The 57,671-nt window shown below is 54.1% G+C and carries 44 protein-coding genes (2 of these 44 only partly in view); 40 read left to right on the forward strand and 4 right to left on the reverse strand.

Annotation, left to right across the window (positions count from 1 at the left end; translation table 11 throughout):
- From NST69_RS14515 to NST69_RS14535, 5 genes are all read left to right on the forward strand, one after another.
- On the forward strand, positions 1-3,030 hold the final stretch of the coding sequence (locus NST69_RS14515) for a GDSL-type esterase/lipase family protein (RefSeq protein ID WP_342549789.1). It extends 3,366 nt beyond the left edge of the window; only the last 3,030 of its 6,396 coding nucleotides appear in the window; its start codon lies beyond the left edge, outside the window; its stop codon occupies positions 3,028-3,030.
- A gap of 554 nt (positions 3,031-3,584) precedes the next feature.
- On the forward strand, positions 3,585-4,856 hold the full coding sequence (locus NST69_RS14520) for a BNR-4 repeat-containing protein (protein WP_342549790.1): 1,272 nt from the start codon (positions 3,585-3,587) through the stop codon (positions 4,854-4,856).
- 253 nt (positions 4,857-5,109) lie between these two features.
- Positions 5,110-7,731 (forward strand): phosphoenolpyruvate synthase, encoded by a 2,622-nt coding sequence (gene ppsA / locus NST69_RS14525; RefSeq protein WP_342549791.1) that lies wholly within the window; start codon positions 5,110-5,112, stop codon positions 7,729-7,731.
- 44 nt (positions 7,732-7,775) lie between these two features.
- Positions 7,776-8,549 carry an ABC transporter ATP-binding protein gene (locus NST69_RS14530; protein ID WP_342549792.1) on the forward strand — a complete coding sequence of 258 codons (774 nt, stop codon included), beginning with the start codon at positions 7,776-7,778 and terminating at the stop codon, positions 8,547-8,549.
- Between the two features lie 133 nt (positions 8,550-8,682).
- Positions 8,683-9,939 carry a peptidase G2 autoproteolytic cleavage domain-containing protein gene (locus tag NST69_RS14535; protein WP_036727049.1) on the forward strand — a complete coding sequence of 419 codons (1,257 nt, stop codon included), beginning with the start codon at positions 8,683-8,685 and terminating at the stop codon, positions 9,937-9,939.
- Between the two features lie 88 nt (positions 9,940-10,027).
- Here the strand turns inward: NST69_RS14535 and NST69_RS14540 are convergent, their stop codons facing one another.
- Complete coding sequence (locus NST69_RS14540; protein ID WP_342549794.1) at positions 10,028-11,326, reverse strand: alpha-glucosidase/alpha-galactosidase; 1,299 nt, start codon at positions 11,324-11,326, stop codon at positions 10,028-10,030.
- Between the two features lie 181 nt (positions 11,327-11,507).
- Between NST69_RS14540 and NST69_RS14545 the strand changes: the two genes are divergently transcribed.
- The 14 genes from NST69_RS14545 (at position 11,508) to NST69_RS14610 (ending at position 31,360) form a co-directional block, all read left to right on the forward strand.
- Complete coding sequence (locus NST69_RS14545) at positions 11,508-12,398, forward strand: AraC family transcriptional regulator (protein WP_342549796.1); 891 nt, start codon at positions 11,508-11,510, stop codon at positions 12,396-12,398.
- On the forward strand, positions 12,395-13,144 hold the full coding sequence (locus NST69_RS14550) for an AIR synthase related protein (RefSeq protein ID WP_342549799.1): 750 nt from the start codon (positions 12,395-12,397) through the stop codon (positions 13,142-13,144). Before NST69_RS14545 ends, NST69_RS14550 begins: the two co-directional genes overlap by 4 nt.
- Before the next feature lie 760 nt (positions 13,145-13,904).
- Positions 13,905-14,867 carry an NAD(P)/FAD-dependent oxidoreductase gene (locus tag NST69_RS14555; protein WP_342549800.1) on the forward strand — a complete coding sequence of 321 codons (963 nt, stop codon included), beginning with the start codon at positions 13,905-13,907 and terminating at the stop codon, positions 14,865-14,867.
- 74 nt (positions 14,868-14,941) lie between these two features.
- Positions 14,942-16,366 (forward strand): spore germination protein, encoded by a 1,425-nt coding sequence (locus NST69_RS14560; RefSeq protein WP_342549801.1) that lies wholly within the window; start codon positions 14,942-14,944, stop codon positions 16,364-16,366.
- A gap of 34 nt (positions 16,367-16,400) precedes the next feature.
- Positions 16,401-17,504 (forward strand): endospore germination permease, encoded by a 1,104-nt coding sequence (locus NST69_RS14565; RefSeq protein ID WP_342549802.1) that lies wholly within the window; start codon positions 16,401-16,403, stop codon positions 17,502-17,504.
- A gap of 18 nt (positions 17,505-17,522) precedes the next feature.
- Entirely contained in the window at positions 17,523-18,704 is a 1,182-nt protein-coding gene (locus NST69_RS14570) for a Ger(x)C family spore germination protein (RefSeq protein ID WP_342549803.1), read from the forward strand.
- Positions 18,705-18,751: 47 nt separating this feature from the next.
- On the forward strand, positions 18,752-18,970 hold the full coding sequence (locus NST69_RS14575) for a hypothetical protein (protein WP_339256790.1): 219 nt from the start codon (positions 18,752-18,754) through the stop codon (positions 18,968-18,970).
- Positions 18,971-19,107: 137 nt separating this feature from the next.
- The gene (locus NST69_RS14580) at positions 19,108-20,058 is read left to right on the forward strand and encodes an ABC transporter permease subunit (RefSeq protein WP_081751225.1); all 951 of its coding nucleotides are present in this window, start codon (positions 19,108-19,110) and stop codon (positions 20,056-20,058) included.
- Positions 20,052-20,957 carry a carbohydrate ABC transporter permease gene (locus tag NST69_RS14585; RefSeq protein ID WP_051478146.1) on the forward strand — a complete coding sequence of 302 codons (906 nt, stop codon included), beginning with the start codon at positions 20,052-20,054 and terminating at the stop codon, positions 20,955-20,957. Before NST69_RS14580 ends, NST69_RS14585 begins: the two co-directional genes overlap by 7 nt.
- A 115-nt stretch (positions 20,958-21,072) precedes the next feature.
- Positions 21,073-22,677, forward strand: a complete 1,605-nt coding sequence (locus tag NST69_RS14590) for an extracellular solute-binding protein (protein WP_155991530.1) — start codon at positions 21,073-21,075, stop codon at positions 22,675-22,677.
- Positions 22,678-22,780: 103 nt separating this feature from the next.
- Positions 22,781-24,250 (forward strand): response regulator, encoded by a 1,470-nt coding sequence (locus NST69_RS14595; protein WP_342549807.1) that lies wholly within the window; start codon positions 22,781-22,783, stop codon positions 24,248-24,250.
- Positions 24,247-26,070: a sensor histidine kinase gene (locus NST69_RS14600; protein WP_342549808.1), complete on the forward strand. Its 1,824-nt coding sequence runs from the start codon at positions 24,247-24,249 to the stop codon at positions 26,068-26,070. The genes NST69_RS14595 and NST69_RS14600 overlap by 4 nt, the downstream gene beginning before the upstream one ends.
- A 434-nt stretch (positions 26,071-26,504) precedes the next feature.
- The gene (locus NST69_RS14605) at positions 26,505-29,627 is read left to right on the forward strand and encodes a family 43 glycosylhydrolase (protein WP_342549809.1); all 3,123 of its coding nucleotides are present in this window, start codon (positions 26,505-26,507) and stop codon (positions 29,625-29,627) included.
- 20 nt (positions 29,628-29,647) lie between these two features.
- Complete coding sequence (locus NST69_RS14610; RefSeq protein WP_342549811.1) at positions 29,648-31,360, forward strand: hypothetical protein; 1,713 nt, start codon at positions 29,648-29,650, stop codon at positions 31,358-31,360.
- Positions 31,361-31,543: 183 nt separating this feature from the next.
- Here the strand turns inward: NST69_RS14610 and NST69_RS14615 are convergent, their stop codons facing one another.
- From NST69_RS14615 to NST69_RS14625, 3 genes are all read right to left on the reverse strand, one after another.
- Entirely contained in the window at positions 31,544-32,686 is a 1,143-nt protein-coding gene (locus NST69_RS14615) for a choline esterase (RefSeq protein WP_342550176.1), read from the reverse strand.
- An 18-nt stretch (positions 32,687-32,704) separates the two neighbouring features.
- The gene (locus NST69_RS14620; protein WP_036727030.1) at positions 32,705-33,364 is read right to left on the reverse strand and encodes a TetR/AcrR family transcriptional regulator; all 660 of its coding nucleotides are present in this window, start codon (positions 33,362-33,364) and stop codon (positions 32,705-32,707) included.
- A 140-nt stretch (positions 33,365-33,504) separates the two neighbouring features.
- A complete protein-coding gene (locus NST69_RS14625; protein ID WP_342549813.1) occupies positions 33,505-34,482 on the reverse strand; it encodes a biotin--[acetyl-CoA-carboxylase] ligase in 978 nt (325 codons plus the stop codon).
- A 226-nt stretch (positions 34,483-34,708) separates the two neighbouring features.
- On the opposite strand from NST69_RS14625, the gene NST69_RS14630 reads away from it, so the two are divergent.
- From NST69_RS14630 to NST69_RS14730, 21 genes are all read left to right on the forward strand, one after another.
- Positions 34,709-35,260 (forward strand): biotin transporter BioY, encoded by a 552-nt coding sequence (locus NST69_RS14630; RefSeq protein WP_209870832.1) that lies wholly within the window; start codon positions 34,709-34,711, stop codon positions 35,258-35,260.
- 7 nt (positions 35,261-35,267) lie between these two features.
- On the forward strand, positions 35,268-36,758 hold the full coding sequence (locus NST69_RS14635; protein WP_342549815.1) for an AMP-binding protein: 1,491 nt from the start codon (positions 35,268-35,270) through the stop codon (positions 36,756-36,758).
- The gene (locus NST69_RS14640; protein WP_342549817.1) at positions 36,755-37,597 is read left to right on the forward strand and encodes an energy-coupling factor transporter ATPase; all 843 of its coding nucleotides are present in this window, start codon (positions 36,755-36,757) and stop codon (positions 37,595-37,597) included. Before NST69_RS14635 ends, NST69_RS14640 begins: the two co-directional genes overlap by 4 nt.
- Entirely contained in the window at positions 37,573-38,421 is an 849-nt protein-coding gene (locus NST69_RS14645) for an ATP-binding cassette domain-containing protein (protein ID WP_342549819.1), read from the forward strand. The genes NST69_RS14640 and NST69_RS14645 overlap by 25 nt, the downstream gene beginning before the upstream one ends.
- Before the next feature lie 3 nt (positions 38,422-38,424).
- Positions 38,425-39,177, forward strand: a complete 753-nt coding sequence (locus NST69_RS14650) for an energy-coupling factor transporter transmembrane protein EcfT (RefSeq protein WP_342549821.1) — start codon at positions 38,425-38,427, stop codon at positions 39,175-39,177.
- Between the two features lie 11 nt (positions 39,178-39,188).
- Entirely contained in the window at positions 39,189-40,388 is a 1,200-nt protein-coding gene (locus tag NST69_RS14655; RefSeq protein ID WP_342549822.1) for a phosphoenolpyruvate hydrolase family protein, read from the forward strand.
- 74 nt (positions 40,389-40,462) lie between these two features.
- Positions 40,463-41,680 carry a Tm-1-like ATP-binding domain-containing protein gene (locus tag NST69_RS14660; RefSeq protein WP_342549825.1) on the forward strand — a complete coding sequence of 406 codons (1,218 nt, stop codon included), beginning with the start codon at positions 40,463-40,465 and terminating at the stop codon, positions 41,678-41,680.
- Between the two features lie 25 nt (positions 41,681-41,705).
- Positions 41,706-42,536, forward strand: a complete 831-nt coding sequence (locus NST69_RS14665) for a phosphoenolpyruvate hydrolase family protein (RefSeq protein WP_342549827.1) — start codon at positions 41,706-41,708, stop codon at positions 42,534-42,536.
- A gap of 396 nt (positions 42,537-42,932) precedes the next feature.
- Positions 42,933-44,351: a DKNYY domain-containing protein gene (locus NST69_RS14670; protein ID WP_342549829.1), complete on the forward strand. Its 1,419-nt coding sequence runs from the start codon at positions 42,933-42,935 to the stop codon at positions 44,349-44,351.
- A 158-nt stretch (positions 44,352-44,509) separates the two neighbouring features.
- On the forward strand, positions 44,510-45,892 hold the full coding sequence (locus tag NST69_RS14675) for a NosD domain-containing protein (RefSeq protein ID WP_342549831.1): 1,383 nt from the start codon (positions 44,510-44,512) through the stop codon (positions 45,890-45,892).
- On the forward strand, positions 45,889-46,437 hold the full coding sequence (locus NST69_RS14680) for a nitrous oxide reductase accessory protein NosL (RefSeq protein WP_339314275.1): 549 nt from the start codon (positions 45,889-45,891) through the stop codon (positions 46,435-46,437). The genes NST69_RS14675 and NST69_RS14680 overlap by 4 nt, the downstream gene beginning before the upstream one ends.
- A 2-nt stretch (positions 46,438-46,439) precedes the next feature.
- Positions 46,440-47,261 (forward strand): ABC transporter permease, encoded by an 822-nt coding sequence (locus NST69_RS14685; protein ID WP_342550177.1) that lies wholly within the window; start codon positions 46,440-46,442, stop codon positions 47,259-47,261.
- Positions 47,254-47,973 carry an ABC transporter ATP-binding protein gene (locus NST69_RS14690; protein WP_342549832.1) on the forward strand — a complete coding sequence of 240 codons (720 nt, stop codon included), beginning with the start codon at positions 47,254-47,256 and terminating at the stop codon, positions 47,971-47,973. The genes NST69_RS14685 and NST69_RS14690 overlap by 8 nt, the downstream gene beginning before the upstream one ends.
- A 312-nt stretch (positions 47,974-48,285) precedes the next feature.
- Complete coding sequence (locus NST69_RS14695; protein ID WP_342549834.1) at positions 48,286-49,608, forward strand: sugar ABC transporter substrate-binding protein; 1,323 nt, start codon at positions 48,286-48,288, stop codon at positions 49,606-49,608.
- An 85-nt stretch (positions 49,609-49,693) separates the two neighbouring features.
- Entirely contained in the window at positions 49,694-50,575 is an 882-nt protein-coding gene (locus NST69_RS14700) for a sugar ABC transporter permease (protein ID WP_342549836.1), read from the forward strand.
- Positions 50,575-51,393, forward strand: a complete 819-nt coding sequence (locus tag NST69_RS14705) for a carbohydrate ABC transporter permease (protein WP_341021901.1) — start codon at positions 50,575-50,577, stop codon at positions 51,391-51,393. The genes NST69_RS14700 and NST69_RS14705 overlap by 1 nt, the downstream gene beginning before the upstream one ends.
- A gap of 18 nt (positions 51,394-51,411) precedes the next feature.
- Complete coding sequence (locus NST69_RS14710) at positions 51,412-53,124, forward strand: beta-N-acetylglucosaminidase domain-containing protein (RefSeq protein WP_342549840.1); 1,713 nt, start codon at positions 51,412-51,414, stop codon at positions 53,122-53,124.
- Positions 53,117-54,646 (forward strand): DUF4127 family protein, encoded by a 1,530-nt coding sequence (locus tag NST69_RS14715; RefSeq protein WP_342549842.1) that lies wholly within the window; start codon positions 53,117-53,119, stop codon positions 54,644-54,646. The genes NST69_RS14710 and NST69_RS14715 overlap by 8 nt, the downstream gene beginning before the upstream one ends.
- Positions 54,647-55,025: 379 nt before the next feature.
- Positions 55,026-55,733 carry an N-acetylmannosamine-6-phosphate 2-epimerase gene (locus NST69_RS14720; RefSeq protein ID WP_342550178.1) on the forward strand — a complete coding sequence of 236 codons (708 nt, stop codon included), beginning with the start codon at positions 55,026-55,028 and terminating at the stop codon, positions 55,731-55,733.
- Positions 55,720-56,553 (forward strand): MurR/RpiR family transcriptional regulator, encoded by an 834-nt coding sequence (locus tag NST69_RS14725; RefSeq protein ID WP_342549844.1) that lies wholly within the window; start codon positions 55,720-55,722, stop codon positions 56,551-56,553. Before NST69_RS14720 ends, NST69_RS14725 begins: the two co-directional genes overlap by 14 nt.
- A gap of 406 nt (positions 56,554-56,959) precedes the next feature.
- Positions 56,960-57,671: the 5' portion of an ROK family protein gene (locus NST69_RS14730; protein WP_342549845.1), read on the forward strand. The gene runs 206 nt beyond the window's last position; 712 of the gene's 918 nt are visible here — the first part of the coding sequence; it begins with the start codon at positions 56,960-56,962; its stop codon lies off the right edge, out of view.

Genomic DNA, 57,671 nt, shown 5'->3' on the forward strand with positions numbered 1-57,671 from the left:
ACCTTGTTCACCAAGACTGGAGCGGCAAGCCCGAATACGAACATTCATTATTTCACCGGCCCGTACACACCAGACTATGGTACCGGCACCACTGCCATTCCAGGGGGCGGAACCGCTACGACGATTCCCAAGAATCAGTGGGTGAATATCAAGCTGAAGATTGATTTTGCTGAGAAAAGTCTGGATCTCACCTTGACCAGTCTCGCTAACCCAAGTGTCACCCAGACGATCCGCGATATTCCGTTGAGTCCGGGAGTCTATGACAATAACGTCAGGGGCTTGCGGTTCCTGGGTACGCGAAAAGGAGGAGGAGGCACGCTGAATTGGACCACCCAGATTGACAACGTGAAGATTGAGGGTATGAAGCTTCCGGTGGCGGCAGGCGATATGACGGCATTGATTGCGCTGCATCAGGAAGTGAAGGCTATCGATCTCACATCCTACACGGAAGCTTCTGTAGCTGTGGTGCATAGAGCCTTGAACGCTGCCGAGGCGCTGATCGGGACAACAGCCTCGCAGGCGCAAATCGATCATGCTGTGAATATGCTTAAGGTTGCACGCGACTCACTGACCCGTGAGCCTGCGGGTGATGTAAGCACGTACTCATTTGATTTTGGCTCCGGCAGCGCAGCAGACGGCTATACGAAGGTGGATGCCAAACGGGCCTACGTGGAAGGGAACGCATACGGGTTCGCCGACACCGCGCTGGTCCAAGACGAGAACCGGGGAACCGGCAACCCGCTGACAGAGGACTTCACCCGTGTAAACGGGACCTCTCTCGTAGTGGAGATGAAGCCGGCGAATTACCGTGTAACGATGACCATCGGGGATGCGCAAGAAGTGACCCAGACGGGTGTTACGGTGGAGCAAATGAACAAACTCCCGGTCACCACCATCCCCTCAGGCCAATTCAAGGAAGTGACATATGATATCGCCCTGATCGATGGCGTATTCAACTTCAGCTTCTCCGGCAGTACGCCAAAGATCAACGCGCTGAAGATTGAACGCCTGCCGGAGCAGGGGGGAGCCGATAAGCCAACTCTGTATCTGGCAAGTGACTCCACGGTCGCCAATTATGCGGAGAGCTACCGTCCGCAGGCGGGCTGGGGCGAGACGTTAGGCCGTTATTTTGACCCCGAGAAGATTGTCATTGATAACAGGGCAGTCGGCGGACTAAGCAGCAAAACCTTCCTGAACGGCGGATATCTAAACGATATTCTGCTAGGCATTCATGAAGGGGATTATCTGTTCATGCAGTGGTCACATAATGACTCCACACCCTCCCGGCCGGAGCGTTATCTTACCCCGGAACAGTTCAAGGTGTATCTGAAGGATTACATTAACGGTGCTGTGCAGAGAGGTGCGATTCCAGTGCTGGTTACACCTGTCAACCGGAGGGATTTCAGTGGTGAAGTGCTGAACAAAAGCTTCCCGGCATACGTACTGGCGATGAAGGAAACGGCGCAGGAGACGGGCACGCTGCTGATTGATTTGAATCAAGCGAGCTGGGAGTATTTTCAGGAGCTGGGCACAGAGGGCACCAAATCCATCTTCATGTGGACGGGAACCACGGAGGACAACACCCATCTGCAGATGAACGGTGCGATTAAGGTATCGGAGCTGGTAGCGGGGCTGGTGAAGGAGCTGAATATTCCGTTGTCCGCCTTAGTTACTCTGGAAGGAGAGCAAGCGGATCAGACCCCGCCGCATACGTCTGCGGCAGTGAAGGGGGCTGAGCAGAACGGCTGGTACACATCGGCAGCGGAAGTGACATTCACCGCGAGCGATGAGCAGTCCGGGGTTGACCAGACCTTTTTCAAGGTGAATGGCGGGGAGCTTCAGACCGGCAGCAAGCTGACGATAAGTGAGGAGGGCAAGCATACTCTGACCTATTGGAGCGTGGATAAAGCGGGTAATAAGGAGACCGAGCAGACACTGGCAGTAGCGGTTGACCTCTCGCCTCCGGCGGTAATTATTCAGGGAGAGGCACAGTATACGATTGACCAGCAGGTCGAGATTAGCTATACGGCTTCCGATTCGGTGTCCGGTGTTGCAGAACCAAGCGGCGAGTTGCTGAATACACCTGCGTATACACTTGAACCCGGTCTGCATAAAATAACGGCCACCGTCAGCGACCTTGCTGGCCGTGAGACAAGTGTGGATTTCAGCTATAGTATTTACGCTACGTTTGCGAGTCTGGCTGAATTGACCCGTGCCTTCGCGGGTGAATCGGCAGACCCGGGTGCAGCGGCGCTTGCAGAGCAGCTCGCCAGTAAGTTAATGCTGGCGGAGCAAGCGGCGGGGGCGCGTGAAGGGGCGAAGGCCAGAACGCTGCTTGCAGCATACAGCCAGGAGGTCAGCTCTGGGGCCGCTGCGGCTTTTACGGTGGAACAAGGGAATGTGCTAACGAGATGGGCTGCCTGGATCAGCCAGGGAATACCGCTCGCGGACGGCGCTCCAGGTATGCCGGTGCTGTCCGATAATAACGGGCATGATACGGGCCTGCGGGACGGCGATTATGCGATTACGATGAATCTCTGGTGGGGCAATAACGGTACCCGCTTCAAGCTCTATGAGAATGGCGAAAAGATTGAAGAAGGCGCTCTGACAGACCAGTCACCGTCCGCCCAGTCCGTGCAGATCGAAATTGCGGGCAGGCATAACGGGACATATGTCTATACGCTGGAGCTCAGTAATCTGCATGGATCGGTGACGAGCGCACCCTTGACGGTGACGGTCACCGATGCCTCTCCTGGGCAAGCGATATTATCGGGTGATAACTGGGACGGGGACGGCAGCTATGCGGTGATGATGAATCTGTGGTGGGGGACGAATGCAACGGAATACCGGCTGTACGAGAATGGAGTATTGGTTGATACACAGACTCTACAGGCGCATACCCCGGATGCCCAATCCGCAGTCACTGCAATCTCCGGCAAAACCCCCGGAACCTATGAATACGAAGCCGTCTTGCGCAACGCAGCAGGCGAGACCAGATCTGCGAAGATGACAGTGACTGTAGGGAACTGAGCGGCTGGCTGAAGACGGATGGTGCGCTTGATCGTGCAAAATTTAGTGGAAAAGCCCGGGGAACCGGGCTTTTTTGTGCTTCGAGAGATACATCTCAAGGCTTGGTCTGGATGCCGCTAAAAGTAGGCGAAGAGTAAAAGAGAGTGGGCATTCATGCAATTTGGTGGAGCTATTACAATAAAAGCCGCCAGTTACAGCAATCTTGAAATAGTACAGTAACAATCCTTATAGCAGCATGCTATTCTTGGTCCAGCAACAGTAACAGTAACAGTAACAGTAACAGTAACAACTTGTGTACAGTAGCACATGTCACACACTAGGACCAGGCATACGAACACCAGGATAGTTGCTGGAACAGGGAGGCGGGACCGGAGAAATATGTATGCGTTTACACTTAGGTGATTTTGTGTTCGTCGGTAATTTTGTATTCGTCTTTTTCTTTTGTGTTCGTTTCTCTTCGATAACATTCCATTCAGTAGGCAGGTAATGCGTTCACATGGCTACCCGGTATCTATTTATGTAAGTAAGACCAAGAATTAAGGGAGGCGTAATCGTTGAAGCAGATCAAACAATGGATGCTTACTCTTGTGATGACGTTGCTGCTGACTGTAGTGCCAGCGGGGGCGGGGAGCGCGGCGGCTGTGCTGGAGGAGGTGCCGTTTCCGATGGATTCCAGCAATCAGGCGGGATGGTGGTCTCCTCTTGCCACTTACGGGCTTGGTTATGAGTATGCTTATATGGCTTATAACGCCCCGGGATCGATCACCGGCAAGCATACGGTAGCTATTGCAAGAAGAGACAACGACGGGATATGGAGCAAGCTTCCGCTCATGGATGGGACAACCCCGGCGGAATATCTGGATGATCTCGGGCACAACCAGCCTTCTATAGCCAGAGACGGGAGCGGCCGGTTCCACGTTTTCGCTTCCATGCACAGCAATCCCTGGCGCTACTACCGCTCAGATACCGTGGGCGGGATTCCGCAGAACCACTCGGACGAGCTGCCCGCAGGCATGACGGTAACCTATCCCGTAGTCACGACCGCTCCGAATGGAGATCTGTATTTGCTGGTGCGCATTGACAAAGACCCGGCCGGCAAAAGAGAGGCTGTTCTGCTCCGCTGGAACAATGCCGACTCTGTATGGACTCAGGTCAAGACCATTGCGGCACATTTGAACCGGTCTGTCTATCCGGATGACCTGGTCTTTGATGCGAACGGCGATCTGCATATCTTGTTCGAGTGGGCGTACTTTGCGGCCAGCCCGCTGCGCCATCAGTTGTCCTATCTGAAGTACAGCCCGTCCACGGGGGTATTCAGCAAAGCGGATGGAACTCCGGTCACAGCGCCTGTCTCCCTGACTACGGCGGATATTGTGCAGCCGATGGCTCCAAGCGAAGCCTATGTGCAGAGCGGCAGTGACCCCGGCGGTCCGGGCGTACAGAGCGCCAAGATGACGCTTGATGCTGCGGGACGTCCGGTGATCGCTTACCGTTACCGTGAGGAGGGCAGCACTAGCTTTGCTGTGAAGCAGGCCACTTACGGTGCAGGGGGCTGGAACCTGCAGACCGTCTATAACGCTGCTCCCACCAATGCGGCCATTGATGTGACCTGGACGGGTACAACATCCAGAATCTATTATGTCAAAAGCAGCGGTACTGACCGTGCGTTCATGGCAGTGAATACCGGCGGAGGCTGGACAGAGAGCTCGCTTGCACCGGGTATCCCGGTTGAAAGGCTGGCGGTAGACCGCAGCCCGAAGGGCATTGACATCTTGTACCTGGTAGATGTAACGAACCTGAAGCTTTACTATGGGCGAAATAACTAGGCAGTGCAGGTGAATCTCCTTAAATATGCGATCTATCCAAAAGAAAGAACCCGGACATTCGCCCGGGTTCTTTCGTATTGCATCTATACATACACGATGATATAATCAACTGCGACTATTTTTTTGTAGGAAGACATAAATAAGACATCTTATATGAATAGCATAGCATGCCGCCATAATGATGTCAATTTATTTTTTCGCCGAATTTGTTTACGGTTTACGGGTTCTAATTCACAAGTTAGGGGAGATTGGGATGGAAGCATTGGTTCTGGATCTTAAGGAGTTGGACAATGCACCGCTGCTGCTGGTTGGCGGGAAGGGATTGAACCTGGGCAGACTGTCGGGGATAGAAGGCATCATCGTGCCTGAAGGCTTCTGTGTGACTACAGCGGGTTATCAGGAGGCTACCCGGCATAATGATGCGTATCATGGTTTGCTGGAACGGTTAACGGAGATGCAAGCCGAAGACCAAGACCCGGGGCAATTGGCCGACATCAGCAGAGCGATCCGCCAAACGATTGAAGAATCAGAGATTCCGCCCGGAGTTGTGGCCGCAGTAACGGAGCAGCTCTCCCGGCTTGGAGACGGTCAGGCGTATGCGGTGCGGTCCAGTGCAACGGCTGAGGATCTGCCGCAGGCTTCTTTTGCCGGTCAACAGGATACGTTCTTGAATATTGTAGGCCTGGACGCCATTCTGGAGCACATCCGCAAATGCTGGGCGTCGCTGTTCACGGACCGTGCGGTGACCTACCGGATGCAGCAGGGCTACGATCACAGACAGGTCTATTTATCTGTCATTGTGCAGAAGATGGTCTTTCCGCAGGCCTCAGGTATTATGTTCACTGCCGATCCCGTCACGAATAACCGCAAGCTGCTGTCCATCGATGCCGGATATGGTCTGGGTGAAGCACTGGTCTCGGGCATAGTGTCTGCGGATGTCTATAAGGTGCGGGGTGAGAAAATCGTGGAGCAGCGGATCGCCTCCAAAAAGCTCGCGGTCCATCCGTTACCGGAAGGCGGAATAGAAGTCCGCCATATTGATCCCGTTCAGCAGGAGGCACGGTCGCTTACGGAACGGCAGATTGTGCAGCTATCCAGGCTCGGTAGGCACATTGAAGCCAGCTTCGGGGTTCCGCAGGATATCGAATGGTGCCTGGCAGACGACATCTTTTATATCGTTCAGAGCCGGCCGATTACAACTTTGTACCCCATCCCTGATTCCGGCGATTCCGAGAACCGCGCGTATATCTCGGTCGGCCATGGGCAGATGATGACAGACGCGATGAAGCCGCTGGGCTTATCTTTTCACCTGATGGTTACTCCTGCCCCTATGCGTGTGGCCGGTGCAAGACTGTTCGTTGACATCACCGCGCATTTGGCTTCACCCGCCAGACAGACGATTATTGATACGCTTGGCAAGTCCGATCCGTTAGTCAAAGACGCGCTGCTGACGATCATTGAGCGGGAGGATTTCATCCCCATGCTGCCAGCGCCTGAGCCAGCATCCGGTTCTGCTGCAAGCAAGCCAGGCACACACGCTCTCCAGGAGCAGGCATCGCTCAAGTCCGATCCGGCCATCGTTACAGAGCTGATTAAGAATAACGAAGCCTCGGTAGCAGAGCTGAAGCAAGCCATCCAGGGCAAATATGGTGCAGCATTGTTTGATTTCATACGGGAGGATATGAAGGAACTCAAGCGGCTGCTGTTCAATCCGCGCAGTACAGCTGTGTTCATGGCTGCTATGGATGCTTCGGCCTGGCTGAATGAGCACTTGAAGGAATGGCTAGGCGAAATCAACGCAGCAGATACCTTATCACAATCCGTCGACAACAATATTACCTCAGCCATGGGTCTTGCGCTGCTCGATGTGGCTGATGTGATCCGTCCTTTTCCGCAGGTGATAGATTATTTGCAGCAGCATGTACAAGATGGTGATTTCCTGGCCGGTCTATGTACGTTAGAGGGCGGGCAAGCTGCACATGCTGCGCTGACAGGGTATCTCGATAAATACGGAATGCGCTGTACAGGGGAGATCGACATTACCCGAACCCGCTGGAGTGAGAACCCTGCGATTCTGATTCCTATGATTCTCAGCAATATGAGGCAGTTTGAACCGGGGGCCGGCAGCCGGAAATTCCAGCAAGGGCTTAAGGAAGCACGGGAGAAGGAGCAGGAGATTATGGAGCGCTTGCAGTTATTGCCCGATGGCGGAGACAAGGTGCGGGAAACCAAACAAAGAATAGAGCTGGTCCGTAATTATATCGGGTACCGTGAGTATCCGAAATACGGGATGATCAGCCGCTATCTGGTCTACAAACAGGCGATGATGCAGGAAGCTGAGCGGCTCGTACAAGCGGGCAGCATCCGTAACAAGGAAGATATCTTCTACTTGAAGTTCGAGGAACTGTACGAGGCCGTTCGCACTGGTGTGTTCGCTGACGAGCTGATTAAGAGACGCAAAGACGAATTCAGATTAGCCGAAAAGCTTACGCCACCACGTGTCATCACCTCAGAGGGTGAAATCCTGTCCGGCCGTTACAGACGGGAGGATCTCCCGCCCGGCGCTCTGGCAGGTCTGGCTGTCTCTACAGGAGTGGTTGAAGGGAGGGCACGTGTAATCCTTAACATGGAGGAGGCGAATCTGGCGGAAGGAGATATTCTGGTCACCTCGTATACAGACCCCAGCTGGACACCGTTGTTCGTCTCCATTAAAGGGCTGGTCACCGAGGTCGGCGGGCTGATGACCCACGGGGCCGTAATCGCCCGGGAGTACGGCTTGCCTGCCGTGGTCGGCGTGGAGAATGCGACCTTGAGGATTCATGACGGGCAACGCATTCGCGTTAATGGAAGCGCAGGATATGTTGATCTGCTATAATATTTCATTAAAGAATATTGCGAGGCAAGGGGGAGCACCGGAACATGATTATATCGCTTGAAAATGTATCCTGGCGGCGTGAGCAGACGATGATTCTACACGAGATGAATTGGCAGGTGGAGAAGGGACAGCACTGGTGCATAGTCGGTCTGAACGGATCAGGCAAGACGACGATGCTGAATGTCGTGAACGGCTATATCTGGCCGACCCAGGGACAGGTGGAGGTGCTTGGCCATCGCTTCGGTGATGTGGATCTGCGGGAGCTGCGCAAGCGGATCGGCTGGGTCAGCACCTCTTTGCAGCAGAAGCTGTACGGCCATCAGACGGCGCTGAACATCATTTTGAGCGGCAAGTTCGCCACAATCGGACTGTACGACAAGACGGAAGAAGAGGACCTGAAGCAGGCAGAGGAGCTGCTGGAATTCCTGGATTGCTCGGCCCTGGCCGCACGCACTTATGATACCTTGTCACAGGGACAACGCCAGAAGATTCTCATCGCACGGGCACTCATTGCAAATCCCGAGCTGCTCATCCTGGACGAGCCGTGTACGGGACTGGATATTTTTGCGCGGGAGCAGCTGCTGCAGATGATCGAAAAGATCACGAAACAGGAAGGCGGCCCCACCTTGCTGTATGTGACCCATCATATCGAAGAGATTACACCCTGCTTCACGCATACCCTGCTGGTTAAAAAAGGGGAAATCTATAAAGCTGACGAGACCGCAGAATGCCTGAAGTCCGAGGTGCTCAGCGAATTCTTCGATACTCCGGTTGAGGTGCAGGAGCACCATAACCGGAGATGGCTGACTTTGGGCTAATATAAGAGGCGTTCCGGGGAAGCTATGACAAATAATATTTTGTACCCGGGAGACATGCCGTGTCCATTCCATCAAGTCCGCAATATTGTGTAGGGCAGGACCATAAAAACCACAATATTAGGAGGAATGGCTTATGGCAGATGAAGGATGCAATCAAACCGCTTCCGGATCTTGCTCACATGCAGAGGGGAACTCCACGACCGCAAGCGGGTTTGCTTCTCACGCTGAGGGGTACCAGACCACAGCCAACGCTTCTGCGGCTCATGCTGAAGGGTACCAGACCCTTGCAGTTTTGGACACGGCCCATGCCGAAGGGAATGGTTCGCTTGCATCAGGACCGGCCTCACATGCGGAAGGCTACAGGACCTTTGCAATCAATGACGCTGCCCACGCTGAGGGAGGTTTAACTACTGCTTCCGGAACTCAATCTCACGCTGAGGGTGCTCAAACGGTTGCTTCGGGTGTAGCTTCACATGCGGAAGGCAATCAGAGCACTGCAAGTGGAGAATATTCCCACTCAGAAGGCTACCTGACTGTAGCTGCTGGTTCTGCTGCTCATGCAGAAGGCTTCTCAACACTGGCAAATGGGTTTATTTCTCATGCTGAAGGTTCCTTCACTGAGGCCAATGGAAACTTCTCTCATGCTGAAGGTTCAGGTACAATTGCAGGTGCTCAGAACTCTCATGCTGAAGGGAACAGTACAGTTGTTCTGCCAGAACACACTGATGCTCATATTATGGGTACTTATGGTGAAACACTGTTTCCTGCTTCTTGGCATTTAGCCAATGGTAATCCGGCCGCCCCTGACCTGGCTGCTGTGCTTCAGGGTTCTACAGGAAATTTATATCTTCAAGGCACTGTAATATCTCCTGGGGCAGACTATGCCGAAATGTTTGAGACGGTGGATGGATTGCCGATAGAGCCTGGATATTTTGTAACCACGGATGGAGAGCGGGTCAGAAAAGCAACCCCGTCAGATCAATATATCTTGGGCGTGGTCAGTGCAAGTCCTTCTGTGCTTGGTGATGCAAGTCCTTTGAACTGGAAAGGCAAATACGAAAGGGATGAATGGGGCAGGGTTAGATATGAAGACCGGGAAGTGAGGGCTGTGACAGACAGCAAAGGTAATGTTATGGCACCTGCATATACTATGAGCACGGCTGTTGTTAATCCCCAATTCGACCCTTCCCAAAAGTATGTATCGCGGATCGATCGTGCAGAATGGGTGGCTGTAGGAACCATGGGCAAGCTTCTGGTCCGGGATGACGGAACCTGCCAGGTGAACGGATACTGTCTGCCTGGTGAGAATGGAGTAGCGACCGCTTCAGTAACAGGGTATCGCGTTCTTGCAAGAACAGCACCGGATCAAATTAAAATTTATGTGAAATAAATGGTTCTGCAAGCGCGCAACTCAAAAATAGAAGGCAGCAATTCTCCAGTTATAGAGGATTGCTGCCTTTGTTATTGAGAATTAATTTTTATTGATACTTCGGCAGCCAGTCACCATGAGCCGCGAGCAGGTCGTCGCACATGCTGACAATGTCGTCCATCGACAGTTCGGCGGCGGTATGCGGGTCCAGCATGGCGGCATGGTAGATATGGTCTTTTTTGCGAGTCATAGCGGCTTCTATGGTCAGGAGCTGGGTGTTAATGTTGGTCCGGTTCAGCGCTGCGCACTGCGGCGGCAGATCGCCTACGAAGGTTGGCGTTACGCCGCTTCTGTCCACCAGACAAGGCACCTCGACACAGGCTTCACGCGGCAGATTGGTGATCAGGCCCGTGTTCATCACATTGCCGCCGATCTTGAACGGTACATCCGTCTCCATGGCTTCCAGGATGTAAGAGGCATACTCATGGGAACGCTCATGCGTCAGATCCTGGTTGTTCACCAGATCTCCGCGCATCTGCTCCCAGCCCTTAATCTGTTCCACGCAGCGGCGCGGATATTCGTCCAGCGGAATCTGGAAGCGTTCGATCAGCTCCGGGTAGTTCCGCTTGATGAAGTACGGATGATACTCGGCGTTATGTTCAGAGGATTCCGTAATATAGTAGCCGAACTTCAGCATCATCTCGTAGCGGACCATATCGTAGTGAGACTCAAGCTGCTTCTCGGCCGCACGCCGTTTGATCTCCGGGTACAGATCCTCGCCGTCTCTCGTGACTTCAAGCAGCCAGGCCATGTGGTTGATACCGGCGATTTTGGCTTGTACCCCTGTCTTGTCAATGCCGAGGTGGTCGAATAATCCAGGGATACACTGCTGCACGCTGTGACAGAGTCCAATAGTATTCACCCCGCCGTAAGTGTTCATGACATTCGTCAGAACAGCCATCGGGTTCGTATAGTTCAGGAACAGCGCATCCGGGCAGACCTCACGGATATCGGCCGCGAAGTCCAGCATCACCGGAATGGTCCGCAGGTTGCGGAAGATGCCGCCGATCCCTACAGTGTCAGCGATCGTCTGGCGCAGGCCGTATTTCTTGGGAATCTCAAAATCGGTAATCGTACAAGGATCATACCCGCCAACCTGAATGGCGTTCACCACATATTTGGCACCGCGCAGCGCTTCCTTGCGGTCGGTATACGTATTGACGGTACAAGTGCTGCCGCTGCTTTTCTTCAGATTCTGGAGCATGCTGGCAGAGTCATTCAGACGCTGCAGATCGATATCATATAGGGCAAGCTCTAAGCCTTGCAGAGCGGGTGTAGCCATGATATCTCCGAGTACGTTTTTGGCGAATACTGTACTTCCGGCACCGATAAATGTAACTTTAGACATAAGTGATAAGCCTCCTATAAGATGCGTGAAAAGCCTTCTGTCATACAGGCGCTTGCGGATGAAACTGACAGAAATGTGCTGGAACAGAAGCTTTTTGCGCTGATTTCTACTATAATCACTATAGAATAGAACCGCTGCGCAGGCTATGGAGAAAGACAAGATACATATGGAGGAATGTTGCATGGACCCGGAGCATTATGAATTCACCCTGGGCATCAACCTGACCCCGGAGGAGCAGGAGCTGTCCGTGCTGTTCAGCGGGGAAGGGAGGCCGCATCCCGGCCACACCGTCGGACCGTCTGTACATGATTTCTACCTGATCCATACCGTTCTTGCGGGCAGCGGCCGGTTCGAGAGCGATACATTCTCGGCGGAGTGCAAGGCAGGAGATACCTTTGTGATTATCCCGGGGATGTTATTCAGTTATAAGGCGGACGAGGACCACCCGTGGCATTATGCGTGGGTCGCCTTGCAGGGCATTGGCGTGCTGGATCAGCTTCGGGCGGTCGGGATCACCAGGGAGCGGCCCTTCGCCCATTCGGATTCGATCCCGGAGCTGCATAACCTGTATAAGGGCATCCGGCAATCCTTCAAGCAATCCGCATATCCACGGCTGGAGAGCCTGGAGGCTTCGGGCTGGGTGCGGCTGCTGCTTCACCGCTTCGGGCGGCACAATCTGGATCAATTGCCGCCGCATCCAAGCGAAATGCCGGAGATGATCGACCGGCAGATCGACCAGGCGATCCGCTGGATTACGCTGCAGTTCCACCAGCAGCTCAGCATTGATCACATCGCGTCTTCGCTCGGCTATCACCGGGTCCATCTATCCAAGGCCTTCAAGCAGCGGACCGGAATGTCACCGAAGCAGTATTTGCTCAAAGTGAGGATGGACAAGGCCAAAGAGCTGCTCGCAAGCCCGCTGACCATCGAACAGGTAGCCTCATCGGTCGGCTTCAATGACGCCCTGTATTTCTCTAAGCAATTCCGCAAAGCTACGGGCATGCCGCCGAGTGAATACCGGGCCGCGCTTAGGAACGGGAACGAAAAAGATACAGGAGGATCAAACATATGAAACCGCAAGTTCAGCGAATCCGTGATCTGACCATAGTACGAAGAGGGGGAGGCCGGGTGCTGGTCATCGGCTGCGATTCCAGCGCCAGCATCGGGAATAAGCCGATGGATGCGGTGCAGACACCCCCGGCTGTCGCAGGCTATTATGCTGCCAGAGTTGCAGTAATGGAGGTGCTGTCTGTGGGGGCGGAGATCTTAACGGTCATCGATACCTTAGCGGTAGAGAAGGAGCCTACAGGGAATGAAATTATCCGGGGCATCCACAGGCTGCTTCAGGAAGCCGGACTGACTGCCGCCCACGTGAACGGCAGTACCGAGGATAATTTCGTGACCTGCCAGACCGGTATCGGTATTACCGTGATAGGGGAGGCGGATGAGACGCAGCTGAAGCTGGGATGTTCAAGTGCAGGAGACTGCATCGTGATGCTGGGCGAACCGCTGGTCGGAAGCGCTGTTCTGGAGCAGGAAGCAAGCCAGTGTACCCTCCGGCAGCTTCAGCTTCTGGCAGGCGCGCCGGAGGTCCATGACATTCATCCGGTCGGCTCGAAGGGAGCCGGGTATGAAGCAGGACTGCTGGCGGAGCTAAGCGGCTGCAGCTTCCAGCCGGTGCCTGGAATAGAGGATAAGCTACAGGCATCCGGGGGGCCGGCGACAGCGGTGATTTTTGCGGCAGAGGAACGCAGGATTAGCGAGCTTCAGTCCAGAATAGGAGGCAAAATGGAGATTATCGGTTATTTGCAGCCTTGAACGGCTTGCGTAAGATCCATACAAGTGCGAATCAAGGCGGCTTTGATTAAGGCAAATCTGCCTTGCCAGCAAACAAATGGATAAACGTATCTTAATTTCCCTCTTTCTGCGAAATGTCCTGAAGCAAGTGGAAAAATAGCAACTGCTGCTTACAGATTAGGCCGTTTCAGGTAACGAGTGATTATTTAAGTGCCATTTTTCCAATTGTTTCCCTAGCATGGCCCATACGTTCCTCAGGAAGTGGAGAAAATCCAACTAAATGCGCTCCCGCAAACATACACATCCCAGTCTCATCCGCTATCCAAGCGCAATGGGCACTGCCAGCCCCTTGCAGACAGGGAGTGGTATGAGCTGGAGAATGTACAATCTTTCTATCAATTTTTCAATCAGCATAAGCATCTGTTTGAATAAGGCTTAATAAGCGCTAGGAAGCGCCACAATTGACATCATTCAAATTCAAAGTTATTATAGACACACATAGTCCTTAATGAGGGCGATGCTGATGTACATTGCAGATTGGCGATGTACATTGGACGATGCAGGTTGGTCGACGCTGATGTACATTGCAGATTGGCAGTACAGATTGGTCGATGCAGTTGTGCAATACAGATTGGCGACGCAGGTGAGCGAAGGAGATGCGGTGTCTATTTTTTTGTAATATTCACGGACTACAGAAGTCTCTAATATCCGCAAATCTACCTGCCGTCACCGCCAACACCAGACACCAACCACTCAAACCAACCACAGGGAGGAATTACAAATGACGAATCTGAAAAATAATGATGCCGCAAACGTAGTTGATACAGATGCAGCAAATGCAGACGCAGTAATTATCGGCGGTGGCCCAGCCGGGCTTAATGCTGCGCTGATGCTGGGCCGTGCACGCAAACGGACGATTGTTATAGATGCCGGGCAGCCGCGTAATGCGGTCACCCGGGAAGCGCACGGCTTTCTGACCCGGGACGGGATCGCTCCGTTCGAACTCCGGCGGATTGCCATAGAACAGCTTGGCTCCTATCCATCCGTTTCACACATTGAAGATACAGTAGTGTCCATTACCGGGGAGGATGGGGCCTTCCTGCTGGAGACTGCTTCAGGGCTTAAGCTGACCAGCAAGAAGCTGCTGTTCGCCGCAGGCATGAAGGACCGCAGGCTGGACATTCCGGGGCTGACCAAGGTCTACGGGAAGAGCGCCTTTGTCTGTCCGTACTGCGATGGCTGGGAATTAAGAGATCAGCCGCTGGTAATCATCAGCAGAGGAGCAGCACTCATGCATCTGGCTCCGTTGTTATATGGGTGGACTAAGCAATTTGCGGTCTGCACAAATGGACCCGATGAGCTGACAGAAGCAGAACGCGAAGAATTGCGTGCCCACGCTATTCCGTTATTCGATACTCCTATTCGCGAGATTGCATCAGATGAAGGCATGGTTAACCATGTGAAGCTTATGGATGGAACAGAAATTCCGTGTACCGGAATATTCTTCCGGCCCGAGCTGGCTCCGGGAACGGATCTGCCGCATTCCCTGGGCTGCCGGATATCTGAGCAGGGTATCCTTGAAGTCGGCGAGTCCGGCCAGACCAGCGTGCCCGGGATATACGCCGCCGGGGATGCCGCCTCCATGATGCATCAATCCATCGCTGCGGCCGCATCGGGCGCGCTGGCTGCTGCTGCGGTGAATGGTGAATTGAACCGGGAAGCCTGGAAGGCCGGACTTGCATAATTCTTCCCCCAATAGCACAGGATAACATGACTATGAATATGAAATTCAAAGTGTAGAGCAGGGAGGGAGTACGGATGAATACTGCATCGGAAGCAGAACCGGAGACCCAGCTGACCCGGCGGCTAGCAGAGAATGAACAAGTGCTGCGCGGAGTGTTTGCGGGCTGTGAGGATGTGGTGTTCCATTCGTTCGAGACTGTTCATCGTACTTCTGCGCTCTGTGTGTACTGTACAGGATTATGTGATACGGAGCGGCTGGAGCAGCAATTGCTGGCACCTCTGGAGCAGACCGGCCTTGCAGTTGAAACGGCTGTGCAAGGGTCTGCTGAGGTTCCGCTCGCCTCGATTCACCAGATTAGAACCGTAGGACAAGCCGTAACAGCGATCCTGGACGGTGAAGCTGTGCTTTTGCTGGACGGCCAGGCTTCGGGTAAGGGCTATCCTCTATACAAGGTGCCCACCCGGACTCCCGAAGAACCGGCGGCTGAATCCACTGTGCGCGGTGCCCGTGACGGATTCACGGAAGCTCTGGCTACGAATCAGTCTCTATTGCGTATGCGGCTTAAAACGCCAGCATTGAAGCTGCACTCTAACACTATTGGAGAGTACAGCCATACGAAGGTCACCCTCGTTTATGTGGAAGGAATCATTCAGCCGGGACTGGTCACTGAAGTCAATAAACGGCTAAGCCGCCTGAATATCAAGGATGTGCTGGAGAGCCAGTATATTGAACAGGGCATCATTGACCAGCCCTTTTCGCCGTTTCCGCAGATGATTGCCACGGAGCGCCCGGATGTGGTGGTCTCCAATCTGCTGGAGGGCCGGTTTGCGCTCTTGATTGACGGGACTCCCTTCAGTCTGATTGCCCCGGTTAACATGTTCTCCATGCTGCAATCCCCGGAGGATTACTACGAGAACATTTACATGAGTATTTTTGTCCGCTGGCTCAGATACATCTTCTATGCTCTGTCGCTCCTGCTCCCTTCGGCTTACGTCGCCATCACCACCTTCCATCAGGAGATGATACCTACCGTACTGCTGCTGAGTATCGCGCGGGCGAGAGAGGAGATCCCTTTTCCGGCCCTGGTGGAAGCGCTCATTATGGAGATAGCCTTCGAGGCGCTGCGGGAGGCCGGCGTCCGGCTGCCGAAGCAGATAGGTTCCGCTGTCAGTATCGTGGGCGCACTAATCATAGGCCAGGCTGCCACCACTGCGGGAATTGTCTCTGCACCGATGATCATTATCGTGGCTATCACGGGCATTGCATCCTTCATGGTTCCGCGTTATTCCGCCAGTATCGCAACCCGTCTGCTGCGGTTCCCCATGATGATTCTGGCAGGCACGATGGGGCTGATCGGCGTCATGCTCGGCATCATCCTGGTGGTCATTCATCTTAGCAGTCTGCGTTCGTTCGGCAGGCCCTATCTGTCACCGGCAGCTCCGACATTCAGCAAGGGCTTGAAGGATGTATTGTGGATCTCGCAGCCGCGGAGCAAATGACGGCAGCCGGACTTCACCAGAGAAGGGGATTCTTATGTTGACTGACAAAGGTAAAATATCTGTTACCCAGCTCGCCTTCCTTGTTTTTCCCTCGATTCTTGCCACCGCTATCCTGTCTGTCCCCGGGATCACCATGCATTATGCAGGACATGATATGTGGTTATCGCCCATCCTGGGCTCGCTGATTGGAGTAACGGTTATAGGGATCTCGCTTGGACTGAACCGGCTTTATCCCGGCAAGACCATTATGCAGTCCAGTCTGCTGATCGCCGGGTGGCTGCCGGGCAAGGTGATCGGGCTGGGTTTTCTGCTCTTTCTGCCCCATTTGAACGGCCTGATTATTCTGGAATACGGCGAGTTCATTGTGAATAATGCACTTCCCAAGACGCCACTGCTTGTCATTATGGGGACGATGGTTGCGGTCTGCGCGATTAATGTAAGGCAGGGCATAGAGGTGGTCAGCCGGACCGCCCAGGTGTTCGTTACGCTCCTGGTGGTGATGCTCTGCCTGATCTTTGTGCTCCTGACCGGAGAACTCCGGCCTGCCGAGCTGCTTCCGTTCATGGAGAACGGATTCGTTCCTATCGTCAAAGGCGCGGTGGCTCCGGCGGCATGGTTCAGTGAATATACTGTGCTGGCCTTTCTGCTGCCCTACATCAACAGCAAGAAACATCTGGGCCGGACGATGCTCGTTTCGCTTGTCGTAACGACACTGGCGATGACGGTGACCAATCTGTTCTGCCTGCTGCTGATGGGTGATTTGACGGACAGCTTTGCTTTTCCGGTGATGATTGCTGCACGTTACATTACGATTGCCGATTTCTTGCAGCATATTGAGGCGCTCATTATTGCGATCTGGATCTTCGGGATCTTTGTCAAAATCTCTGTCTTTCTCTACATCTTCGCCACCTCAGCCGCTGAATGGTTCGGGCTGGACGATTATAAACCGCTGGTGATTCCGCTTGCCTTCGTAAGCATGTTGTTCTCTTACTGGGTAGTGACGGGCGCTGCGGGCGCGGCTGCGCTTATCAGCGCTTCGGCTAACATATATACAATGATGTTCCTGGTGGCGATTCCCGCCGCAATCTATGGACTGGCTCTGCTGAAGAAGGGGCTGAAGCTTCTGAGCAAGGGATGATGATAAGGAGGGAGGGCAATGCGGGGCTGCAGAGTCATGATTATGCTGCTGCTGCTGAGCAGTATACTGCTCAGCGGATGCTGGGACCGGACGGAGATCAATGACCTGGCCATCGTGCTCGCCACCGGCGTGGATTATAAAGACGGCCAGGCACAATTGACGGCCCAGATCTTCATTCCGCGTAAAGGAAGCGGCGGCTCGGAGAGCGGCGGGGCAGGCGAAAGCGCAAGCGGAGTCACCATGACCCGCACTGCTGAAGGAGTGAACATTGCGGAAGCCTTGAACCGGCTGCAGCGGAAGGTCGCCCGCCATATGTTCTGGGGCCAATGTGAGGTGATTGTGATCAGTGAAGAGGCGGGGAAGCAGGGGCTGCGTGAATTCGTCGATTTCTTCCTCCGTTATCCGCAGTTCCGCGAACATGCGTATATCTTCTCCAGCAAGGATTCCGCCAAGGATATTCTTGCCCTGCTGGACCCGCTGGAGCGCAGCTCCTCCGAATCTCTCCGGGAAATGGCGAATATGAACCTGGGCACGCGTGTGACTCTGCTGGAATTATCCCAATCCATTCAGGGAGCCAGCGGTTCGGCCATCCTAACCCGTATCCTGATTGCTCCCCCGGAACCGAACGATGGACCGAATGCGACGACCCCCTCACTCAAGGGGTTAAGCCTGTATAAGCACGGCCGTTATTCCCTCACTGTAAAAGAACCGGTAAGCCTCGGAGTATTGCTCATGATTAATGAGCTTAATAATATTATCATGCCGGTTACTCTGGAAGGGGAGAAGGGGGCCTTCTCGATCCTGTCCAAACAAATCACCACCATGCTGAAGCCAAGCATCGTTAATGGGGAATGGATGATGAAGGTCCGGATTGTGGCGAGTGGAGAGGTCGTTCTGAATACAACTGATGCCAATCTGACTGATCCGTCGAAGGTGATAGCGCTGAAGAAGGCTTGGGAGAAGCGGCTTAAGGAAGCTGCCGATCAGGCACTCCATATGTCCCAAAAGGAGCAGAAGACCGACTTTTACAGATTTGCCGATTCCTTCCGCAAACATTACCCGCAAGAGTGGAAGGCAAAGAAGGAACAGTGGGAGACTATGTACCCCGAGCTGCAGGTGGAGGTCTCCGTCAAGACGAGTATTACTGGTAACGGAAGATCAACCGGGCCTCAAGGCATACCAGAGCAATCGGCCAACTGACGGAAGGTACGCCTGAATTCCAGCAACCATAGAAGGATGGGGGAAGCATGAAAATAGCAATGATCCTATCAATTCTGCTGCTGTCCTGCGGGATCATTATTTTTGAATTCCGGGGCAGTAAGGACAAGAAAGCCAGAAAGGTGATTGCAGGCATTACGTTTGCTGCGGCGGGTCTTACCATTCTTCTGTTATTTCAACCAGGCTTGCCGGGTCCCACCGAGCTGGTGAAGCTGTTGTTCGGCAGAATCGATCTGATTATGAAATGAAGCTTAAGGCAGTCCCTCCGGGGGCTGTCTTTTAAGTTATTACCAAATTCATTTAAGCGATTACATTTTCATATCTCCCGGGGTAGCTATAATAAAGAACAAGAGAGCTCCTTAATACAGCCGGAGGGATGGGAGAAATGAAAGCGGTTTTAAACAATCAGCAAGATCAAATCGGACTCACGCGAAGACACACCTTTTGGCTCAGGATCAGGAGAGATGCCCTACTCTACATCCTTTTGCTGCTGCCACTCCTGTACATTGCCATTTTTAAATATGCACCGATTTACGGCTTGATTATGGCCTTTCAGGACTACAATATTTTTCAGGGGACGAGTGGAAGCGAATGGGTGGGACTGGATGTGTTCCGGTTTATTTTTCAGCAGGACAGCTTCTACCGTGCCCTCAAAAATACGCTGGTCCTGAATGTGCTGGATCTGGTGGCAGGCTTCCCGGCCCCGATTATCCTGGCGATTCTGCTTAACGAAGTCCGCATGGCCCGATTCAAGAAATTAACGCAGACGATTCTCTATCTGCCTCACTTCATGTCCTGGGTAATTATCGGCGGGATTGTCTATCTGATGTTCTCTAACAGCGGGATGGTGAATCTATTCCTGGATAGCCTGGGACTGTCGAAAATTGAATTTCTGTCGCAGAAGACCCCTTGGCTGGTCACCTATATTACTGTGGGGGTATGGCAGAACATCGGGTGGGGGACGATTATTTATCTCGCGGCGATTACCGGTATCAACAAGGAGCTGTATGAAGCGTCCGATATGGACGGCTGCAGCAGACTCCGCAAAATGTGGCATATTACACTGCCGGGCATTAAATCTACGATTAACATTCTGCTGATTCTTCAGATTGGCCGAATGGTATCGATCGGGTTCGACCGCCCGTTTGTCATGGGGAATTCACTGGTCAGCGAATATTCCGATGTCATCAGCACCTTCGTGTACAGAGTGGGTATCAGCTCGGGAGACTTCTCCCAGGCAACAGCCGTCGGGCTATTCCAGTCTGTGGTAGGTCTGACCCTGCTGATCGGTGCCAACTATATTGCGAAGAAATTGGGTGAGGATGGGATATGGTGAGAGCGGCAAGTACGATACGAACAGGGCGGATTGGCCGGAAAACAAGTGTGGCAGATATTGCGATTATAGTCTTTATAGTGGCTTTGTCGTTCACCTGCATTGTCCCGTTTTTATATATGATAGCGCTATCATTCAGCTCCAACGAAGCGATTATCTCGCAAAAGGTTAGCTTATGGCCGGTAGACTTCACTGTAGAGACGTATAAGACGATTCTTAGCGATGCCGATATGCTGTATACGCTGGGCTATAGTATTGTCCTGACCATTTTTTACACGGTGGTGTGTATGTTCCTGACGATCTGTGCGGCGTACCCGTTAACGAAAAAGCGGCTGTGGGGGAGAAACTTCCTGTTGTCCGCTCTGGTCTTCACGATGTATTTCAGCGGCGGTCTGATTCCTTCCTATATCCTGATCAAGAACCTGGGGATGATGGATACGATATGGAGTCTGGTGCTGCCTGGCGCGATGAGTGTATTTAATCTGATTATCCTGAAAACCTTCTTCAGCTCCCTTCCCGAGAGTCTGGAGGAATCGGCGTCCATTGACGGGTGCTCGGATCTGGGAATTCTTCTCCGGATTGTCCTGCCCCTCTCGCTGCCTTCGATTGCCACCTTAAGTCTCTTCTATGCCGTAGACCGGTGGAACGGATTCCAGGATGCGTTATTTTATATTACCAAAAAAGAGCTCTATCCCATGCAGCTCAAGCTGTACCAGATCATCTCAGCCAACCAGCAGCTGGACAGCCAGCAGGGCGGCGAGGGCAGTGTCGGCTCGTTCATCGTGCCAGAGTCGCTGAAGGCCGCAAGCGTCATGTTCACCACGATTCCGATTCTGCTGATCTACCCCAAGCTGCAGAAGTATTTCGTAGACGGTGTAATGACGGGCGCGATAAAGGGCTGAGGCGGGTATACTCTGCGGAAGGGGGGAGGCCAGACTGGGGGAAGTTGAAGCTGCCTGGGCAAGAAAGCTATAATCTGGATTACTATCATGATAAGAGATGAAAGGGTGGTATACCGTGAAGACAGGCATTAAGAAAATATCGGCCGTTCTGTGCAGCACCGTGCTGCTGGCCGGCGTTGCAGCGGGCTGCGGCGGCAATGATAAAGAGAGCAAAGAGACAGCCGCGCCGGAGTCGTCTAATGCAGCAAAATCTCCTTCTGATCCTCCTGCAAAGCTGACGGTGGAGGTGTTCGACAGAGGGGTTCAGGGCCAGCCGGATCTGAATAATAATTTCTGGACGAAATATGTGAATGAGCATTTCGGCAAGCCGAATAACGCCATTGTGGAATATGTACCGGTTCCCCGGTCCCAGGAGGTTGATAAGCTGAACGTATTAATGGCTGCGGGCCAGGCTCCGGACATCTCGTTCACCTATGACGGGACACTGGTGACCCGCTTTGCCAAAAGTGACGGCCTCTACACGCTCGACGAGCTGCTGGAGAGCCACGGCCAGCAATTAAAGGCTTATCTCGGGGAGAACGTTCTCGCTTACGGCAAATATAACGACAAGCAGGTATCCATCCCGGGCAAGCGCACCCTGCTGGCCTGGAACGGGATGTTCATCCGTAAGGATTGGCTCGACAAGCTCGGGATGCCGCTTCCGACCAATAGAGATGAGTTATACAATACGCTGGTGGCCTTCCGCGACAAGAACCCGGGCAATGTGAACGGCGTCATTCCCTGGGCAACGGCGGCAGCCGGCATGAACTACACCTTCGGCAACCTCGTTCAATCCTTCTGGGGCCAGATGTCAGAGGAGGAATTCGTCACCACGCCGAACTGGCTGAAGCCGGGCAACAAAGATGCCTACAAATGGCTGAATAAGCTGTATAATGAGAAGCTGATCAGCCCCGATTTTGCCCTGGACAAAACCACCAAGCAAGCGGATGCCGATGTCACCAACGGCAAGGTCGGCTTCTATGCCGCCAACTGGGATTATCCGATGACCCAGAAAATCCGTGAACCACTGAAGCAAAACTCGCCGGATGCCCACTATGTTCCGGTGGATACCTTCAAAAATGCCGAAGGCAAATACCTCAAAGAGGTATATAATGAGAACGGAATCTTCTCCTTCATTCCTAAAAGCAGCAAAAACGCGGAGCTGGCGGTCAAATATCTGAACTGGATGGCGGACCCGGAGGTGATGTTCTTCCTGCAGTTCGGTGAAGAAGGCGTTCACCATACCCTGAAAGACGGCATTCCGCAAGGGATATCACAGACCGGCGAGAAAATGCAGATGAGTAATTTGAACATGGATTATACGATGATTGTTAACGGCGCTGAGCTGGGTGACACCGAAAAGAACGTCAAAACCTATGCCGCAGCCCTGGCCTCCGGGGATAAGCAGTATGAGGAACTCGCTATGGAATCGTACAAAATTAACACAACAGACGGCTATTCATCCTTCTATTACGGGGTACCGAACGAATCCAACATCAAATACGGCAAGACGCTGGGCGATATGAACAAGCAGATGATTGACCGGTTGATCGTGGCCAAGGAGTCCGAATTCGACGCCTTGTACGATAAGCTGGTCAAAGAATACATGGATGCCGGCGGTAAAGCGGTTCAGGAAGAGAATGTGAAGAACTACAGGGAAGTCACAGCGAATAAGAAGTAACACCTGAAATACGGATAAACCACCGGCTGTTCATTGGCCTGGTTTATCCGCATTTCCTTTGTGTAACCACATCAGAAGAATCCACAGTCTCAGGAGGATATCCATGTACAAGGTCATTATTGTAGATGATGAGTCGTGGGCGATTAGAGGGATCAGCAATGCCTTTGACTGGGAGCAGTATGGCTTTGAAATCTCGGGACAGTTCACAAGTGCATATCAGGCGTGGGAAGCCATCGCCTTGCAGGAGCCGGATCTGGTGGTCACAGATATCCGGATGCCGGAGATTTCCGGGCTCGATCTGATGAAGCGGGCCAAAGCGCAGGGCATAGACTCGGAATTCGTCATTATAAGCGGGTATGCGGAATTTGAATACGCCCAGGAAGCGCTGCGCTACGGGGCCTTGGATTACTTCCTGAAGCCGCTGGATGTGGATATGACCGATACGTTCCTGGCGAAGCTCGCCCTGCACTTCTCCCGGCGAAGTGCGGCGCGCAATCATCTTCTATTGGATGCGCTTACCTCGGCAGATGAAGATGAGATCAGGCGCTGCCTTCCTGCTGGCATGAGTGCAGGCTGCTGCCGGGTGCTTGCTGTCCATTATGAGGCAGACCGGCCGAAGCTCGGCGAATTGCTGAAGCTGGACGGGCAGCCGGTTCATGTGCTGGAGGTAGAGAACGGAGCAAGCACCCTGCTGGCGGTTCTGATCACAGAGCAGGAGAGTGAGCTGGAAGGAATCACGGATGAATGGCCTGCGGCCGCAGGCAGTCCAGGGCTTCCTGTGGTGGGGATCAGCAGCATCGGCAGCGGGCTTAAGCAGATCAGCAAGCTGATCAAGGAAGCAGAGCTGGCGGCCTCCCGGGTATTCGTGGATGATGCTTCCGGCGCATTTCACTATTATAATCCCAAGCTGCCTCTGGTGAAGCCCTGTATAGATGAGCTGCACTCTATAGTTCATGGTAATCAATATGACAGCATCGAGACATACATCCTGGGCTTGCAGGAATACTTCAGGCTTCATGAGCTGGGAATGATTGAGGTGGTCTACTTATGGAATCAGGCCGTCGGACTTCTGACTAGCGCTTATTCGGAAGAACTCAGAGACATGGAGCTGGAGTTCCTGAATTATGCCGAGCTGAAGGAGCGGTTCGAGGATCTGGAGTCGCTGTGCAGCTTCCTGCATGACGTTCTTACCGTGCTCCGGCAAGGGAATAGCCGTGCTTTGCAGGAAGGGGATATTCTCTCCTGCTTCAACCGGATGGTCGCCTATATCGACCGGAATTATGAGCAGAAGCTGTATCTAAAGGAGCTGTCGGTCCAATTTTTCATCAATCAGGTGTATTGCTGTCAATTGTTCAAGAAGAATCTGGGCAAAACCTTCTCTGAATACGTGGCTGAGCTGAGGATCAGGAAAGCCCGCGGGCTTTTGCAGCAGACAGACCTGTCTATTGAGAGCATTGCCATCCAGTCCGGTTATGTAGATTACTATTATTTCAATAAGGTGTTCAAGAAGCACTGCGGGATGACGCCCGCCAAATTCAGAAAAAGGGAAAGTGAACGGAGCAACAGGCCATGAAGACCGGCAAGGTGAAATTGAAGCATCAGCTATGGCTGTTCATCGTGTGCTCCATCCTGATCTTCATGGTCATGGAGTTCTACTTCTTCTACAGCTTCTCGAATCTGACACAGAAGCGGGCGGTCACCTACAGCAACAAGATGATTGAGCAGACCCGCCGCAAGATTGATTCGGTGTTCAATGATATCCGGATCAGCACCGGCTTTGCGGTCAACAGCAAGCTGATTCAGGAATTCACCATCGCCGATGATGATTACAAAAGGGCGTTCGACAGCGCTCCCTATGCCCTGGATCTGATGGAATATATGCGGTCCTTCAATTCGTATGTGAACGGCATCATGATCAATGACCTCCAGGGAAGACGCCTCTCCAGCGAGGATTCTGCAAGCGGTGATATTTTTTATATTAACCTGTATGAGACCTTTATCCGCCCGTACAAGAACGATCCTGCGCTTCGGCAGAAGGGGAAGTTCACCGCCATTCTGAAGGATGACCGGACAGGGACAGATCAGTTCTTCTATATTGCTCCCATTGTGGAGTCGATCGGGGGCGTCCATTTCTCACAGATTACGGGTTACTGCATGGTGATGGTCAATATGGACAAAATGCAGGGACTGGTCGCGAATACGGAATTAACGCAGAACTCCACCTTGTATATTCTGAATAACCGGGACGAGGTGGTTGCCTCCACCAATTCCTATGCGCGGGGCAATGTGATCAAAGATGTGCTGTCTATGGACAAGAACCAATTACTTAACGGGGTAAAAGCAACGATCGGCGGCAAGGAGGTTCTCGTTCAGGTTAAGGGGCTGGAGCAGGCTGACGGGTGGCGTGTGGTCAGTATGATCCCGGTGCAGGAACTGACGGCCGACATGATTCCCATGCGGAAGGTTAGCATTATGGTCGGCCTTGGTATTATTGTGAGTATGATTATTACAGGCAGCTTCTTCTTGCACAATCTGATGCGTCCCCTGATGGGATTGGTCATGGATATGAAGAAGGTGGCAGGGCGGGACAGAGGCTTCCGGATCAAAGTCCGGTTCACCAACGAGGTGGGCCTGCTGGCCCAGGATATTAACCGGATGATGGACGAGATGGACGAAATGACGCGGGAGATGTTCAATACCCAGGCCAGACTATACGAATCCGAGCTGAGCCAGAAGCAGGCGGAGTTCTCTGCCCTGCAGAGCCAGATTAATCCCCACTTCCTGTATAATACGCTGAATTGTATCAGCAGCATCGGACTGGAGTATGGAAGCCGGGAGATTGCGCAAATTACGTACTGCATGTCCAAGATCTTCCGCTATAGCATCAAGAAGGATGATCTTGTGCAGATCCGTGAAGAGGTAGACTGCATACAAGCTTACATGAAGATCATCCTGATCCGCTACGAGAATAAATTCTCCTTGTCGCTCGATGTGAAGGAGAGCTTGCTGGAGCTGCAGACCCCTAAGATGATCCTCCAGCCCATCGTGGAGAATTCGGTCTATCACGGGCTGGAACGGATGGATCAGGGTGGAAGCCTTCAGATTACCGGGAGCCTGGATGCGCGCGGAGATGTGTGCTTCTGTATTACGGATACCGGCAGGGGAATGGAGCCGGAGGAACTGGCCGCCCTTCAGGCCAAGCTTGGCCTGGAGCATAAGGAGCTGGCTCTGACCGGGCAATCGGCACAGGGCATCGGGCTGCTGAATATTCATAACCGGCTCCGCCATCTGTTCGGAGCAGGCTACGGACTTACCGTTGACAGCCGGCTGGGCTATGGGACAACCGTGAACGTGAAAATCCCGAAGCTGCCGGGAGGAGTTAATAGTATATGAGTTTGGACAGGGTACCTCCGTTTAGCGGGAGGTGCCCTGTTTGGCTGCATGGGGGAGGGCAGGCTTCAGGAGGATTCAGGCGGGAAGGGGGAACAGTTGGATTTACTCCACCTGCTGATGGAGATACGGCCTTGCCTGGCGCAGCAGGTGGATAAACAACACTTACTCAAGCGCTATTTACTTAAAGTGCCTGAATCCGTGAGCAGCAGTTGCTCTTTTTCCACTTGTTCCCCTGCAATCGCCAGATGTCGAGAAATTAAGCTGCGTTTATCCAATTATTTGGTTACTGACCTGGCTCGTTTCCGCGCTGTAATTATTTTCTACTAAAACGGTTACAAAAACAATTTAAGATAGTCCATTTTTTTAAGCGGTCCTGGAGGGTATTATGAGTACGCTAGCCGGAGTCATCATTCGAACGAGAAGGAGATGAAAAAATGAAAGCGGTTAATTCAGCCCGGAAAGAACAGAAGTGGTCCAGCACAAACGTCAAAGCTCTGCTGCTCAGCCTCGCGATCCTGCTCATGCTGCCTCAGTGGGGAGGGAGAGCTGCGGCGGAAGAGTCGGGGACGTCACTACCAGAGCCTGTTGTGGCTGCACAAGGAGGAACGAATGTGACGGATTTCTACAATGTCATCATGCAGACCGGGGCCGATCCCTGGGTATACAAGCACACGGACGGCTATTATTACAACACCTTTGTTAATGCCAGTGGAGTGATGGTCCGCAGGTCGAAGACGATTACCGGTATTGAAGCAGGCGAGCGGAGTCTGGCTTGGTCGCCGGTTAAGGGAACCATGTACAGCTCCAACGTGTGGGCACCGGAGATGCATTATCTCAAAGATACGGACGGCCAGTACAAATGGTATATCTACGTTGCAGCCGATAACGGAACCAACGCTAACCACCGTATGTATGTGATGGAGAATGCCAGTGCCGATCCGATGACCGGAAGCTGGACCTTCAAAGGCAAGATTACCGATGCCACGGACCGCTGGGCGATTGACGGCACTGTGCTGACGATCGGTGACCAGCACTACTTCATCTGGTCCGGCTGGGAGGACACCGATGGCAGCTTTCAGAATCTGTATATCGCCAGAATGAGCAATCCGTGGACGATCAGCTCGCAGCGAGTGCTCCTGTCCACACCGGAGTATGACTGGGAGACCTCACCCGGCCGGATTAATGAAGGCCCTCAGATTACTATCAAGGGGAACAAGATCAATCTGGTCTACTCCGCCAATGGGAGCTGGACAGACAGCTATAGTCTCGGCTTGATCACCGCCAGCACCAGTGCCGATCTGATGAATCCCGCTTCCTGGTCCAAGCGTAATCAGCCGATCTTCTCCAGCGCGAACGGTGTCTACGGCCCGGGCCATCACGGTATCGTGACCTCACCGGACGGCAGCGAGGACTGGATCATCTACCATTCCGCCCGCTGGCCTGGCTCAGGCTGGACACGCAATGTCCGAGCACAGAAGTTCACCTGGAACGCAGACAACACGCCGAACCTGGGAGAACCCGTTAATCCGAACAGTCCGATAGCAATCCCATCAGGCGAGCCAGCCCGGTTTCGTTATGAAGCCGAAGAAGCTCTGCTTGTAAAAGATCCCGCTGGCACTTCATCCCCAGCGGTCCGGCGCGAAAGCTCCGCCTCCGGCGGGATGAAGATCACCAATCTGGCTAACGCTTACGACTACGCCCAGTTCAACGTCAACGTGCCGGAAGCGGGCTTCTATGTGATGTCCGTGCGCAACAGCAACGGCTCTGCGAATGCGGGGGATGCCTCCCATATCCTGTCGGTCAACGGCGGGCCCGGAGCGTCGATGAATATTGTCTATTCCGGCGCGAACCGCTGGGGAGCCTCCACGGCGAAGATCTTTCTTCAGCAGGGAGACAACGTTCTCCGCTTCACCAAGGGGAATAATCTGGCCGACATCGACAGCCTGGATCTATCCCGGCTGAATACATCGGAGCTGCTGTTCGGGACTCCCGGATATACGCTTGGTCTTAACGAGACCCGCAGCCTGCCCCTTTATACAGTAACAGGAACTACCTATGCTGCTGTCACGGCAGGTGTGGTCCTGACCTCGTCCGATACGAACGTAGCCGTGATTCAAGCAGGGAATCAGGTGAAGGCCGCCGGAGCAGGAAGCGCAACCATTACCGCCACCTATAACGGCAAAACTGCTGCCGTTGCAGTTAACGTCAAGGCTGAACCGAAAACAGTACAGTCCTTGACGCTCACCGGGCCTGAGTCTGTGCTGATCAGCGGCCAGATCAGCTCACCGTTGCGGGCAACAACATATTACAACAATTATGAAGTTCAGGATGTAACAGGAAGTGCGCAGTACACCAGCAGCAATCCAGGCGTGGCAGTCATCGACCCGGCTACCCATACGGTAAATGCCGTTCAACCGGGCACGGCTCTAATTACTGCCTCCTACGGTGGCAAGCAAACCACTCACCGTATAACGGTCATTGCCGCGTCAAATGCCGTTCAGGTCACTTCAACAGAGAAGACACCTTCAGGCGTGGTTCCCGTGCTTCCGGGCGTTGTAAATGCCGTCTACCACAACCAGACGGTTCAGGCCCAGGTGACCGGCAGCGAGACGGCAGGAATGGACTTCAGCACCATTGGCACGGTTCAGATTCCTGTGACGCTCAAGATCAGCGGCCAGGAGTTCTCCTCCACTATCTCTGTAGAGGTTGTACCTGGTTATGGTCTGGATGAGATCGTAAGTCAGCTGCGCAGCAAGCTGGCAAATAACTCTTATCCGCTTGGAAACGGGGCAGGCAATTATAGTGCAGCCAAGTATGCGGACTTCGTTGCCGCTGTGGATCAAGCGGAGACGCTGGCCGGCAATGCGGAGCTGACGGAGGCGCAGTTCAATGCAGAACTGAATGCGCTGGCTAATGCGGAAGCCGCCCTACTGAATTCGCTGAATACCACGCAGAACGGCATAACTTATAAGGCGTACCGGGATTTCTCCGGCGATACAGCAGGCAAATATCCTTACGGCATTACTGCGCAGGATTTGACGAATGGCGCTACGGCTGTAGTCCAGGAAGAAGCCGGCAACAAATTTCTGCGGCTGACCACGACCGCGGTATCAGGCAAAGCCAACCTGTTCCTGCCTTATCTTGGGGAGGTTAGTGCTGCGGGGAATCAGCGCATTGTCATAGAGTACCGCGTCCGGTTAAACAGCAGCTTCCAGTATGCCAACGGCGCCATGGTAAGAAATGATAGCGGTACAAGCAACTATTCGATGGTTACAGCGTTCGATTCCGGTAAAATCCTTGTGCAAAATGGCGGTTCCAACAAGGTCAAGGTGAGAGACTTCTCGCTGGGCACATGGTATGCCATCAAAATGGTCGCGAACTGGGATGCCAAGACGTACAGCGTGTATATCAACAATGAATCTGTTCCGGCTGCTACGGATTTCGCCTTCCGCCATACCGGCGGCAGCTCACTGACAGGACAGCTGTTCGGCGTCGACGGTTATGCGAACGCGTCCATCGATTTTGACGATTTCAAGGTGAGGGTTACCGGAGATTAACCAGCGGAGGGAAAGACAACATGTCAAGTCAAGCTTACGAAAAGTTCACACCGTTACACAACGCCAAGCTCGTTCTGGGGTATCTGACCTCTATGGTTGATGCGCAGGAAGACAATCTGCCCTACTGGCTGATACTGCCGCACAAGAAGCCAGCCGAGGCTGCCCATTGCCGGGTGGACGATGCGGAGCTGGTCGGCTCTTGGTATGAGGCCATAGATGCGGTGCGCAAAATGCTAAAGACGGAGGAAGGCGCTGCGGTGCAGCAATCCTTTTACCGTCATCTCATGAAGTCCTGGGGAGAGCACGGCCTGCGCTTTCATGAGCCTTATCCGTGGACGCATACGAATCATAGCTCTTTTCACGAAATGGGCTATATTCTTCCTGCGCTGAACCGGATGCTGGAGAATGATCCCGGGGATCAGGAGGCGGAGAGCAGAGCGGCCGGGCTGGTGAGGGGAATGCGTTCCCTGGTGATTGAGCGCAAGGTCAGAACGTTCTGGTCGGGGGATTATGAGGAGCAGGAGCCCCTGTACGAATTCCCCAATGATGTGTACCTGAAGGACGGCGGCTTCGATCTGTCCAGGCATACCGGGCGGGGGGAGCAGGCGATCCGCAATGCCATTGTCCTGCATTCTCTGGTGCGCAGATATGAAATTGCCGGAGATGAGGCCGCGCTTGATCTGGCAACGGGCATTGCCAACCATCTGCTCGGACCTTCTCGCTATTTCAATTACAGGATGGAATTCTTCGGACATGTCCATTCCGCAGGCTGGGTAGCTTCCGGGCTGGTACGTCTGGGCCGGGTAACAGGCAAGGAGCGGTATATTACCGCAGGTAAAGGAATCTATGATTATATCCGCAGCCTGTCCTCCTCCTTCGGCTGGGTGCCGGAATATGCCCAGTGGCATCCGCCGCATGAGGAGCATTGTGAGACCTGCTGCATCAAGGATATGATCGAATGTGCGAATGAGCTGATTCTGGCCGGGTATGAGGAATATTGGGAGGATATGACCTTGTTTGCGCGGAACCAGCTGGTGGAGAATCAGCTTAAGGTATCTTCCTACGTAGTCACAGACAACACCCGGCCTGACGAAGCAGGCATAACCTACAGGGAGATTGATAAAAGAATGATCGGGGGCTTCACCGGAGGCTCGCTCGTCAATTCCATGTCATTATCCAAGTTCCGCTCGATTGCGGGCTGTTGTGTCGGCATGGCTCCGGTGGCCCTGGAGATCGTATGGAACCGGGCGGTGGAATTCCATGACGGAACGGTAATCGTCAATATGCCGGTGGATAAGGAGACGAAGGAGGCTGCCGTCACCATGAGCTATCCCGACCGGGGCTATATGTCCATTACAGCCAAACAACCATGCGATGTTGCGGTACGGGTCTATGACTGGATGGGTCAGAACCTCAGCATGAAGATTAACGGAGCCTACTGCACGCCTGAGAGGGAAGGGAACCTGCTTATTATCCGTAGTATTGGAGCAGGGGATACTGTAGAGCTGGAGCATCTGCTAGAAACGCTGAATGTGAAGGAGACGGTGCGCGGTGAGGAATACAAGGTATCCTGGAGAGGCTGTGATGTCGTGGATATCTCTCCCCGGGGAGAGCATTTGAGACTATATCAGCGGGATCTGCGCATCCCGAAAGTGTATCCCACGCCAAATGATGTTCACTTCACCGGAGCGGCGAATTACGGGCCTACCCAGCAGGCGCAGGGGAGTAAGTGATTTTAGCACTGGAGCATTCATAAGCCGTAATTAAAGCATAAGCCATAGCTAAGCCGCAATTGAAAAACCGCACCACGCAGACATTGCTTGCGGGGTGCGGTTTTTTGGCGTTTTAGACAGAATATGGACTTCAGCGCCGGGTAGATATTTCTCTGTTGCCGGTGAAAATTGAGACTGTACGGCTCACTTATTATTGGTCTTCCTGACCAAGTCCACGCCATCGTAAGCCAAGCTGTCCACACTTGCCGCCTTCTGCCGGAGGTAATGATCCAAAAAGGTCTTCGTATAGTCTGTAACCAGATTTCGCATCTCCATCGCATCCCGTTCGCCTCTGAGGTCCTCATTAACTCCGGTAAACACGATGTCACAGTAATCTAAATGCGCAACCCGGTCAACAGAGAAATAATAGGTTTCTCTGCTATTGTTAGCGCCAATGACCGCATTCATGTTGTAGTTGGGTTCACGATACAGCAGCAGGAAGGGCGTATTAAGGTCGCTATCGAGGAGACCGAATGCACCGCTATCCAAGCCAATCCCGCAGGTAAACCGGTCGTCGTCCCGGCAGACCATCGCCGTCGTAAGCCCACCATAAGAATGTCCGACGATGCCCATGCCGGTGTCAACAAGCAGTCTGCCTTTAAAGATAGAATCCAGCTCTCCAGTGTCCAGCTTGTACAGAACATCGGCTACAAAACGCACATCTTCTGCCTGTAACTCACTAAACTCTGTTAACTTGGCAAGTACCGGGAGTGCAAGCACGCTACGGCACATCTGAACGGCAGCTTCATCGTCAGGCCGCATCTCCATCTTACCAGCCAGCGCCAGCATCTCCGGATCTTCAGACAACGCTATGATAGCATCGGAGAAGTCCTTGGATACATTAAACAGACGCCCGTCTTTACGCTTGTACATCGTGCTATTCGGATGGCCGATGCTAACCACAACGTATCCCATACTGGCCAAGTCCGTACAGAGCACTGTGCCCCATTCCGGAGAGCCGCCCCCGCCGCAGACATAGAATAACACCGGATAGCGCTGCTCCTTCGCGGAGAGAGCAAGGTCGTCGTAACACCGGGTCTTGAACTCTATGGAGAAAAAATCGCTCGTAACATACCCCGTGACGAGCGGCTGATCCTTTAACATCCCGTAGACTTCAGGAAACATGTATGCTGATGTAGCTTTACCTTCGCTGCTGTCAGACGGATAGAACACGAACGCTGTCAGTTCTCTTGTGGAATGGTCCGAAGCCGTGTACTCCAGATCCATCTGAGTCCGGCCAACCGTATAGCTGCCAACAGGTGCTGGAAAAACCTCGTAAGTTCTCAAATGCTTGTTCATACACTTCTACTCCTTTGCTTTTTTAATATCGCTAACCAGCTCGGAATATTTATGATCTTCAAGCAGACCATGACCCATAAAGTCAGCAAAGTATTTGCTAAGCTTATGCTGCATCTGAGAATCCTTAATCCCGAATTCCCTATAAAACATGACTAAATTAAACTGCATAGATTCAAACATAAATGAAATCAGGTCATCGTCAATATCAGGCCGGAGATATCCGTCCACCCTCAGCCGCCGTATAATGTCCTTAATCAAGGGGAAGGACTCGCCCTTTAGCACGTTCAGATATACTTTCAGCAGTATGTCCTCGGGAATGTGTAAAAAAGTCTCAGTAAGCTTGATCTCCAGCTCATTCAGCGGCTCGGCCACCGTACCATTCACGTTACCAAATAAGCCGGTAAGGAAAGACCGGAACAGGGAATCTTCAGTACTGTTATTAAAATACGCAGCTCTTTTCCGGGTCACATTACGGATTAAGTGACAATACAGGTCATCCTTGTCTTCAAAATAACGGTAGAAGGTTCCGGGGTGCATAGACAAGCTATCCAGCACCATCTTCATCGATATATCCTCGTAAAGATGATCCACAAAAAGCTGCATAGCCCTGTTCGATATTTCCTCGCGCCTGGCTTCATCCAATCGAAAGAACGTATTTTTTGGCATCGTTTCCTCCTTTAATACGTGGTGTGAACTGATTCACACTATATCGATAATCAATTCACATGTCAAATATCCGAGCCGGAATAATGGCACAAAAAAACCACCCCCCGCAAGCATCTCTTGCGAATTGTGGTTTCTAAGTGTTAGAGCAGAATACGAACTTCGCCGCTGGACAGATATTCCTCGTCGCCATTCGGATACCGGACCTTCAAGCGGCAGTCGTTGTCGATATCAACGGCAGTTGCCGCTTGCTCTTGATGCTCCTTAACAACCATGACCGTCTCACCCAGCGACATCATGCGCTGCCGGTATTCGGGCAGAAACAGCCGTTCCTTAAGCTGCTCATAATAGCCCATGAAGCGGTTCAGCACTTCGGCTGTAAGCCGGTTGCGCAGATCGCCTGGAGGCTTGTCCTCCTTGTATACAGAGGTTGCAATCTCAGACAGTCCGGCGGGGAAGCCCGCTGCGGGCAGCGCCACATTGATCCCGATCCCGAGTACGGCATAATCCAGCCACTCATTCTCCAGGGACAGGGAAGCCTCGGTGAGGATTCCGCACACCTTTTTACCGTTCATGAATACGTCATTCACCCATTTGATCTGCGTGCTGAGGCCGGACACACTCTCGATCGCCAGAGCCACCGCAACGGCAGCAGAGGTAGTCAGAAGCGTAGCATCTGCCGCCGACAGCCGGGGTCGCAGCAGAATGCTCATATAGATGCCCGTCCCCGCAGGGGAAAAGAAAGGCCGGCCTTTCCGGCCCCGCCCGGCGGTTTGCTCCTCCGAGAGGATGACTTTGCCTTCCGCTTCACCGCCGGAAGCCAGCGACTTCACCAGCTCGTTCGTTGAAGCCACGCTCTTGAAAACTTCAAGCCGCAGCGTTTGCCCCCTGGCATCCAGGTATTTGGCGACCGCTGCGGCGGACAGAATGTCCGTCTGCGGGGACAGGGAGTATCCCTTATTGGTGACGGCCTGAATGGAATAGCCGTCACTCTGCAGCGCTTTGATGGCCTTCCACACTGCGCTGCGCGTCACGGATAACCGCCCGGCGATGTCCTCGCCGGAGAAGTATTCACCCTTATTGCTATCCAGTAAGGCCAGGATATGTTCTTTAACTGTCATGCCTATAACCCTCCACAAGTCTAACGTTCCGATCTCATCTCTTTAAATATATTAACATGCTTAGGATCATTAGAAAAATCAGGTATACTCACATCATCATTGTGAACCTATTAATAATTTATGGTTTACAATGGAGGCGTCCTCCACTATAATTCAGCTTGTTGGCTGGACTCCTTGACCGGAAGGCCGCCCAATTCCTGTATCTTATCTTGTGGAGGTTATTGAATTGAGAATCAAAGAGTTGGTCTATGCGGCCTTATTCGCCGCGCTTATCGCGGTGCTGGGCTTGGTTCCGCCCGTATCGCTAGGCATTATTCCTGTACCTGTCACTGCCCAGACGCTTGGCGTCATGCTGGCCGGCTGTTTTCTGGGCTGGCGGACAGGTGCACTCAGCCTGATCATTTTTCTTATCCTTATCGCTTTAGGCTTACCGGTATTACCAGGCGGACGCGGCGGGCTGGCCATACTCGTTGGACCGACAGCAGGCTATCTGTTCAGCTGGCCGCTGGCCGCCGGGCTGATCGGCTGGTTCGCTGAAGCGGTCTGGCCGAAGCTCCGGGCCTGGAAGCTGTTCGCCGTTAATCTGATCTTTGGCGTTCTGCTCGTTAATCTAATCGGCGCTTCGACCATGGCCTGGATTACGAATACTCCGCTCTGGACCGGACTTGCCGGGTCTGCGGCTTTTCTGCCCGGAGATCTGATCAAGGCTCTGCTGGCCGCTGTCATCACCATGCAGCTCCGGGCGTTCAGTCCGGTTGAGGAGAAGAGGGGGGCGTGAGATTCCGGTGAATCTGGCAGAACACATTCTGGAACGTGCCGCACTCGTCCCTCACCGTATTGCAATTTCAGATGGACACGAAGACTGTACCTATGAGCAGCTCGCAAAGCGGGTTCAACAGGTTGCCAGCGGTCTGCGGCAGGGCGGACACACGAATCAGACCGTTGCGCTTCTATCCGGTAACCGCATGGAATTCGCCGAATTTGTCCTGGGTGCTAACTATGCAGGCTGTACTCCCGTACTGCTGGACCCGAAATGGTCTCTAGCAGAGCTGGAGCAGGTCATCCGGCAATGCGATCCCGGGCTAATTGTAAGTGAAGTATGCTTCGCAGCTGATCTGACTGGTCGTTACAGCGGAATTCCTCAGCTATATTTCGGCAGGGGACAGGTCTCCGGCAGCTATGAGGCTTGGGCGGCAGGCTTCGGGCCGGAGGCTGAAGCCGCAGATAGCCCTGAACTGCTGTTCATCGGGTATACCTCAGGTACCACAGGTGTCCCTAAGGGGTACATGCGGACCCATCAGTCGTGGTTCAGCAGCTTGGAGGCTACAGAGAAGGCGTTCAGCCTGAACCGGATGCAGCATGTGCTTGCCCCCGGGCCGTTCGTGCATTCGCTGTCGCTGTTCGCCCTGCTGCAATCCCTGTACAGCAGAGCCACGTTCCATCTCCTTCCGGAATTCGATGCAGAGCGCGTGCTCACCCTGTGCTGCCGCGTACCGGATATGATTCTGTTCGTTGTGCCCGCTATGACCGAGGCGTTATTGCGCCAAGCGGAGTCAAGCAACGCCGAGGTGTCCATCCAGGCCTTGATTAGCTCCGGCGGCAAATGGCCTGTGTCTTCAATACCTAAGTGCCACGAGAGGTTCAACGGGGTTAGGCTCTACGAGTATTACGGCTCCTCTGAAGCCAGCTACATCAGCTATCTGGAGCTTACCGGAGCGGAGCCGCAGGACTCTCTGGGCCAGCCGTTCAGCGGTGTAGAGCTATTGATCTGCGATGAACAGTTCCGCGAGGTTCCTCAAGGCACAGTGGGGGAGCTATATATCCGCAGCGATATGATCTTCTCCGGATATCATCTCCTGCCGGAAGAGACGGCGCGGGTATTCCGGGACGGCTGGCTGCGCACAGGGGATTACGTATATCAGGACCGGCAGATGCATCTGCGCCTGGCCGGACGCGCGGGCAGTATGATCAAGAGCGGGGGGCTCAAGGTGTTCCCGGAAGAAGTGGAGGCAGTACTGCTTCGCCATCCGAATATCCGGGAGGCGATGGTGTTCGGCATACCGGATGAACGCTGGGGGGAGCAGGTAACGTTACTGATACAGTGGCAGGGTCAGGAACGGCTTACGCTCGATGAGATCAGGAAGTATTGCCGCCCCTATCTGGCGAGCTATAAGCTGCCTAAGCAGCTGATTAACGTAGAGGGATTCAGCTACACGGGTTCCGGCAAAATCGCCCGCCAGCTCATGAAGAGCCGCGCGGTAGAGGGGTTGACATGAAGAAGGCCGTGCAGGAAGAAGTTTCGCCCATACTCGTTTTTGACCAGGTCGATTTTGCTTACCGGAGAGGGCAGCCGGTTCTCCGTCAGCTCAGCTTTGACATACGCCAAGGCGAATTCGTTGCCATCATCGGCGCGAATGGCAGCGGCAAATCCACCATCGCCAAGCTAATGAACGGATTGCTGCTGCCAAGAGCCGGAGAGGTGAGGCTGGGAGCGCTGAGTACCTCGAAGCGCCAGAATCTCGTAAGCATCCGCGAGCAGGCCGGACTGGTCTTCCAGAATCCTGACGATCAGTTCATTACGGCTTCCGTGCTGGATGAGGTGGTCTTCGGGCTGGAGAATCTGCGCGTCCAGAGAACCAAGATGTTCGGCAGGGCAACCCGTGCACTGCAAGCCGTTCACATGGAAGACTATATGGACGCCGCTCCGCATCAGCTGTCGGGCGGGCAGAAGCAGCGGGTTGCAGTGGCGGCCGTTCTGGCAATGGAGCCCTCCATCCTCATCCTGGATGAAGCCACCTCAATGCTTGATCCGCAGGGCAGGCAGGACCTTCTTCAGGTGATGCACACGCTTCACCGGCAAGGGCTGACGATCATCCACATTACCCATCATATGGATGAGATTCTGCATTCAGACCGCGTGCTGCTGCTTAGCCGGGGAGAGCTGGCTTTTGACGGGACGCCCTCCGGCTTGTTCAGCAGTGTAAGCATGACGGAGCATCAGCTTGCGCCTCCTTTTGCCGTAAGATTATTTCAGGCGCTCGGGCTGGACGCTCCGCTGCATGCAGAATGGAAGGAGACGATCAGAACCTTATGGTCTACGCATTGCAGGATGTAAGTGTGAAGATGAACGGGCGGGACATTCTTGAATCCGTAAGCTGCACACTCCAGGAGGGAAAATGGATTTCGGTGATCGGTCAGTCCGGGGCCGGAAAATCCACCCTCGCCAAAATATTCAAGGGTCTGCTCCCGATCCATAAGGGTGAATATACGTATCGTCAGCAGCCATTACCAAGAGATCAGCAAGGCAGGCTGAAGGCCGTTCCGCACATCGGTTATGTCTTTCAGTATCCTGAGCAGCAGCTGTTTGCGGCAACGGTGTATCAGGAGCTGGCTTTTGCGCTTAGTATGAGGGGGGAATCCCGGGCGAACGTGGAGCAGGCGATCAAGCAGGTTATGGAACAGATGGGCCTACCCGCAGCCCTGCTTCAGCAGCATCCCTTACAGCTCAGCGGGGGAATTAAGCGGCTTGTGGCTATCGCTTCTGTGCTGATGGCCGGGCCGGAGCTGCTTATTCTGGATGAACCGACCGCAGGACTTGATCCCGGGAACAAGAACGACTTGCTCAGAAGGCTAAAAAAGTGGCAGGAGGAGAACAAGCGGACCGTGCTGTTCCTGTCGCATCAGCTGGAGGATGTTGCCGAATACTCGGATGAGGTGATGGTTATGGCGCAGGGCCGGTTGTTAGGACATTGGGAGGTCAACGAACTGTTCCTTAAGCATGCGGAGTGCATGGAGCAAGCGGGTCTGCCTGTACCGGAGCCGATTCAGCTTTTGAGAATCATCGAGGAATGTTCTGGAGAGAAGCACCAGCCTGCAAGCTGCAGGGAAGCGGAGATTTTCCGAATGGTGAATGCTATCTGGCAGGCAAAGGGTCTCTGAGTGATGACGGATAAAATTGTACTCGGGCAGTATGTCCCCTCAGACTCTGTCATCCACCGGCTTGATCCGCGAACGAAGCTGCTCCTCCTTGTTGCCTTCACAATGGGCAGTATGCACCTCCAGGCGCCCTCCGGATATATTGCAGCGACAGTCCTCTCCGGGGGGCAGGTCCTATTATCAAGAATCCCTCTTCGTATGCTCTTACGGGCATTGCGGCCGCTTCTGTTCATCCTGCTGCTGCCAATGCTCTATCATCTCCTGTTCAACCAGGAAGGGATCAGGAATGAACTCTTCGCACTCTGGCGGATTCTGCTGCTGGTCTCGCTTGCTCTCATCCTGACATTAACGACGAAACCGCTCGATCTGGCCAAAGGTCTGGAACAGCTCTGCAAGCCGTTAACCCGTCTGGGCGTTCCGGTAGAAGCGCTGGCCTTGACGGTCATGCTGGCTATTCGTTTTATCCCCACTATTACCGAGGAGCTGGACCGCATTCTTGTGGCGCAACAGGCCAGAGGGTATGATATCAAGGATACCAAAGGCTTTAACCGGATACAGGCTTACAGCCAATTAGTGATTCCGCTGCTCGTCACCACCCTTGCGCGGGCGGAGCAGCTGGCGATGACGATTGAGGCAAGGGCTTACGGGAACGGGAAGGGACGGACTTCCTATCGGGTGCTGAACTATGCACGGATGGATTATGCAGCCGGCGGGATTATGCTTGCGTATGTTCTGCTGGGAATTCTGCTAGAGAGATGAGGAGATAGAGCTTGAACAGAACAGCCATACTGGAGCGGCTTCAGTTAGAGCTGCGCGAAGGCAACCATATTATCGGCGTCTCGACAGGCACGGGAATTACAGCCAAGGTTGCCGCTGACAGCGGAGCAGACTTCATTCTAATGCTGAACTCCGGCAAGTTCCGGCAGATGGGGAGAAGCTCGCTGGCGGGGTTCCTGCCCTTCTGCAACAGTAATGAAATGGTGATGGATTTTGCCTCGAAGGAGATTGTGCCGCTGGTTAGAGACACTCCGGTGCTGTTCGGGCTGAATGCGAATGATCCAACGAGAGAAATGTCCCTGTATATAGAAGAGATTAAGGCCAGAGGCTTCGCGGGAGTGAATAATTATCCGACGGTCGGCCTGATCGACGGGGTGTTCAGAGAGGCACTGGAGGAAGACGGCATCAGCTATGACAGGGAGGTGGAGGCTATACGTCTGGCTCATCAGCAGGAGCTGTTCACGGTGGCCTTCGTCTTCGACGAAGCCCAGGCGGTCCAGATGGCAGAGGCGGGAGCGGATGTGATCTGTGTGCATCTCGGCCTAACCGTAGGCGGATTGCTGGGGGCACGGAAGGTGGTCTCGCTGGAAGCTGCCAAGGCGAAGGCGCTGCGTATTCTCACTGCCTGCGGAGAGGTTAAGCCTGAAGTCATTAAGATGATCTACGGCGGTCCGGTCAAGACTCCGGTTGACGTCCAGTATATGTACAGCAGCAACACGCAGATTATGGGCTACATTGGCGGCTCTGCCTTTGAACGGATTCCCTCCGAGCAATCGATTACAGCCATAACCCGCGATTTCAAGCGCCTGGGCAAGCTGGATGAGGATGATCTCATGGTCAAAATGCTCAGCGGCATCACCCGGCATTACGATTACGTAGAATTCGTCAAAGAGTATGTCGCCCAGAATTACAGCGAGGAAGTAGTGTTCGCGGATCTGGCCAAGGTGGCGCATGTGTCGCGCAGTTATTTGAGCAGTTTGTTTAAAAAGGAGGTAGGGTGCAGCTTCCAGAACTATCTGGTCGGCTTCCGTATGCAAAAGGCTGCCATCCTGCTCCAGGCCCCGCATCTGCAATTATCCGAGGTGTCCACAATGGTCGGCTACCCCGACTATGCCCAGTTCAGCAGAATGTTCAAAAAGCTGATGGGCAGCTCGCCCAAGCAGTACAAATCTAACCTAAACACAAAAACATAGAACATAAAAGCGTTTTCATCCATAAAAATGCCCGGTATGATGAATCTATGATTCGTATACGAGGAGGCCACAGAATGAAGACGATCGCCATAGCTGGAACGTTTGATACGAAGGGTGAGGAGTATCTGTACATCAAGCAGCTTGCAGAGGAGCTGGGCCTCAGAGCCCTGATGATCCATACCGGTGTATTCGAGCCAGCCTTTCAACCCGATGTGTCTAACCGGGAGGTCGCATCCGCCGCAGGTGTGGAGCTGGACGAGCTTGCCGCGAAGAAGGACCGGGCGTTAGCTACAGAGGTCTTGTCCAAGGGGCTGGAGAAGCTTGTTCCCCGGTTATACCAGGAGGGCAAATTTGACGGCATCATATCCTTCGGGGGCACCGGCGGAACTTCACTGGTTGCCCCAGCCATGAGAGCCTTGCCGATCGGCGTACCGAAGGTGCTGGTATCCACGGTTGCCTCCGGAAATACCGCCCCCTATGTCGGGACCAGCGATATTATGATGATTCCGTCTGTCGTGGATGTCTCAGGCCTCAATTCGATCTCGACGAGAATATTCAGCAATGCGATGTTTGCCATCGCGGGCATGCTCCTGTTCGAAGCAGACTATGAACCGGAGAAAAAGCCGCTGGTCGCAGCCACTATGTTCGGAGTGACCACGCCGTGTGTGACCGAAGCGCGCAAATACCTGGAGGAGCGCGGCTACGAGGTGCTGGTATTCCATGCTACCGGAATCGGCGGACAATCGATGGAGGCGCTGATCGAAGCGGGCTTCATTGAAGGGGTGCTGGACTTAACCACCACCGAATGGGCAGATGAACTGATCGGCGGCGTCTTGAACGCAGGACCGCACCGCCTGGAGGCCGCAGGCCGCAACCGCATTCCGCAGGTCGTCTCGGTGGGGGCCCTGGACATGTGCAACTTCGGCCCGGCGGATACCGTACCGGAGAAGTTCAAGGATCGCAAATTCTATCATCATAATCCTACAGTCACCCTGATGCGGACGACCGTGGAAGAGAATGAACAGCTCGGCAGGAAGCTCGCCGAGAAGCTCAATATGGCAACGGAGAGTACAGTGCTTATGCTGCCGCTTGGCGGTATTTCGGCGATTGATGTGGAGGGTCAGCCCTTCTACGGCCCTGAAGAGGACCGGATGCTGTTCGATACCCTGCGCCGGCAGGTGGACCGCTCAAGGGTTGAACTGATCGACATGGACGAGGCGATCAACGATCCGGTCTTTGCCGGGGCGGCAGCCCAGAAGCTGATTGATCTCATGCAGGCCGCGAAGGCCTGAACCCCACAATAAGGAGGAGCTGCTAATGAATAAGCAGACCAGAGCTGAGATTATGGACAGATTCAAGCAAGAGGTGAAGGCGGGTAAGATTCTTCTTGGTGTCGGGGCAGGCACGGGGATTACCGCCAAGAGTAGTGAGGCAGGCGGAGCCGATATGCTGATTGTGTACAATTCCGGGCGTTACAGAATGGCAGGACGCGGTTCACTGGCAGGCTTGCTGTCGTATGGGGACGCCAATCAGATTGTGGTGGAGATGGGCTCGGAGGTGCTGCCTGTCGTCAAGGATACACCCGTTCTGGCAGGGGTATGCGGCACCGACCCGTTCCGGGTGATGGAGGTATTCCTGAAGCAGCTGAAGGAGCAGGGCTTCAGCGGTGTGCAGAATTTCCCAACAGTGGGTCTGATCGATGGCGTATTCCGCCAGAATCTGGAGGAGACCGGGATGGGCTACGGCCTTGAGGTCGAAATGATCCGCATCGCCCATGAGCTGGATATGCTGACGACCCCGTATGTGTTCGACCCTGAACAGGCACGGGCCATGGCAGAGGCGGGTGCAGATATTCTGGTCGCCCACATGGGCCTCACCACCAAGGGCACCATCGGCGCAGTAACCGCGTTGACCCTGGACGATTGTGTAGAGCGTATCGAGGCGATTATCGAAGCCGGATGGGCGGTCAACCCGGAGATTATGATTATCTGCCACGGCGGCCCGATTGCCGAGCCGGAGGATGCGGCTTATGTCATTCAGCGGACGAAGGGCATCCATGGATTCTTCGGCGCATCGAGCATAGAGCGCTTCGCGGCGGAGCAGGGAATTACCCGCCAGACCGAGTCGTTCAAAGCAATTCAGCAATAAGCAAGAGGATAGAATCAGTGACCACAGCCCGGCTTCCGCCGGTTGTGGTCTTTTTTATTTTCTGCGGAGAAGGTGTGTGTGAGGGAGCCATCTCCATGCTCCGTAGTCCGTAACATTTTAGAGAAATCCTGCAAAATATGCAACAATGCTGGCCAATAGAAGCCCCTTACGCTGAAATCCTGCATGAAATGCAACAAAGTCAGCGTTAAGTTGCAATAAACACCGGAATTCCTGCAAATGATGCAACAATGTAGCGTAACCCATAACATTTTTAGAGAAATCCTGCAAAATGTGCAACAATGCGATCCACACCATATGTAGAATGGATGTGGTTAATTTATAGAAGGGACTACTGTTGTATGATAGACAAAACGAAGGGTAAGGAGTGGATGATATATGACCAATAGTTTGTTCATAACCGAAGATGCACATGTTCTGCTGAAGCAGGAAGCAGGAGACGCTCTGCTGCTTAAGGGCGGCATTACCAGTGAGGGCTTCGCGGTCATTCATGCCTTTCATCGCGGCTGGCTGCCGTTCGGGTATCTGCAGGATGTCCGGGGGGTATGGTGGTTTGACGGACGTAAGAATAAAGTCACCTTTGTCAGCGGGGACACTAGTGCCTTCCGAGTTCTGGATAATGACTATGGACTGGATACGCTGCATGTCTATTTGGAGAACAAGCAGATCCCGGGAGCAGACCCTGAGACCTTTAAGCTTCTGGAGGGCTCACCGTATTTCGCTAAGGACAAGCACCGTCTGTATGTGAAGAACGTTGACCGGTTTCATACCTGGGAGGATATCGATGTGGAGACAGCGGTGGCACATATGGACTATTGCATGGACAAGGACCATGTGTTGCATCTGTATCAATCCTTATCTTATGCCAACAGCAGCAAGTCCGGGCTGGCCCCCCAGCTGCGGGATGCTTATCCGAGTGTGTACGGCTGGTGGCATGCCAGCTATGACAAGCCAGAGGCCGGAGCCAATCGGATTCAGGGAAATTGGTTCAAGACAGACCTGGCCGTCTTCTACGCTTCCGAGAGCGGTGCTGCCGGAAGGACAGGGACGCACCAGGTCTTCAATCTGGTGAGAGGGGCAGATCCGGTAACGTTTAAGGTGCTGGATGACGAGTATGGACAAGATGCGCAAGGAGTCTACTGTACCTGGAGGCGGGCCCGGGCAGCGGATGTACAGACCTTCGAGGCCCTCGGGGGCCTGTTCGGAAGGGATGCGCAGAACGTCTTTTATAACGGATATGCGGTTGCCGGAGCAGACCCGGCCAGCTTCACTGTATTGATGCCGGCAGGCAGCCAGGGGCTGTCCAAAGACAAGCGCCAGGTCTATCATGCCCGGTTCGGCCGTACCTTCCAGCCGTTCGGTCACCCGGATTATATTCTGGAGCCGCTACCTGGAGCCGATCCGGGGAGCTTCACAGTCTTATCAGAGAATGGAAGCTGGGCGGTTGACCGGGAGAGGGTGTACCAGTGGGGAGATCCGGCCAGGAAGCTGGACCGTGACAGCTTCGTTTATCTGTTCGATCACGGCCCGGAGAGCTGGGCGGCAGACAAGCACGGACTGTACAATGCCAACGGCCGCCGCACGGTGAAGGGGATTGACGGCGAAAGCTTCCGTATGCTGAATTCATTCTGGGGCAAGGATGATCATGAGGTGTTCTGCTTCAGGACAGGAGGCGTGCAGCGCGCTGCGGACGCGGTTACCTTCCGGGTGACAGACAATGACGGCGGTGCAGAAGACGCCCGATTCATCTATACAGTTACGGATAACAATACGATTAAGAAGACGAAGAAGAAATGATCGGCCAAGACACTTAATCACATTTTAGACACATTTTTTGTCCGGGATAGCTAAAATGGGCTATGGTCATCAGATCTCCTTTTACCTACAATGGGAGCGTTATCATTACACGGCTATAAGCTTGAATCGGGAACATTACTACATCGAGGGAGTGAACAATGCTAATCTCACAAGGCTTTCGTCCATCCCGTAGTACCAAAGTAAGAGCTGTACTGCTGGCAGGCTTGTTCATGATATGCCTGTTCTTCTGCTCCTCCAATCATGGCACCATTGTAAGCGCAGACACCAGCACCGGAGTCCTTCCGCTCCAGCCCATCATCGACTCAGCCCGTGAGGGAGATCTCATCACCCTGGCTCCAGGAGCCTATTCCGGTCCGGTCCGGCTGGATAAGCGAGTGACGATTAACGGTAACGGCGAGGCGATTCTGCTGCATACGGCAAAGGACGAGCAGGCGGCGGTGCTGATCACGGCAGACGGTGTAAGGCTTGAGAATCTGAAGATTCAGCAGAATAACGACGGGGAAGCGGCGGCTGTACGCGTTGAAGCGGACAGGGTCACCCTGAAGGGGCTGGTCATTCATTCGGCAGGGTTCGGCATACTGCTTCGTGAAGCCGATAGCGGGGTGATCTCGGACAATACAATAAGCTGGTTCATCCCCACAGGAGAAGCACCGGGAACGAGAGGCAATGGGATCGATCTCTATAACTCTCACGGCGCTGTGATCCGGGGCAACGACATCGCTTATCTGCGGGATGGCATCTATCTGGAGAACAGCCGCAATACGGTGGTGGACCAGAACAAGCTTACTTATCTGCGGTACGGGGTCCACTGCATGTATATCAATGGCTCGAAGGTCACTAACAACACCGGTGAATACAACATTACCGGCGCGATGGTGATGGGCGTAACCGATGTGGTGGTGTCGGGGAACTCTTTCCGCAAGCAGAGCCGGAATGTGCATTCACAGGGGATTCTGCTCTACGATGTAAGGAATTCCGCGATTATAAACAACCGGGTGGAAGGCAACCGGGTGGGGATTTACATGCAGCAGTCCTCGGATAACAAGCTGCAGCAGAATCTGGTGCTCCGCAACTATATCGGCGTGCAGTTCGAGAATGCAGAGGGCAACCGCTTTGAGCGTAACGGGTTTGTTGCGAACGTCATTGAGGCCCAGGCCACAGGCAGCAGGGACAATGAGATGAACGGGAATTACTGGGACGCCTTTGGCGGACTGGATCTCACGGGGGATGGGGTCAGCGACCTGAAGTATGCGATCAACCCCTTCTATCAGCAATTGGTTGCGGGGAATGCAGCGTATCAGCTGTTTTTCCAGTCACCGGGGATGACCTTCCTGAGCGATATGTACACCGGCGGTTCGGCAGGGTGGTCCACCGATTCAGCGCCGCTCATGCAGCTTGAGGCAGGTACGGTTAGCCCGGATCAGGCGGCAGGGGGACAGGGCACGGTCATGGTAGCGGGCTGGCTGCTGCTGTTCCTGTCCGTAATTACAATCATATACTTGGGGGTACTGCGATTATGAAACGATGGAGTCTGGTCTTGATGGTAGCAATGAGTCTGGTGATCCTCGCGGCCTGCGGACAGAAGAAATACGAACCGGTAGCGATTAATGAAGACGTCGATATCTGTGTGGTCTGCAATATGCAGGTGAAGGATGATGCTTTCGCTACTCAGCTAACGACCAAGGACGGCAAGAATTACAAGTTCGATGATATCGGCTGTATGAATGAGTGGAAAAAGAGCAACGGCACGGAGCAGATCGGCATGGATTATGTCCGCGACTATAACGACAAGAGCTGGGTTGAATTCAGCAAGGCGAGCTATGTGTATGACGCTTCTCTGCGTACGCCGATGGCTTATGGAGTGATCAGCTTCAAGGACAAGGCGGCAGCAGAAGCATTCGTGAAGGAGCAGGCGCTAGGCACTGTACTAACCGCCGGAGAGCTGGCCTCCCATGAATGGAAGCAGAACAAGGATATGATGAACATGGACATGCAGAGCGGGGAAGGTCATATGGAGGAGCATAGCTCAGAGGAAGGTACGCATTCCGAAGAGACGGATATGTGAGTATGGCTGACATCCTGCATATTGCCCGCAGAGAGCTTAAGATCGGCTTCCGCAACCCGTGGGCCTATTCCTTCCTGGCCTTATTCTGTACCTTCAGTCTCGGGCTGCTGCTGATCCATGCGAATAACGCGGTGGAAGGCTATACTGCGGTTACGGGCTCCATGCTGAGCCTGATTCTGTATCTGTTGCCGCTGATGACGTTATTTCTGGGCTCCTTCTCGCTGACCTCGGAACAAGAAGACGGAAGCTGGCAGCTCTTATCCACCTATCCCATTGGAACCTTATCCTTCGTACTGGGAAAATATACCGGTCTGGCCGCTGTCCTGCTGACGATTGTAGCGTTTGGTTACGGGCTGATGGGGCTGGTCAGCGGCCTGCTCGGGATGGCTTTTGCGGCGGATACTTACTTCCTGTTCCTGGCCTTCTCGGCAGGTCTGGTCTTGCTGTTCCTGACACTCGCCCTCTTCATCGGCTCGTTATCCCGCAACCGCTGGCAGGCCTTGACGATCTCTGTAGCGGTCTGGTTCTTCGCGGTGATCGGCTGGCCGACATTCCTGATCGCAGGCCTCGGGCTGCTCCCGTATCTCTGGATCAAGCCAGCGCTGATTGTGCTCACGATGCTTAATCCGGCTGAGCTGGTGCGCCTGTTCGTGGTGGTGAAGCTGGGCGGAGGTTCGGTCCTGGGGCCGGAATATTATCAGTGGGTGGAATGGATTAGCCGTCCGGGCGGCAGTCTGCTGTTCCTCGGAGTCTGCGCTGCCTGGGTGCTGCTGTCCATCTTAGCGGTATATTGGATCTGGGAGAGGGGGCGTTCCCGTGGATAATCCGCTAATTCAGGTGAAAGAGATTACCAAGCTCATAGGGCGGCAAACACTGGTCGAAGAGATCAGCTTCCAGGTTCCAGGCGGCAGCATACTTGCCCTGTGCGGCGGGAATGGGGCCGGCAAAAGCACGGTGCTGCGGATGGTAGCTGGCATTCTACAGCCGACTTCAGGCGAAATTACGGTAAACGGGCTGAAGTGGAAGCAATCCCGCAAGCGCTTTTCCATGCAGATCGGCTATATGCCGGATGATTATCAGTTCAGCCACGGGCTGTCTGCGGAAGAGCTGCTGAATTTCTGGGCGGCACTGCGCCGGATTCCCAGACGCAAACAGCGGGTAGAGGAGGTGCTGGCTCTAGTCGGACTTGCGGATAAGCGCAACAGCCTGGTGACCACCTTCTCCAAGGGGATGCGTCAGCGCGTCCTGTTCGCGCAAGCGCTGCTGGCGAAGCCGCCGCTCCTGATTATGGATGAGCCGACTAACGGGCTGGACCCGTTCTGGATGAACGAATTCGTGAAGCTGCTGCAGGACATCCGGGAAGAGGGGCATACGGTCCTCTTTTCCACTCATCAGCTGGAGATTGCGGATCGGGTGGCCGATCAGATTGTCTTCTTGAATCAGGGCAAGCATGTGGGGTCAGGCACTACGGCAGAGATCCGGGCAGAGTTCGGTTCGCTGTACGCCGCCTTTCACCACAGTCTGGGGCTGGGATGAAGCTGCGCCGGATCGTTACTCTGCTGATTATTGCTGCTGCCTTTGCTGCCGGAATCGGCCGGAGCTGAATAATGAAGGGGATATTCTATTCTAACTACAGCCTCCGCCTGCCGGGAAAATGCTTCCGGTGCAGGCGGAGGCTGTTTTGCGGGCATAAAAAGAAAAATTATTTCTTTTTTTAATTTATTTTAGGAAAAATACTTCATTTAATTAAAATTTCTGCTATACTCATTGCAAAGAGGGAGCAATAAGTCAGGAACCCTGACGCGGGAAGGGCGCTCGCCTTACACTTAATCTGAGGGGGAATGTGGTGTGGGAACTAACAGAAAGGGCTTCACAGTATCGCTGCTGCTGACCATGTCTATGCTGCTTGCGGCTTGCGGAGGAAATGGCAATACGAAGGGGACACCGGATGCAGGAAGCACCGGAGAACCCGGCACGGGCGCTGAAGCTACGGCTGCGGCGGAGCCGGTGAAGCTTGAATTCTGGACGATTGCACTTCAGCCAACGTTCAATGATTACTTCAATAATCTGATCACCCAGTATGAGGGCAGCCATCCCGGAGTGACGGTGGAGTGGAAGGACTATCCCTATGATGCCATCTCGCAGCGGCTGTTGACCAGTACAGCGAGCGGTAAGAGTCCCGATGTCGTGAATCTTAACACCGAGTTCGCCAGCCAGTTAGGCAGTAAGGGAGCGCTGTTGAATCTGAACGAGTACCTGACGGATGAGCAGGCGAAGAGTTATTTCGAGGGGATTTATAATTCTACAGTATTCGACGGCAAGGCTTATGCGCTTCCCTGGTACACAGGCACTGAAGTGCTGTTCATGAACAAGAAGCTGGTGGAGAAGGCGGGCCTCGACCCGGCCAGTCCGCCACAGACTCGTGAGGAGCTGGTGGAGTGGGCCCGCCAGGTTCATGAGAAGACCGGGACTGCGGGATATGCGCAGCAGCTGGTCTCCAAGCTGTTCCCGATCGACGGAATCCCGATTCTGAACGAGGACAAGACGGCCGCGGCCTTCAATACGCCGGAAGCCGAAGCGATGATCGCCCAGATGCGCGATCTGATGAAGGAAGGGGTAGTGCTGAAGGAGGACGCGGATTTCAGTAAGCAGATTCAGTATTTCTCCGGTGAACAGGTAGCCTTCCAGTTGTCCGGTCCAACGTTCATTAACTTCATCAAGACCTCCGCGCCGGATGTCTACAAGAACACCATTGCGGTCCCGCTGCCGACAGGCAAGGCGAACCTGCGTCTCTCTAATTCGATGAATCTGGTCGTGCCGCAGAAGTCGAAGAACCCGCAGCAGGCGGTGGAATTCGCCGCCTTCCTTACGAATGCCGAGAACCAGACAGCCTTCTCCAAGGTCGCCAACACGCTGCCGTCAAGCAAGGCTTCGATTCAGGACCCGTTCTTCACCGACTCTGACGGCTCACTCGAAGCTGAAGCGAAGGTGGCTTCCTCGCAGAGTCTGGATAAGGCTACCGATTATATGGTCGGCGTACCAAGCGCCGCAGATATCAACTCTGCGCTGGCACGGGGACTGCAGGAGATTCTGATGAACGGCGCGGATATCAAGGAGACACTGAACAAGGTAGAGAAGGAAGTCAATACTATTATCAGTCAGGGTTCCTAAGCTGCTGAAGCATAGCTGATACGGGGGAGTTTCTCCCCCGATTGATATATTTTGAGGGTATTTGAAGGAGTGGGAGGTGTAGCAGGTGTACAAGGGGTTTCGGTCTGAATCTTTTACCGCATGGGCTTTTATGACGCCGGGCCTGCTGTTTCTGGCGGTGTTTACCTTTTGGCCGATTATATACGGAATACCGCTATCATTAACAGATTACTCGGTCATTACCGAGACGCATTATGTGGGTCTGGATAATTTCACCCGGGCCTTCCAGGATCACAATTTCCTGATTTCACTGTGGAATTCACTGGTATATGTGCTGATTGTGCCGGTGATCCAGATCATTTCGATCTTAATGGCGATTCTGGTCAACAGCCGGATTCCTGGAGTCAAAATGTTCCGGGCCTCCTACTATATACCGGTCGTGACCTCGATGGTTGCGGTGGCGCTGATCTGGAGCTGGCTGCTCGGCAATAACGGAGTTGTCAATTACCTGCTGCTGAAGGCAGGGATTATCAGTGAGCAGGTCTCCTGGCTATCGACGAGTAGCACGGCGCTGTATGTTCTAATGTTCATTACGATGTGGAAGGGCCTCGGCTATTACATGATGCTCTATCTGGCTGGGCTTCAAGGCATTCCTGCAGATCTGTATGAGGCCGCAAGAGTGGATGGTGCAGGGCCGTTGCGGCTGATTGTACATGTGACGCTGCCGCTATTACGCCCGCATATTCTGTTCTGCACACTGATCTCGGTCATGGGCGCGATCCGGGTGTTCGATGAGGTCTACATACTGACTAAGGGCGGGCCGGGGACGTCCACGCTGACCTCAAGCGTCTATATTTTTCAAAAAGGGCTGGAGCAGTTCAACTTCGGCTATGCCTCGGCGCTCGGGCTAATCGTCAGTGTGATGGTGGGAGCGCTTAGTGTACTCGTATTCAGACTGAACCGGAAAGGCGGGGTGAATTCCTATTGATGCCGCGTAGCTTGCGTGTTCTAATCACTTATCTGCTGCTGATCCTGCTTGCCCTGTTCATGATGGGGCCGTTCCTGTGGCTGCTCAGTGTCTCGCTGATGCCGGGGCGCAACGTGTTTGCGAACCCGCCTGCCATTCTGCCCACCTTCATTGCGTTCGATAACTATGTGCAGGTGTGGAACTTCATGAATTTTCCGCGTTACATTCTGAATACGGTCATCATTACGCTGCTGGGAGTCGTGTTCAACATTATTCTATCCTGTCTGACGGCGTATCCGCTGGCGGCCTTCCGGTTCAAGGGCCGGAATCTGGTCTTCACGCTGCTGATCTCGACCATGATTATTCCGTCGGCCACCGCTATGATTGTACATTATCTGACGATTCAGGCTTTTCAGCTGGGCAATACGTTCTTCGGCGTCGTTCTTCCGGCTGCGGTGTCCGTGTTCAATATCTTCCTGATGCGGCAGACGTTCCTGGGTATTCCGGCAGATATCCGGGATTCGGGTAAAATGGACGGAGCCTCAGAGCTGCGCATCTTCATTCAACTGGTCATGCCGCTCGTCAAGCCGGGGATTGCGGTGATTGGATTACTGGAGGTCATGGCGTTCTGGAACAACTTCCTGTGGCCGATTGTCGTCCTGGACGACCCGGAGAAGTATCCGCTCGCCGCAGCCCTGACGTATCTGAACGGGCAATTCTCCTATAACTTCGGCTGGATTGCCGCTGGAACCATGATCTCGGTGCTGCCGATCATCCTCGTGTTCCTCTTCACGCAGAAGTATTATATGGAAGGAATTGCTGGCGCGATAAAAGGCTAACTAAGGAGGCATAACTCAATGGGAATTTCGTTACGGGACTGCCAATATCTGTTCCGCGACTATTATACGCAAGGGAAAGAGCTGGTTGTGGAGGGTCCGCAGCTGCGCTGTGAGCTGGCCTCGCGGTATGCCATGAATCAGGATGTAAACGGGCTGCTTACGGAAGACGGAGGAATTGTGATTCTGGAGCCAGCCGGACCGGGCGTAGCCACCGCCGATAAGGGGAATGCGCAGCTGATGCTGGAGTATGACGGCGGGCTTGCTGCGGACGGATACCGGCTGGTGATTGGAGAGGATGCGAAGCTTGTTGTCGCTGCGTCTAACCGGCGGGGACTGAAGTACGGGCTGGATGCGCTGAAAATGCTGCTGACCGTGGAGGAGGATTGCTGCCGGCTGCCGGTGGTTACGGTGGAGGATGAGCCTTCTTTTCCGGTGCGGGGCATTATTGAAGGCTTCTATGGCGTGCCATGGAGCTTCGCGGACCGGATGGATTCGGTCAGTTATATGAGCGGGCACCGGATGAACGCCTTCATGTACGCACCGAAGGATGATCTCTATCACCGGAAGCTATGGCGTGAGCCGTACCCGGACGATGTGTTCACCAGAATTCATGACCTTAAGCAGGAATGCGACAAGCATCTGGTGGATTTCTACTATTGTATCAGCCCGGGCAATGATCTGGAATTCCGCAGCCAAGGCGACTTCGCGAAGCTGGAGGAGAAGCTTGGGGCCATGATCGCGATTGGGGTGCGGCATTTCGCACTGCTGATGGATGACATCGATTATGTGCTCCAAGGCGACAACAAGCAGTTCCTGGAGCGCTCCGGGAACGCCCATGCCTATGTGACGAACCGGGTCTATGATTACTTAGCCGGATGTCTGCCGCACTTCACCCTGGCTATGTGTCCTTCAGAATACTGGTCGTATTGGAATACGGAGTACAAAAAGGATATCCGGGAGCAACTTCATCCCGCTGTCAAAGTGTTCTGGACCGGCTATTTCGTCTTCGCCCCGGAGATTGGCCGGGGGCATGCGGAGGATAACCATGGATATTACGGGCATGAGCTGTGGCTGTGGGACAATATTCCGGTGAATGACTGCGATAAGGACCGGCTGTTCCTCGATCCGGTGCGCGGACGCAGCTCCCGGCTTGGCAGGTACGGGCATACAGCGGTCGTCGCCAATCCGATGAATCAGTGGGAATGCTCCAAGATCACGCTTAGCACAATGGCCCACTATATGTGGAACAGCGAGCGCTACATGCCGGAGCTGTCCTGGGAGCTGTCCGTGCGTGAATTCGCCGGAGCGCTTGCGGAGGACATGATGTTCTTCTGCCGCCAGAATCTGAACAGCCGCCTGTATTCCGGTGGCTACCCGGAGCTGGACGATGCGCTGGCGGAGCGTGATCTGGACCGGCTGGACGCTTATTTCAGCCGGCTGGAGCAGACGGCCGTGCGGCTTGGCGGCTTAGAGAATGCTAAGTTCATCGAAGAGGCTGGGCCATGGCTGCGCCGGGCCATCGGAGATGCTGTGCTGTGGCGGGCTGTGCGCAGACAACTGGAGAATACGCCGGAGCCGCTGGCTGGGAAAGATGTGCTTAAGTGCCTGGAGACCTGCCGCAGTTATGGTGTACGGCTCGGCAGTGATCCGGCCGTGCGTGCGGCTGAGGCGCTGGGGATCGAGCTGCCGGAAATGGAGAAGGAGACAAAGGAGGAGGACCAGCATGTCTAAGCACCATAAGCTGATTCTGGTTCCGCTGGATGAGCGGCCCTGCAATTATGAATTCCCTTATCTGCTGGCTCAGGGAACAGATTATAGGGTAGAGCGTCCGCCCGCCGGGATTATGGGGCTGAAGAAACGCCCTGGAGATGTTGAACAGCTATGGTCCTGGTTCGAGGCTGCCTGCGAAGGGGCAGATGGGGCGGTGGTCGCACTGGATACGCTGCTCTACGGCGGCATTATTCCCTCGCGGCTGCACCAGCTGGAGCTTGAAGTGCTGGCTGCGCGCCTGGAGCGGCTGCGGGAGATCCGGCGGCGTTATCCGCAGCTTAAGCTGTATGCGTTCCAGCTGATTATGCGCTGTCCGCAGTATTCTCTATCAGACGAGGAACCGGATTATTATGCCGACTGGGGCCGGGAGATTTTCCGCAAGGGCTTCATAGGCCACCGGCTGGAGCTGGGAATCGCCACCGATGAGGAGATTCGTGAGCTGGCGGATATTGATCACCGGCTTCCAGCCGAGGTGCTGCAGGATTATCTCGGCCGCCGGGCGATTAATATTGAAGCGAACAAGCAGGCGCTGGAGCTGGTCCGGGACGGGGTGATCGACTTCATGATTGTTCCGCAGGATGATTCGGCGCCATATGGGCATACCGCCAAGGACCAGGAGAAGGTGCGGGCACGGATCACGGCGCTTGATCTGGAGCTTAAGGTTTATATGTATCCGGGAGCAGATGAGGTAGGCTGCACGCTGCTCGCCCGGATGCTGAACAAATCCGAAGGGCGGAGGCCGATGATCTACCCGCGTTTGTCCGCTGTGCAGGGGGCATTCGTGACGCCGCTGTTCGAGGACCGCTTTTTCTATGAGACGCTGAAGTATCAGATCCTGGCCGCCGGGGGGCTGATCGCATCCAGTCCTGCCGAGGCAGACCTGGTTCTGCTGGTCAGCACGCCGGGTGAGACGATGGAGGAGGCGGTGTCGCAGAAGCATGCTTTTCACAGTTATGACGTATACCGGAACCTGATGGAACTTGTAGAGTACGGGGACTACCTTCTGCTGAGCAAGGAGATGCCGGTGGCTGTTGCGGACGTAGGCTATGCCAACGGCGGTGATCAAAAGCTGGTTAAGATGCTGCGGCAGAAGAACCTCCTGTTCGATCTGGCCGGATATGCCGCCTGGAATACCAGCTCCAATTCGCTGGGGACCGTAATCTCGCAGGCGATGATCTATCTGATCTACGGACGTACACAAGGGCATCTGGATTTCCTGGCGCTCCGCTATGCCGAGGATGTATGCTATTGTTCAGTAGTGCGCGGAGAGCTTAGTGAGGGCCCGGTGCAGGAGATGGGCTATGGCAAATACGAACTGGACGGACCGCGCGGCCGCGTAGCTGCCCGTGTACAGGAACGGCTGAGTGAGGAGCTGGCTGTACGGATCGACAGTCCAGCGGGAAGGGTTAAGATTACCGATTGCTATATGCCATGGAACCGGATGTTCGAGGTGGGCTTAACTGTAGAGTATGAGCCATCGTGAGGGCAGGGCTGGCTCTATCCATTGAATGGTTCATTTTTAATTGAAGCGAACATTCAGAGATAGGTGTATTCTGTGCAATTAAAAACAATGAAATGGAAGGATTTACTCCTCTAAATGTAGTCTGTACAACTAAATTTCCCAAATGAGCTAAAACACAGGCACTGCAGGCATTTTAAATGTACAAAATACAACTAAACGGATCATAGGCCGAACATCAGATGATTTAATTGTACAGAATGCACTTAAGCATATCGCGTGTACCTTACACGGGGCATCGCAAGCCCTTGGCATGCGGCTTGTTACAGTAATTCTTACTAGTTAAATTCTGATGTTGTACTTGTTCAATGGATATAGAATATAAGGAGAGAGGGTGGGGACCCTGAGCAAAAATATACTGGAAAGACTGCATCTGGGGCTGATTGTATCCTGCCAGGCGCTGCTTGACGAGCCGCTGCACGGGCCGGAGATTATGGCCCGGATGGCGGTGGCGGCAGCGGAAGGCGGGGCCATCGCCATCCGGGCGAACGGGGCGGCAGATGTGCGGGCGATCAAGCAGGCAGTTGCGCTGCCGGTGATCGGCATCGTGAAGCGCAATTACCCGGATTCGGACGTCTATATTACCCCTACGCTTAGAGAGACTGAGGAGTTGCTGGAAGCGGGGGCGGATATTATAGCCTTTGACGGGACCCGGCAGACCCGGCCGGGGAATTGTACGCTGGAGCAGATCATAGACCTGCTGAAGGCAAGCCCGGTGGCTTCCATGGCGGATATCTCCACTCTGGAGGAAGCGCTATACGCTGAGTCGCTTGGAGTCAGCTGCGTCTCAACCACCTTGTCGGGATATACACCGTATTCCCGCCAGCAGGAAGGGCCGAATCTGGAGCTGCTGGAGCAGGCTGCACAGCGGCTGAAGATTCCGGTCATTGCCGAAGGCCGGATCAGCCAGCCCGCCCAAGTGGAGGCAGCGCTGGACCTGGGGGCCTATGCGGTGGTGGTAGGCTCCGCAATTACCCGGCCGCAGCTGATCACCCGCCCGTTCGCAGCAGCAGCGAGAAAAGTGAGGATGAACCGTAATGGAAATGAATGACCGGATCAACACATATTACCCGTCCATGACCAAGTCTGAGCAAAAGGTAGCCCGGTGTGTGCTTGAGCATCCGGATAATCTGATCTATCTGTCTGTGACTGAGCTGGCGGATTTTGCCGGAACGGGCGAAACTACGGTGATGCGCTTCTGCCGCAAAATCGGCTTCAAGGGCTATCAGGATTTCAAGCTGATGCTGGCCCAGGGCCTGCCGAAGCGGCAGACTCAGGCGGATGGCGAGCAGGGGGCAGGCGGAGGGGATTACGCCGACCACCTGTATGACTTAATGGTGGGTGTATTGCAATCCAGTCTCGGGATGCTGGACCGGGAGCAGCTGCAGCAGGCGGTAGACGCTCTGGATCAGGCCCGGTACGTCCAGTTCTTCGGCGTAGGCTCTTCCGGGATCACGGCACTGGACGCCAAGAACCGCTTCCTGCGGATCGGGCGGCGTGTCGAAGCCAATTCCGACAGCCATATTCAGTCGATGATGGCGGTGACGATGGGAGCGGGCGATGTGGCATTTGGCATCAGTGTATCAGGCAGCACACTGGATACGAATGACATGCTGATGAAGGCCAAGCAGAACGGGGCCAAAGTCATTGCCATGACTAACTATGCCAAGTCCCCGATTGCTTCCATTGCCGACATTGTGCTGCTGACGGCCGGGAAGGAATCCCCGCTGGAAGGCGGCTCCGTAGGGGCTAAGGTCTCCCAGCTGTTCATTATCGACCTGCTCTGCCAGGGGCTGGAGCAGCTCCATGCCGAAGAGACCAAGCGGATGAAGGAGCTCACCGCCCGGGCGGTCATTGACCGGATATATTAGGATTCGGGGAATGAAGCGATGGTACGTGATGTTGCATGTAACGGTAAGGGATTGGCGGGGGCTGAGGTGCTGGTGCGAGGGCAAGGGGGCAGAATGTATGCGGAAAACTGTATACAATTTGCTGGTGCGAGGGCAGACGGGCCAATGTATGTGAAAAACAGTATACATTGTACGAACGCGAGTGTGCGTGGGCGAATGTATGTGGAAAACAACATACAATTTGCTGGTGCGAGGGCAGACGGGCCAATGTATGTGAAAAACAGTATACATTGTACGAACGCGAGTGTGCGTGGGCAAATGTATGTGAAAAACAGTATACAATTTGCTGTTACGAGGGCAGAGGGGCGAATGTATGCGAAAAACAGCATACAATGTGCTAGCGCAAAGAGTAGTGGAGGTGGCGCGAATGCGGCAAGTCTTAGGCGTGGATATCGGAGGGACAGGCATCAAGGGGCTTGTGACCGATGAAGCGGGGACGATTCTCGCGGAAGCCGGACGCGACACGGAGGCCCGGCTGGGCCGGGAGGTTATTCTCGGCCAGCTCCACAGCCTGGTGGAGGAACTGCTGGCTGGCCATCCTGCGGTGGAAGCGCTGGGGATTGGCTCGGCGGGCAGGGTAAATGCGGATACGGGCGAGGTGGTCTACGCCACCGATAATCTGCCCGGCTGGCAGGGGATGCAGCTTACGCAGTGGGCAAAGGCTGCGTTCGGACGGCCTGCGGCGGCCGATAACGATGCCAACGCGGCGCTGCTGGGCGAGGCCTGGCTGGGCGCGGGGCGCGGCAGGTCGAGCCTGGTCATGCTGACCCTGGGCACCGGGGTCGGCGGGGCTAATCTGGAGGAAGGCCGGCTGCTGCGCGGAGCCGCCTGGAGCGGTGGCGACTGGGGGCACAGCGTGCTGGTGCCGGGAGGTCGCCCCTGTAATTGCGGCAAGCGCGGCTGCGCGGAGCAATATGTGTCCGGCCAGGCGCTGCTGCGGCTGGCACTGGAGGAGACCGGCCGGGCGTATGCGCACGGGCGGGAGATTATGGCGGCGGCGGAGCAGGGCGACGCGTCAGCGCTGGCGGTGCTGGAGCGCTTCACAGCGGATCTTGCGCTGGTGACAGCTAACATCGGGG

This window comes from Paenibacillus sp. FSL P2-0089, from assembly GCF_038595095.1.
GTDB classification, from domain to species: Bacteria; Bacillota; Bacilli; order Paenibacillales; family Paenibacillaceae; genus Paenibacillus_AQ; species Paenibacillus_AQ silagei.

Bases quoted from the DNA above. Each gene is read 5' to 3' on its own strand.
- ppsA (WP_342549791.1), top strand. From the start codon at position 5,110: ATGGAAGCATTGGTTCTGGATCTTAAGGAGTTGGACAATGCACCGCTG.
- NST69_RS14530 (WP_342549792.1), top strand. From the start codon at position 7,776: ATGATTATATCGCTTGAAAATGTATCCTGGCGGCGTGAGCAGACGATG.
- NST69_RS14535 (WP_036727049.1), top strand. From the start codon at position 8,683: ATGGCAGATGAAGGATGCAATCAAACCGCTTCCGGATCTTGCTCACAT.
- NST69_RS14540 (WP_342549794.1), bottom strand. From the start codon at position 11,326: ATGTCTAAAGTTACATTTATCGGTGCCGGAAGTACAGTATTCGCCAAA.
- NST69_RS14545 (WP_342549796.1), top strand. From the start codon at position 11,508: ATGGACCCGGAGCATTATGAATTCACCCTGGGCATCAACCTGACCCCG.
- NST69_RS14550 (WP_342549799.1), top strand. From the start codon at position 12,395: ATGAAACCGCAAGTTCAGCGAATCCGTGATCTGACCATAGTACGAAGA.
- NST69_RS14555 (WP_342549800.1), top strand. From the start codon at position 13,905: ATGACGAATCTGAAAAATAATGATGCCGCAAACGTAGTTGATACAGAT.
- NST69_RS14560 (WP_342549801.1), top strand. From the start codon at position 14,942: ATGAATACTGCATCGGAAGCAGAACCGGAGACCCAGCTGACCCGGCGG.
- NST69_RS14565 (WP_342549802.1), top strand. From the start codon at position 16,401: ATGTTGACTGACAAAGGTAAAATATCTGTTACCCAGCTCGCCTTCCTT.
- NST69_RS14570 (WP_342549803.1), top strand. From the start codon at position 17,523: ATGCGGGGCTGCAGAGTCATGATTATGCTGCTGCTGCTGAGCAGTATA.
- NST69_RS14575 (WP_339256790.1), top strand. From the start codon at position 18,752: ATGAAAATAGCAATGATCCTATCAATTCTGCTGCTGTCCTGCGGGATC.
- NST69_RS14580 (WP_081751225.1), top strand. From the start codon at position 19,108: ATGAAAGCGGTTTTAAACAATCAGCAAGATCAAATCGGACTCACGCGA.
- NST69_RS14585 (WP_051478146.1), top strand. From the start codon at position 20,052: ATGGTGAGAGCGGCAAGTACGATACGAACAGGGCGGATTGGCCGGAAA.
- NST69_RS14595 (WP_342549807.1), top strand. From the start codon at position 22,781: ATGTACAAGGTCATTATTGTAGATGATGAGTCGTGGGCGATTAGAGGG.
- NST69_RS14600 (WP_342549808.1), top strand. From the start codon at position 24,247: ATGAAGACCGGCAAGGTGAAATTGAAGCATCAGCTATGGCTGTTCATC.
- NST69_RS14605 (WP_342549809.1), top strand. From the start codon at position 26,505: ATGAAAGCGGTTAATTCAGCCCGGAAAGAACAGAAGTGGTCCAGCACA.
- NST69_RS14610 (WP_342549811.1), top strand. From the start codon at position 29,648: ATGTCAAGTCAAGCTTACGAAAAGTTCACACCGTTACACAACGCCAAG.
- NST69_RS14620 (WP_036727030.1), bottom strand. From the start codon at position 33,364: ATGCCAAAAAATACGTTCTTTCGATTGGATGAAGCCAGGCGCGAGGAA.
- NST69_RS14625 (WP_342549813.1), bottom strand. From the start codon at position 34,482: ATGACAGTTAAAGAACATATCCTGGCCTTACTGGATAGCAATAAGGGT.
- NST69_RS14640 (WP_342549817.1), top strand. From the start codon at position 36,755: ATGAAGAAGGCCGTGCAGGAAGAAGTTTCGCCCATACTCGTTTTTGAC.
- NST69_RS14645 (WP_342549819.1), top strand. From the start codon at position 37,573: ATGGTCTACGCATTGCAGGATGTAAGTGTGAAGATGAACGGGCGGGAC.
- NST69_RS14650 (WP_342549821.1), top strand. From the start codon at position 38,425: ATGACGGATAAAATTGTACTCGGGCAGTATGTCCCCTCAGACTCTGTC.
- NST69_RS14660 (WP_342549825.1), top strand. From the start codon at position 40,463: ATGAAGACGATCGCCATAGCTGGAACGTTTGATACGAAGGGTGAGGAG.
- NST69_RS14665 (WP_342549827.1), top strand. From the start codon at position 41,706: ATGAATAAGCAGACCAGAGCTGAGATTATGGACAGATTCAAGCAAGAG.
- NST69_RS14670 (WP_342549829.1), top strand. From the start codon at position 42,933: ATGACCAATAGTTTGTTCATAACCGAAGATGCACATGTTCTGCTGAAG.
- NST69_RS14675 (WP_342549831.1), top strand. From the start codon at position 44,510: ATGCTAATCTCACAAGGCTTTCGTCCATCCCGTAGTACCAAAGTAAGA.
- NST69_RS14680 (WP_339314275.1), top strand. From the start codon at position 45,889: ATGAAACGATGGAGTCTGGTCTTGATGGTAGCAATGAGTCTGGTGATC.
- NST69_RS14685 (WP_342550177.1), top strand. From the start codon at position 46,440: ATGGCTGACATCCTGCATATTGCCCGCAGAGAGCTTAAGATCGGCTTC.
- NST69_RS14705 (WP_341021901.1), top strand. From the start codon at position 50,575: ATGCCGCGTAGCTTGCGTGTTCTAATCACTTATCTGCTGCTGATCCTG.
- NST69_RS14710 (WP_342549840.1), top strand. From the start codon at position 51,412: ATGGGAATTTCGTTACGGGACTGCCAATATCTGTTCCGCGACTATTAT.
- NST69_RS14715 (WP_342549842.1), top strand. From the start codon at position 53,117: ATGTCTAAGCACCATAAGCTGATTCTGGTTCCGCTGGATGAGCGGCCC.
- NST69_RS14725 (WP_342549844.1), top strand. From the start codon at position 55,720: ATGGAAATGAATGACCGGATCAACACATATTACCCGTCCATGACCAAG.